74 protein-coding genes and 1 tRNA gene are annotated in these 51,379 nt (G+C 65.0%); 56 read left to right on the top strand and 19 right to left on the bottom strand.

Translation table 11 applies throughout. The features are described from left to right. Window positions 1-759: hypothetical protein (locus GGC30_RS13055; protein ID WP_153924976.1), on the bottom strand; the 759-nt coding region annotated here is incomplete at its 3' end. Between the two features lie 44 nt (window positions 760-803). Here GGC30_RS13055 and GGC30_RS16320 point away from each other — a divergent pair. Beyond that, window positions 804-974 carry a hypothetical protein gene (locus tag GGC30_RS16320; protein ID WP_194943602.1) on the top strand — a complete coding sequence of 57 codons (171 nt, stop codon included), beginning with the start codon at window positions 804-806 and terminating at the stop codon, window positions 972-974. A gap of 5 nt (window positions 975-979) precedes the next feature. Here GGC30_RS16320 and GGC30_RS13060 read toward each other — a convergent pair whose 3' ends face one another. From GGC30_RS13060 to GGC30_RS13120, 13 genes are all read right to left on the bottom strand, one after another. After that, the gene (locus tag GGC30_RS13060; protein WP_153924979.1) at window positions 980-1,150 is read right to left on the bottom strand and encodes a hypothetical protein; all 171 of its coding nucleotides are present in this window, start codon (window positions 1,148-1,150) and stop codon (window positions 980-982) included. Next, a complete protein-coding gene (locus GGC30_RS13065) occupies window positions 1,150-1,572 on the bottom strand; it encodes a hypothetical protein (protein WP_153924982.1) in 423 nt (140 codons plus the stop codon). The genes GGC30_RS13060 and GGC30_RS13065 overlap by 1 nt, the downstream gene beginning before the upstream one ends. Further along, window positions 1,572-2,249: a hypothetical protein gene (locus GGC30_RS13070; RefSeq protein ID WP_153924985.1), complete on the bottom strand. Its 678-nt coding sequence runs from the start codon at window positions 2,247-2,249 to the stop codon at window positions 1,572-1,574. The genes GGC30_RS13065 and GGC30_RS13070 overlap by 1 nt, the downstream gene beginning before the upstream one ends. Window positions 2,250-2,252: 3 nt before the next feature. After that, entirely contained in the window at window positions 2,253-2,702 is a 450-nt protein-coding gene (locus GGC30_RS13075; RefSeq protein ID WP_153924988.1) for an HNH endonuclease, read from the bottom strand. Further along, the gene (locus tag GGC30_RS13080) at window positions 2,699-3,409 is read right to left on the bottom strand and encodes an exonuclease domain-containing protein (protein ID WP_153924991.1); all 711 of its coding nucleotides are present in this window, start codon (window positions 3,407-3,409) and stop codon (window positions 2,699-2,701) included. The genes GGC30_RS13075 and GGC30_RS13080 overlap by 4 nt, the downstream gene beginning before the upstream one ends. A gap of 2 nt (window positions 3,410-3,411) precedes the next feature. Beyond that, complete coding sequence (locus GGC30_RS13085; RefSeq protein ID WP_153924994.1) at window positions 3,412-4,446, bottom strand: hypothetical protein; 1,035 nt, start codon at window positions 4,444-4,446, stop codon at window positions 3,412-3,414. 3 nt (window positions 4,447-4,449) lie between these two features. Next, window positions 4,450-5,403: a PD-(D/E)XK nuclease-like domain-containing protein gene (locus tag GGC30_RS13090; protein WP_153924997.1), complete on the bottom strand. Its 954-nt coding sequence runs from the start codon at window positions 5,401-5,403 to the stop codon at window positions 4,450-4,452. Further along, window positions 5,400-5,651 (bottom strand): hypothetical protein, encoded by a 252-nt coding sequence (locus GGC30_RS13095; RefSeq protein WP_153925000.1) that lies wholly within the window; start codon window positions 5,649-5,651, stop codon window positions 5,400-5,402. The genes GGC30_RS13090 and GGC30_RS13095 overlap by 4 nt, the downstream gene beginning before the upstream one ends. Window positions 5,652-5,721: 70 nt before the next feature. Next, window positions 5,722-5,886 (bottom strand): hypothetical protein, encoded by a 165-nt coding sequence (locus GGC30_RS13100; protein ID WP_153925002.1) that lies wholly within the window; start codon window positions 5,884-5,886, stop codon window positions 5,722-5,724. Further along, window positions 5,883-6,062 (bottom strand): hypothetical protein, encoded by a 180-nt coding sequence (locus GGC30_RS13105; RefSeq protein ID WP_153925005.1) that lies wholly within the window; start codon window positions 6,060-6,062, stop codon window positions 5,883-5,885. Before GGC30_RS13105 ends, GGC30_RS13100 begins: the two co-directional genes overlap by 4 nt. Continuing rightward, window positions 6,062-6,241, bottom strand: coding sequence for a hypothetical protein (locus tag GGC30_RS13110; RefSeq protein WP_153925008.1), 180 nt, complete (start codon window positions 6,239-6,241; stop codon window positions 6,062-6,064). The genes GGC30_RS13105 and GGC30_RS13110 overlap by 1 nt, the downstream gene beginning before the upstream one ends. After that, window positions 6,241-6,561, bottom strand: a complete 321-nt coding sequence (locus GGC30_RS13115) for a hypothetical protein (RefSeq protein WP_153925011.1) — start codon at window positions 6,559-6,561, stop codon at window positions 6,241-6,243. Before GGC30_RS13115 ends, GGC30_RS13110 begins: the two co-directional genes overlap by 1 nt. A 1-nt stretch (window position 6,562) precedes the next feature. Then, window positions 6,563-7,036 (bottom strand): hypothetical protein, encoded by a 474-nt coding sequence (locus GGC30_RS13120; RefSeq protein ID WP_153925014.1) that lies wholly within the window; start codon window positions 7,034-7,036, stop codon window positions 6,563-6,565. Window positions 7,037-7,156: 120 nt separating this feature from the next. On the opposite strand from GGC30_RS13120, the gene GGC30_RS13125 reads away from it, so the two are divergent. Both GGC30_RS13125 and GGC30_RS13130 read left to right on the top strand, forming a co-directional pair. Further along, on the top strand, window positions 7,157-7,543 hold the full coding sequence (locus tag GGC30_RS13125) for a hypothetical protein (protein ID WP_153925018.1): 387 nt from the start codon (window positions 7,157-7,159) through the stop codon (window positions 7,541-7,543). Between the two features lie 7 nt (window positions 7,544-7,550). Further along, window positions 7,551-8,003 carry a hypothetical protein gene (locus GGC30_RS13130; protein WP_153925020.1) on the top strand — a complete coding sequence of 151 codons (453 nt, stop codon included), beginning with the start codon at window positions 7,551-7,553 and terminating at the stop codon, window positions 8,001-8,003. A gap of 3 nt (window positions 8,004-8,006) precedes the next feature. Here GGC30_RS13130 and GGC30_RS13135 read toward each other — a convergent pair whose 3' ends face one another. After that, the gene (locus tag GGC30_RS13135; RefSeq protein ID WP_153925023.1) at window positions 8,007-8,690 is read right to left on the bottom strand and encodes a LexA family transcriptional regulator; all 684 of its coding nucleotides are present in this window, start codon (window positions 8,688-8,690) and stop codon (window positions 8,007-8,009) included. Between the two features lie 15 nt (window positions 8,691-8,705). On the opposite strand from GGC30_RS13135, the gene GGC30_RS13140 reads away from it, so the two are divergent. Then, window positions 8,706-9,008, top strand: a complete 303-nt coding sequence (locus tag GGC30_RS13140; protein ID WP_153925026.1) for a hypothetical protein — start codon at window positions 8,706-8,708, stop codon at window positions 9,006-9,008. A gap of 10 nt (window positions 9,009-9,018) precedes the next feature. Here the strand turns inward: GGC30_RS13140 and GGC30_RS13145 are convergent, their stop codons facing one another. After that, the gene (locus GGC30_RS13145; RefSeq protein ID WP_153925029.1) at window positions 9,019-9,291 is read right to left on the bottom strand and encodes a hypothetical protein; all 273 of its coding nucleotides are present in this window, start codon (window positions 9,289-9,291) and stop codon (window positions 9,019-9,021) included. Window positions 9,292-9,419: 128 nt separating this feature from the next. Here GGC30_RS13145 and GGC30_RS13150 point away from each other — a divergent pair, with 128 nt between their 5' ends. The 15 genes from GGC30_RS13150 to GGC30_RS13220 all read left to right on the top strand — a co-directional run bounded on the left by GGC30_RS13150 (window position 9,420) and on the right by GGC30_RS13220 (window position 19,393). Then, window positions 9,420-9,884 (top strand): hypothetical protein, encoded by a 465-nt coding sequence (locus GGC30_RS13150; protein ID WP_153925032.1) that lies wholly within the window; start codon window positions 9,420-9,422, stop codon window positions 9,882-9,884. Then, window positions 9,881-10,135, top strand: a complete 255-nt coding sequence (locus GGC30_RS13155; protein WP_153925035.1) for a hypothetical protein — start codon at window positions 9,881-9,883, stop codon at window positions 10,133-10,135. Before GGC30_RS13150 ends, GGC30_RS13155 begins: the two co-directional genes overlap by 4 nt. A gap of 46 nt (window positions 10,136-10,181) precedes the next feature. Beyond that, on the top strand, window positions 10,182-10,733 hold the full coding sequence (locus GGC30_RS13160) for a hypothetical protein (RefSeq protein WP_153925038.1): 552 nt from the start codon (window positions 10,182-10,184) through the stop codon (window positions 10,731-10,733). Next, window positions 10,733-11,248: a hypothetical protein gene (locus tag GGC30_RS13165; protein ID WP_153925041.1), complete on the top strand. Its 516-nt coding sequence runs from the start codon at window positions 10,733-10,735 to the stop codon at window positions 11,246-11,248. Before GGC30_RS13160 ends, GGC30_RS13165 begins: the two co-directional genes overlap by 1 nt. After that, window positions 11,245-11,838, top strand: coding sequence for a GcrA family cell cycle regulator (locus tag GGC30_RS13170; RefSeq protein WP_153925043.1), 594 nt, complete (start codon window positions 11,245-11,247; stop codon window positions 11,836-11,838). The genes GGC30_RS13165 and GGC30_RS13170 overlap by 4 nt, the downstream gene beginning before the upstream one ends. Then, a complete protein-coding gene (locus GGC30_RS13175) occupies window positions 11,838-12,191 on the top strand; it encodes a hypothetical protein (RefSeq protein ID WP_153925046.1) in 354 nt (117 codons plus the stop codon). Before GGC30_RS13170 ends, GGC30_RS13175 begins: the two co-directional genes overlap by 1 nt. After that, window positions 12,184-12,369, top strand: a complete 186-nt coding sequence (locus GGC30_RS13180; protein ID WP_153925048.1) for a hypothetical protein — start codon at window positions 12,184-12,186, stop codon at window positions 12,367-12,369. Before GGC30_RS13175 ends, GGC30_RS13180 begins: the two co-directional genes overlap by 8 nt. After that, window positions 12,366-13,106 (top strand): DUF1376 domain-containing protein, encoded by a 741-nt coding sequence (locus tag GGC30_RS13185; RefSeq protein ID WP_153925051.1) that lies wholly within the window; start codon window positions 12,366-12,368, stop codon window positions 13,104-13,106. The genes GGC30_RS13180 and GGC30_RS13185 overlap by 4 nt, the downstream gene beginning before the upstream one ends. 189 nt (window positions 13,107-13,295) lie before the next feature. After that, window positions 13,296-14,774, top strand: coding sequence for a bifunctional DNA primase/helicase (locus GGC30_RS13190; RefSeq protein ID WP_153925055.1), 1,479 nt, complete (start codon window positions 13,296-13,298; stop codon window positions 14,772-14,774). Further along, complete coding sequence (locus GGC30_RS13195) at window positions 14,771-14,959, top strand: hypothetical protein (RefSeq protein WP_153925058.1); 189 nt, start codon at window positions 14,771-14,773, stop codon at window positions 14,957-14,959. The genes GGC30_RS13190 and GGC30_RS13195 overlap by 4 nt, the downstream gene beginning before the upstream one ends. After that, a complete protein-coding gene (locus tag GGC30_RS13200; protein ID WP_153925061.1) occupies window positions 14,956-15,777 on the top strand; it encodes a hypothetical protein in 822 nt (273 codons plus the stop codon). The genes GGC30_RS13195 and GGC30_RS13200 overlap by 4 nt, the downstream gene beginning before the upstream one ends. Window positions 15,778-15,779: 2 nt before the next feature. Beyond that, window positions 15,780-16,283, top strand: a complete 504-nt coding sequence (locus GGC30_RS13205) for a hypothetical protein (protein ID WP_153925064.1) — start codon at window positions 15,780-15,782, stop codon at window positions 16,281-16,283. A gap of 169 nt (window positions 16,284-16,452) precedes the next feature. Beyond that, window positions 16,453-16,776: a hypothetical protein gene (locus tag GGC30_RS13210; RefSeq protein WP_153925067.1), complete on the top strand. Its 324-nt coding sequence runs from the start codon at window positions 16,453-16,455 to the stop codon at window positions 16,774-16,776. Further along, window positions 16,773-18,014 carry a phage terminase large subunit gene (locus tag GGC30_RS13215; protein ID WP_370451993.1) on the top strand — a complete coding sequence of 414 codons (1,242 nt, stop codon included), beginning with the start codon at window positions 16,773-16,775 and terminating at the stop codon, window positions 18,012-18,014. Before GGC30_RS13210 ends, GGC30_RS13215 begins: the two co-directional genes overlap by 4 nt. Further along, window positions 18,011-19,393 carry an anti-CBASS protein Acb1 family protein gene (locus tag GGC30_RS13220; RefSeq protein WP_153925070.1) on the top strand — a complete coding sequence of 461 codons (1,383 nt, stop codon included), beginning with the start codon at window positions 18,011-18,013 and terminating at the stop codon, window positions 19,391-19,393. Before GGC30_RS13215 ends, GGC30_RS13220 begins: the two co-directional genes overlap by 4 nt. Before the next feature lie 592 nt (window positions 19,394-19,985). Here the strand turns inward: GGC30_RS13220 and GGC30_RS13225 are convergent. Continuing rightward, window positions 19,986-20,123, bottom strand: a complete 138-nt coding sequence (locus GGC30_RS13225; RefSeq protein WP_153925073.1) for a hypothetical protein — start codon at window positions 20,121-20,123, stop codon at window positions 19,986-19,988. A 235-nt stretch (window positions 20,124-20,358) separates the two neighbouring features. Between GGC30_RS13225 and GGC30_RS13230 the strand changes: the two genes are divergently transcribed. From GGC30_RS13230 to GGC30_RS13270, 9 genes are all read left to right on the top strand, one after another. Continuing rightward, window positions 20,359-21,567 (top strand): hypothetical protein, encoded by a 1,209-nt coding sequence (locus GGC30_RS13230; protein ID WP_228763743.1) that lies wholly within the window; start codon window positions 20,359-20,361, stop codon window positions 21,565-21,567. 4 nt (window positions 21,568-21,571) lie between these two features. Beyond that, window positions 21,572-22,021, top strand: a complete 450-nt coding sequence (locus GGC30_RS13235; protein ID WP_153925077.1) for a hypothetical protein — start codon at window positions 21,572-21,574, stop codon at window positions 22,019-22,021. An 11-nt stretch (window positions 22,022-22,032) separates the two neighbouring features. After that, window positions 22,033-23,091 carry a major capsid protein gene (locus tag GGC30_RS13240; protein ID WP_153925080.1) on the top strand — a complete coding sequence of 353 codons (1,059 nt, stop codon included), beginning with the start codon at window positions 22,033-22,035 and terminating at the stop codon, window positions 23,089-23,091. 711 nt (window positions 23,092-23,802) lie between these two features. Beyond that, window positions 23,803-24,150, top strand: coding sequence for a hypothetical protein (locus tag GGC30_RS13245; protein ID WP_153925083.1), 348 nt, complete (start codon window positions 23,803-23,805; stop codon window positions 24,148-24,150). Window positions 24,151-24,260: 110 nt separating this feature from the next. Next, window positions 24,261-24,971, top strand: a complete 711-nt coding sequence (locus GGC30_RS13250) for a hypothetical protein (RefSeq protein ID WP_153925086.1) — start codon at window positions 24,261-24,263, stop codon at window positions 24,969-24,971. Beyond that, window positions 24,968-25,459, top strand: a complete 492-nt coding sequence (locus GGC30_RS13255) for a DnaT-like ssDNA-binding protein (protein ID WP_153925089.1) — start codon at window positions 24,968-24,970, stop codon at window positions 25,457-25,459. Before GGC30_RS13250 ends, GGC30_RS13255 begins: the two co-directional genes overlap by 4 nt. 1 nt (window position 25,460) lies before the next feature. Continuing rightward, window positions 25,461-25,727, top strand: a complete 267-nt coding sequence (locus GGC30_RS13260) for a hypothetical protein (protein WP_194943603.1) — start codon at window positions 25,461-25,463, stop codon at window positions 25,725-25,727. A 5-nt stretch (window positions 25,728-25,732) separates the two neighbouring features. Continuing rightward, the gene (locus GGC30_RS13265) at window positions 25,733-26,758 is read left to right on the top strand and encodes a phage minor head protein (RefSeq protein ID WP_153925095.1); all 1,026 of its coding nucleotides are present in this window, start codon (window positions 25,733-25,735) and stop codon (window positions 26,756-26,758) included. After that, complete coding sequence (locus GGC30_RS13270) at window positions 26,755-27,129, top strand: hypothetical protein (RefSeq protein WP_153925097.1); 375 nt, start codon at window positions 26,755-26,757, stop codon at window positions 27,127-27,129. Before GGC30_RS13265 ends, GGC30_RS13270 begins: the two co-directional genes overlap by 4 nt. Here GGC30_RS13270 and GGC30_RS13275 read toward each other — a convergent pair. Beyond that, window positions 27,126-27,311 carry a hypothetical protein gene (locus tag GGC30_RS13275; protein WP_153925100.1) on the bottom strand — a complete coding sequence of 62 codons (186 nt, stop codon included), beginning with the start codon at window positions 27,309-27,311 and terminating at the stop codon, window positions 27,126-27,128. The two genes, GGC30_RS13270 and GGC30_RS13275, sit on opposite strands and share 4 nt — an antisense overlap. Before the next feature lie 21 nt (window positions 27,312-27,332). Here GGC30_RS13275 and GGC30_RS13280 point away from each other — a divergent pair, with 21 nt between their 5' ends. The 21 genes from GGC30_RS13280 (at window position 27,333) to GGC30_RS13375 (ending at window position 43,660) form a co-directional block, all read left to right on the top strand. Then, the gene (locus GGC30_RS13280; RefSeq protein ID WP_153925103.1) at window positions 27,333-27,731 is read left to right on the top strand and encodes a hypothetical protein; all 399 of its coding nucleotides are present in this window, start codon (window positions 27,333-27,335) and stop codon (window positions 27,729-27,731) included. Continuing rightward, complete coding sequence (locus tag GGC30_RS13285; RefSeq protein WP_153925106.1) at window positions 27,728-28,156, top strand: hypothetical protein; 429 nt, start codon at window positions 27,728-27,730, stop codon at window positions 28,154-28,156. Before GGC30_RS13280 ends, GGC30_RS13285 begins: the two co-directional genes overlap by 4 nt. A 3-nt stretch (window positions 28,157-28,159) precedes the next feature. Further along, entirely contained in the window at window positions 28,160-28,582 is a 423-nt protein-coding gene (locus GGC30_RS13290; protein WP_153925109.1) for a hypothetical protein, read from the top strand. A 1-nt stretch (window position 28,583) separates the two neighbouring features. Beyond that, entirely contained in the window at window positions 28,584-28,964 is a 381-nt protein-coding gene (locus tag GGC30_RS13295; protein WP_153925112.1) for a hypothetical protein, read from the top strand. Continuing rightward, entirely contained in the window at window positions 28,937-29,263 is a 327-nt protein-coding gene (locus GGC30_RS13300) for a hypothetical protein (protein ID WP_153925115.1), read from the top strand. The genes GGC30_RS13295 and GGC30_RS13300 overlap by 28 nt, the downstream gene beginning before the upstream one ends. Before the next feature lie 25 nt (window positions 29,264-29,288). Then, window positions 29,289-29,495 (top strand): hypothetical protein, encoded by a 207-nt coding sequence (locus GGC30_RS13305; protein ID WP_153925118.1) that lies wholly within the window; start codon window positions 29,289-29,291, stop codon window positions 29,493-29,495. 60 nt (window positions 29,496-29,555) lie between these two features. Then, the gene (locus tag GGC30_RS13310; protein WP_153925121.1) at window positions 29,556-31,874 is read left to right on the top strand and encodes a hypothetical protein; all 2,319 of its coding nucleotides are present in this window, start codon (window positions 29,556-29,558) and stop codon (window positions 31,872-31,874) included. Then, on the top strand, window positions 31,874-32,455 hold the full coding sequence (locus tag GGC30_RS13315) for a hypothetical protein (RefSeq protein ID WP_153925124.1): 582 nt from the start codon (window positions 31,874-31,876) through the stop codon (window positions 32,453-32,455). Before GGC30_RS13310 ends, GGC30_RS13315 begins: the two co-directional genes overlap by 1 nt. Next, window positions 32,455-33,087, top strand: coding sequence for a hypothetical protein (locus GGC30_RS13320; protein WP_153925128.1), 633 nt, complete (start codon window positions 32,455-32,457; stop codon window positions 33,085-33,087). The genes GGC30_RS13315 and GGC30_RS13320 overlap by 1 nt, the downstream gene beginning before the upstream one ends. An 8-nt stretch (window positions 33,088-33,095) precedes the next feature. Then, window positions 33,096-33,521, top strand: coding sequence for a hypothetical protein (locus GGC30_RS13325; protein WP_153925130.1), 426 nt, complete (start codon window positions 33,096-33,098; stop codon window positions 33,519-33,521). After that, window positions 33,522-35,762 carry a hypothetical protein gene (locus GGC30_RS13330; protein ID WP_153925133.1) on the top strand — a complete coding sequence of 747 codons (2,241 nt, stop codon included), beginning with the start codon at window positions 33,522-33,524 and terminating at the stop codon, window positions 35,760-35,762. A 12-nt stretch (window positions 35,763-35,774) separates the two neighbouring features. Further along, window positions 35,775-36,173, top strand: a complete 399-nt coding sequence (locus tag GGC30_RS16325; RefSeq protein ID WP_194943604.1) for a hypothetical protein — start codon at window positions 35,775-35,777, stop codon at window positions 36,171-36,173. Continuing rightward, window positions 36,076-37,269 carry a hypothetical protein gene (locus GGC30_RS13335; protein ID WP_194943605.1) on the top strand — a complete coding sequence of 398 codons (1,194 nt, stop codon included), beginning with the start codon at window positions 36,076-36,078 and terminating at the stop codon, window positions 37,267-37,269. The genes GGC30_RS16325 and GGC30_RS13335 overlap by 98 nt, the downstream gene beginning before the upstream one ends. 56 nt (window positions 37,270-37,325) lie before the next feature. Further along, a complete protein-coding gene (locus GGC30_RS13340; protein ID WP_153925140.1) occupies window positions 37,326-37,805 on the top strand; it encodes a hypothetical protein in 480 nt (159 codons plus the stop codon). Next, window positions 37,802-38,275 carry a hypothetical protein gene (locus GGC30_RS13345; RefSeq protein ID WP_153925144.1) on the top strand — a complete coding sequence of 158 codons (474 nt, stop codon included), beginning with the start codon at window positions 37,802-37,804 and terminating at the stop codon, window positions 38,273-38,275. Before GGC30_RS13340 ends, GGC30_RS13345 begins: the two co-directional genes overlap by 4 nt. A 51-nt stretch (window positions 38,276-38,326) precedes the next feature. Next, window positions 38,327-40,348 carry a hypothetical protein gene (locus tag GGC30_RS13350; protein ID WP_153925147.1) on the top strand — a complete coding sequence of 674 codons (2,022 nt, stop codon included), beginning with the start codon at window positions 38,327-38,329 and terminating at the stop codon, window positions 40,346-40,348. A 104-nt stretch (window positions 40,349-40,452) separates the two neighbouring features. Continuing rightward, a complete protein-coding gene (locus GGC30_RS13355) occupies window positions 40,453-40,848 on the top strand; it encodes a hypothetical protein (protein WP_153925149.1) in 396 nt (131 codons plus the stop codon). Between the two features lie 9 nt (window positions 40,849-40,857). After that, window positions 40,858-41,640: a family 16 glycosylhydrolase gene (locus tag GGC30_RS13360; protein WP_153925152.1), complete on the top strand. Its 783-nt coding sequence runs from the start codon at window positions 40,858-40,860 to the stop codon at window positions 41,638-41,640. 462 nt (window positions 41,641-42,102) lie between these two features. Continuing rightward, complete coding sequence (locus GGC30_RS13365; RefSeq protein ID WP_153925155.1) at window positions 42,103-42,579, top strand: M15 family metallopeptidase; 477 nt, start codon at window positions 42,103-42,105, stop codon at window positions 42,577-42,579. Continuing rightward, entirely contained in the window at window positions 42,576-42,956 is a 381-nt protein-coding gene (locus GGC30_RS13370; protein WP_153925158.1) for a hypothetical protein, read from the top strand. Before GGC30_RS13365 ends, GGC30_RS13370 begins: the two co-directional genes overlap by 4 nt. A gap of 494 nt (window positions 42,957-43,450) precedes the next feature. Then, window positions 43,451-43,660 carry a hypothetical protein gene (locus GGC30_RS13375; protein ID WP_153925161.1) on the top strand — a complete coding sequence of 70 codons (210 nt, stop codon included), beginning with the start codon at window positions 43,451-43,453 and terminating at the stop codon, window positions 43,658-43,660. 393 nt (window positions 43,661-44,053) lie between these two features. Here GGC30_RS13375 and GGC30_RS13380 read toward each other — a convergent pair whose 3' ends face one another. Then, entirely contained in the window at window positions 44,054-44,887 is an 834-nt protein-coding gene (locus tag GGC30_RS13380) for an RNA methyltransferase (protein ID WP_153925164.1), read from the bottom strand. Between the two features lie 44 nt (window positions 44,888-44,931). On the opposite strand from GGC30_RS13380, the gene GGC30_RS13385 reads away from it, so the two are divergent. From GGC30_RS13385 to mnhG, 7 genes are all read left to right on the top strand, one after another. Then, window positions 44,932-45,006: transfer RNA gene (locus GGC30_RS13385), tRNA-Asn, on the top strand. 219 nt (window positions 45,007-45,225) lie between these two features. Beyond that, window positions 45,226-48,144: a monovalent cation/H+ antiporter subunit A gene (locus tag GGC30_RS13390; protein ID WP_153925167.1), complete on the top strand. Its 2,919-nt coding sequence runs from the start codon at window positions 45,226-45,228 to the stop codon at window positions 48,142-48,144. Continuing rightward, complete coding sequence (locus GGC30_RS13395) at window positions 48,144-48,485, top strand: Na+/H+ antiporter subunit C (protein WP_055804418.1); 342 nt, start codon at window positions 48,144-48,146, stop codon at window positions 48,483-48,485. Before GGC30_RS13390 ends, GGC30_RS13395 begins: the two co-directional genes overlap by 1 nt. Continuing rightward, window positions 48,482-50,077 (top strand): monovalent cation/H+ antiporter subunit D, encoded by a 1,596-nt coding sequence (locus GGC30_RS13400; protein ID WP_153925170.1) that lies wholly within the window; start codon window positions 48,482-48,484, stop codon window positions 50,075-50,077. The genes GGC30_RS13395 and GGC30_RS13400 overlap by 4 nt, the downstream gene beginning before the upstream one ends. Then, window positions 50,074-50,562, top strand: coding sequence for a Na+/H+ antiporter subunit E (locus GGC30_RS13405; protein ID WP_153925174.1), 489 nt, complete (start codon window positions 50,074-50,076; stop codon window positions 50,560-50,562). Before GGC30_RS13400 ends, GGC30_RS13405 begins: the two co-directional genes overlap by 4 nt. Further along, entirely contained in the window at window positions 50,559-50,840 is a 282-nt protein-coding gene (locus GGC30_RS13410) for a K+/H+ antiporter subunit F (RefSeq protein WP_045810222.1), read from the top strand. The genes GGC30_RS13405 and GGC30_RS13410 overlap by 4 nt, the downstream gene beginning before the upstream one ends. Then, the gene (mnhG, locus tag GGC30_RS13415) at window positions 50,837-51,178 is read left to right on the top strand and encodes a monovalent cation/H(+) antiporter subunit G (RefSeq protein ID WP_153925177.1); all 342 of its coding nucleotides are present in this window, start codon (window positions 50,837-50,839) and stop codon (window positions 51,176-51,178) included. Before GGC30_RS13410 ends, mnhG begins: the two co-directional genes overlap by 4 nt. Window positions 51,179-51,379 lie beyond the last annotated feature (201 nt).

Genomic DNA, 51,379 nt, shown 5'->3' on the forward strand with positions numbered 1-51,379 from the left:
GTGGGCGTAGAGGGGGCGCAGGGTGCAGCCATATTCTTTGCGGTATTCGTCAGCGGCGCTCGGTGCGATCCAGCAAGCGCCCGGATAGATGTCGTAGCTGACGATTTCGAACGCCACCGGCACCCCCGCCGCCCCTTCGTCCTGGGCCTCGGCTCGGGCGGGGAATGGTTCGACTTCGGCCCAATGGCTTAGCCGCATATCGCGCACAGACGCCTCCCCCTGCTGGCCTCCCAAGGCGAGGGGGCTGGTGGATAGGAGGACTTGAGCCGCGCGAACCAGAATATCGACAGCGGTGTGCTGGTCCTCGGTGAACTCGTAGTCGCCAAAGTATTTGTATTCCGTGGCCTTGATGGCTGAGCGGATTTCTTCGTCAGTCGGCCGCGTCTCTCCGCTCGGTTGGGGGCGGTGCGAATAGCGCGTCGGATGCCCGGTGCGCTCGTCAATCTCCGACCCGCTCGCTTCGACCGGAGCGGTGGCGGCGAGGCGGCGAACAAGGGATGAAAACCACGACATCGCCTGTCGCCCCTGAATAGCGACGACGTTATCCACTCGGGCCATCTGCCCGGCGATGCGCGGGGTGTGAAACTGCTTGACCTCGACGAAGACCGGCGCTCCGTCGATGGCGAAATCCAGTCCGGAGGCGGTGTTCGTTTTGAAGCCAATCCCAGCAGCTTCGAACGCCTCCGCGACCATGCGCTCCATCGGATCGGTCAGTGTCCCGCTCAGCGGGCCGGGTGTGGGGGCTTGGGTCGCGGTCATGCGCGTGAATCCTGTGATTGAGCGAGCCGTGCTATGATCAGGTCATGACAGCGCGCTTCAGCATCCGACCGGACACCGATGGATGGACTGTGTTTGATCTCTGGACAGGGCAGCCGGCCGAGATCGACGGCGCCCTGCAAGTTGGGCTCGACCTCGCGACCGCTGACGATCTCGCCGACTTGCTGAGCAACCGACAAGATCTGGCTGACAACTGAGCGGGTCATGCGCCCTCCCCCTCATTTGCGGGGCTGTCTTCTCCGGTGGCGCTCGGACGGTTCGCATTCATCACCTCGGGCAGTCGATCCAGGCCGACCAGGTGGATGCCGAGTGTCACGGCTTGCAGTTCAGCGATCAGCCGCGCGTTGTTGGGTTGTCCCTGCTTCTCCCCCATCAGATGCGGGCCTCCGATTGGGCGCGGAGCAATGCTGAGACGACAGCGAACGCGGCGGTATGGCACGACCGACCGTGATGCTGGTCGCACCACTCGTCGCCCGTTGGGTTCCAGCGCTTCCAGTCTGGACGGATCAGGTAGGCGCGGCTCGTCACGCGATCAGGATCGGTGTGAAACCACGGTTGAACACCGACATGCCACCCCGGCATCACCCGCTCAGCCAGCGCCAGAGCTCGGGCTTCACGGTCCTTCTCCGCAAACCAAGCGATGACGCTCCCGCCAGCCAGGCACCCCGTGGCCTGGGCGAAGAGATGGAGCGCGTCCAAGGCCTCGTCGAAGCGTTTGGCTCCAACGTCACCGAACAGATCGACTTTCACGACCTCGGTGATTTCAGCGGGCGATGTGATGGAATGGTCAGACATCAGGCGGCGTCTCCGAAGAGTTGGCCTTGGCGCGCGTCTTTGCGGTCCAGCATGCGCAGGACGGTTTCGCCCTGGTGCTGACGGTCCCAGACGAACCAAGCGTTGAGCATGGGCGGGGCACCCTGCCCGGTGAAGTCGATCTTCCAGCGCATCAGGTAGACGCGGGCTGGCGGGTTCTTGGCCCAGAAGGGCGCGAGGCCGCCGGCACCTGGCCATGACCAGTTCAGCAGCAGGGCCATGTATTCGAGGCCGAGCGTGTCCAGCGCGTGGGTCAGCCAGCGGGCCTTGCCGTTGCCCCAGCCGCACTCCTGGAAGGGCGGATTCTGGACCGACGCGCGGGCTGGCGCGGACGTGAAATCGTAGAAGTCGCGGATCTCGGCGCCCATCCCCCGGTCGATCAGATCGGAGGCCACGACCGACAGGCCCATAGCCTCCATCTCGCGGACGAGAGCGCCGTCACCGGCCGAAGCATCCCAGATCAGCGGGAAGTCGCGCAGCCGATCGATCTCGGCATGCAGCAGGGCGCGGATCGGCTCGGGCGGCGTCGGGTAGAAGTCGTCCTTCTCGCGCTCCAGCGAATCCGCCTTCTCATACGAGCCGTCGAGCAGGCGCACCGGGACCGGCTTCGACGCCTTGCCCGTCGCCCGAAACAAGCCGCGTGCAGATGCAGCGCCCATCCTCTAGCCCTCCCTGTTGGAGGAAGAGGCGGCGCCGTCGTTCGCAGCCTGGGTCCGAGCGGCCTTCTTCGTCAGCTTGATCTTGCCGTCGAAGCCGCGGGAGACGGAGCCGAAGCCCCTGCCCTTCAGTTTTCGTGCGGGTTCTCCCTGGCAGGTCTCGCCGGCCCGGCGCTTGGCCCGAGCGATGAAGGCCATGTCCTTGGCGGTCTTCACCGCAGAGCACGGCTTGCGCCAGATCGCCCGGTTAGACAGGTCGTTGGAGCCGCCCAAGGCCAAAGCGACGATATGTTCGTCGATGGTGCCTTCGCGGGCGTGGTCGAGGCGTTCGCCGCAGCCGCAGCCGCACCGGCCATTCTGGTCTAAGGCCAGCTGAGCGCGTTGCTTCGGTGTCAGCGGGACGCGCTTCTCGGTCGAGCGATCCGGGGCCGCGATCAGAGAGACGTCAGGCCTCATCGTCCCGCCCTCCGATCAAGCTCGCGCTGGGCGTTCCACTTCAGGTCCGCTTCCATGCTCGGCTGGACCAGCATCCACGACAGGAACCCGGCATCGACCTCGGGCCATGGCTTGCCCCGGAACTTGCCGATCGGGCACGTCGGCAGAACGCGCGGTTCTTTCGTCCAGGCGACCAGATCCTGACCGGTGGCGCCGGCGGCGAAGAGCGCCTTGAGGATGTGGGCGGTGACATAGGCGTCAGGCCCGGCGCGGTGCGGCGGCATGGCCGTGTCGTGGTCCAGGGCCAGCAAGCCGCGATCTTCCAGCCAATAGCGCAGGACGCCATTCGAATGAGCCGGAGCGTCGGGCCAGATCCGAAGCGCAGCCTTCAGCGTGCAGATCGAGTGCGCCCCGTGGTCGCCGAGGAAGCGGTTCTCGAAGTCGAGGTTATGGGCGACGACGCCGGTCAGCACCGGGACGCTGGCGAACAGCTGGGCCCGCGTCTCGGCGAACGTCGGCAGACCCGCGACATCGGCCATGCTGATGTGGTGGACAGCGCGGGTCTCGGGCGGGATGGCGCCGACGCCGCACAGCCAAGACACCGGAGCGCCCACGGTCCAGTTGCCGCCCTCGGTGGCGATGAGATCGCAGTAGCCGACCTCGACCACTTCAGCGGCCGGCGGCTCCATACCCGTCGTTTCGAAGTCGATGACGCGAAGAACGACCATGCTCAGCCCTCCTTCGCAGCATTGATGGCGGCTTCGAGCGCCTTTGCCTTGCTGAGGTCGGTGGCCTTCAGGATGGCGAACTTGGCCAGTTCCTTCCGGTCCTGCTCCAGATGCGCGATCTGCTCGGGCCGCATGAACGGCAGGTCGTCGATCAGCTTGTCAGCCCAAGCGATGACGTCGACAGCCGAGCCCGTCCCTTCAACGGCGTTGGCTTCGGGGGGCTTGGCTGTCTCGCCTTCTCCAGTGATGGGGAGGTCACCGGGGAAGGGTTCGCCCGCGTCGGTCTGGTCGGAGGCACCATTGGACGCGGGCTGTTCCGAGGCGTCGGAGGGGTCCGCCTCGAAATCGGGGATATGGTCGTCGTCCACGGGCGAGCCGTGCAGGGAGTTGAAGCCTTCGGTCGCCGCGTCGGTCTTTGGGGCGGTCAGCCGAGCTGCGAGGCCTGGGCCTTCCGACGGGACTCGCCGGGCCGTGATCGGCTGATAGTCCTGCACCTCTTCGGCGACGAGCATGCCGCGCAGCACGTCGGAGGCTCCATCGCGGGCGGCAAAGGCGCGGGCCCGCATCTGAAGCATCCGGCTCTGATACTGCTGCCAAGGCCCTTGCTTGCCCAGCAGTCCCGCCTGCTTCGCCTGGGCAACGGAGAACGACCGTTCGATCTCTTTCCCGCCCGGACGCGTGATCTTGCAGAACGCCTTCGTGGGTTGGTTGTCGTCGTCGAACCATTCGTCGATCTCGAAACCGCGCGACCACAGCAGGGCCGGCAGGGCGTCGCCCCAGATGTTGGGCTTGCCGTTGATGACGGCGAACGACTGCATGGCCTGGAAGGGAGCGAAGCCGAGTTCGGCGCCGGCCATGATGGCGACCAGCACCTTCTCCGTGGTGTCGACGCCCTTGGGGGCCAGACCTGACGCCGCGATGGCGGTGGCGACGCGGAAGGCCTCGTCCAGCGATTGCGGGACCAGGGCGGCGACCTGCCCGCCCGCCATCATCGGCGGCTTCGGTTGCGCGGGGCGTGTGGCGACTTGCTGGTTCATGGTCTAGGCGGCCTCGTGCTGGGCGTGGTTGTCGTTGGCGCTGGCGGCCTGGATCTCGAGTTCTTCGTCGATCCGCTTGGCGGCGTAGGCCGGGAGGGAGAGGTATTCGGCGTCATGCTGGGCGCCGGGGCCGGGCCACTCGCCGCTGTCCAGGCATCGGGCCATCGTGCGCAGCGCTGACCGGACCTGCATGCGGCCCCGTTCCAGGTCGTCGGGCGTCAGGGTGGTGACGCGGACGCAGAACGGCGCCGTCTTCTCGACCCAGACCAGAGTGAAAGACTGCATGGGGATGCCGAGCACGGCCTCGGAAGCCATGCCGACCAACGCGCCCTGCATGGGGTAGTCGTAGGACGACAGCGACTGCTCCAGCGCCTTGGTCGCGACGCTGACGGTTGTCTTCAGGTCGGCATAGTCGCCGGAACTGTTCGGGATCACGTCGGGACGGCTCTTGAGCCAGATGCCCGTCTCTTCGTCCTTCCAGATCAGCGAGCGCTCAACATGGCCGTCGAGAATGCCCGCCTTGACCACGGGGTGGCGACCCAGGCTTTCGGCCATGCCGGTGACGGTCACCAGATCATCGGGTGTGATGACGGTGCGGCCCATGCCGATCTGCAGGTCGCGCCAAACCTTTGCGTCCTTGGTGCGCCAGTCCGTCCATTCGTCGGGCCGGATTGCGAAGTCCTGTTCCAGCCCTTCCCGGCCCTCCAGCAGCAGCTTGTGCGCCAGGCGGCCGACGGCGAACGCGGGGCGGTCCTCTTGCGGCAGCCGCTTCGGGTTCAGCGGCGAATGGGCCCAGAAATGCGCCGGGCTTTCGGCCCAGATGGTGCGCAGACCAGACGACGACACCGACGGGCCGACGCAGATGTCCGAGTGATAGGCCTCGATGGGAATGGCATAGCAGCCAGGCTGGCTGACCTTGCCGTTGGCGGGGAGCGCGAGGGGATTGTGCAGGGTCATGCGCCCTCTCCTTGATCGAAGTAGACGCCAACGATGTTGTGCTGGCAGAACTCGGCCTCGCAGACCTCGCCCTTCCAGACGCGGACGTACGGGATGTTCGAGTAGACGCCCGGCTTGATGCAGGCCTCGATGCGGGTGACGCCGTTCCGTCCGACGACGTAGGACGCCTCAACGCCAGGAATTGAGTCGATGTCGATGGCGCGGATGGGCTGCTCGACGGGATGTTCAGTCAAAGGGTGGTCGTTCACGGCTTCCTCCGAAGCGGGATTGAGAAGATCGCCAGCAGGCCCACGGCCGCGACGAGGATTTGGAGGGCGTTCAGGCGACGAACTCGGTCAGCCAGGACTTGAGTTGGGCCAGAAGCGGCCGACGGGCGGGAAACAGCAGGCGACGGCGGGCGGCGCGAAGCTGGAGCAGCTTGCGCTCAGCGGCGTCCCAGGCCGGGTGCGAGGTCAGGCCCAGAGGGTGCGGACGGTCGGTCATGCCAGCACCAGACGCAGGGCCTTCACCGCGTCCTCTGCCGCGCGGTTGGCGGCGTTGCGGGCGGCGATGGCCGAAGCCGGGCAGTCATGCTCGGAGATCCGGGTGAACTCGCCGTTGGGGCCTACTAGGGCGACAGCGAACGGGCGGCCGATGCCGGGGCAAAGGATGGCGTCCATCACGCAGCCCTCCAGACTTTGACGCCGATGGAGATCGCGCCGAGGACGGCAAACGCCATCCAGAAGAGCTTGAACCAGTCGGCTGCGATGTAAGCCTCGAGCGCGCTGTTCAACGGCGTAAGGACCGACATCCAGATGATCGCGGCGCCCATGCGGACTGAGAACTTGTCGATGTCCATCAGGCAGCCCTCGCCATTGCAGCCGGCGGCAGCGGATCGTTCTCGGCCTCCCGCGCGTCGCGGATCGCCCATGCCAGCGCATTGGAAACTGGGATGATCAGGCCAGGGTCTTCGGCGACCGCCATTTCGGAGGCCAGGCGCATCAGCTCTTGCGTGGCCTGATCGACCGTCATCCAGCGGCGGGTGCGGCGGTCCAGAACCTTCGGCCCCTCGACGATGAAGAGCGGACGCTGGGTGAACGGGACCGCGCTCGGGTCCAGATCAGCGGCGGCGGCGATGTTCGCCAGCACGCAGGGAAGGATTGCGGAGATCGGGCGCATCTCAGGCCGCCTCCCCGACTTCGACGTTGTCATTCACAGCCGGAACCGCAGCGTCCGCATAGGTGAAGACGCCAACCAGACGATCGGTCCAGAACCGGCCCAGCCAGCATTGCGACGCCGCCTTGCCGAACTGGCAGGAGATCATCTTGGGTTCGGCGCCGCCCGTCTCGGACACAACGCCGGCATGGAAGCCGTCGCGGCCCATGTCGAAGACCAGCACGTCGCCGGGCTGAGCCGCAGCGAGGGTCGTCAGCTTCATGCCGCGGTTGAAGAACTGGCCCATGGCCATCCAGCGATCGCGCGGGCCCCAGCCCGGCACGAACGACGGAGCCCGGCCGCCGAAGCATTGGGCGATGAAGGTCCAGCCGTTGAAGCAGTCAACTTGGACCGGCGACGAGACGTAGGCGTGACCGATCAACGAGCGCGCGGTTTCAAGCGCGGCGGATCGGTCGAGGGTGGCGGGTTGGGCTGACATGGGTCACTCCGTGTTTGTGGAGAGACTGTGCATTCCTGCACGTTATCTGTCAATGCACAAATGCACAGTTTTTTGCGCGCGGCCTTCCACTACGGTGATCAAGAGCAAGGGAGGGTTGTGATGAAAAAGGTGATTTTGGCGGCGCTTATGGCGTCAACGCTGACGGCGTGCGCAGGAACAGGCCGCATGCTCTCCTATGGGACGGAGCTTTCAGACGCTGTTGTTCGCATGGGACCGGCAGCCTTCTCCGTCTACATCCATCCCTCGGAGAACACGCTCATGCTTCAGCGTCGGATCTCGCAGACCTCGAACAGCGACGGACCACAGCTCATCAAGATCGCCGCTCAGACGTTTCTTGATCCCGTCGGCTGCATGGCCGGCCCGGCTTCGATGCTATCGGCAGGCACATGGGAGACTAGCTTCACCTGCCCGTCCGACATCGACATTCGCGCCCTAGCGCAACAACAGCGAGCCAGCCTTCAGGGCGGCGCGCCCATCCATCGCTGAGATCGAAATGAAAAAGCTCGTTATAGCTGCCGCTCTGGTGTCCAGCCTGTCGGCCTGCGTTACGGCGCCAGCCGTGATCCCGATTGAGAACAGTCGAGCGATCCCGCTCACCAAAAACGAGGTGTGGGCAAACCTGGTCGAGTATTTCGCGACCAGCAACATCGCCATAAAGACCATCGAGAAGGACAGCGGCATCATTTACGCCGAGCGGATGTTTGCTCGGGGGAATGATCTGGGAGGCTATGCCGACTGTGGCGCCGCAGCTCTCGCGGCTCCAGTAGGAGGCGCAGCGGACCTGAATGTCTTCGTGCGTGAGACGGCGACGGGCGTGAACGCGACAGTCAACGCCAGATACCGTCAATCCCGGATGAGCGCTTGGGATGGCAGCGTCGGCTCGACGGAGTGTGCCAGCCTGGGGACGCTTGAGCGGTCAATCCTCGACGCAGCCGGCAAGCGCTGAGATTTAGAGAAACCTCTTGATTGCTTGCAGGAGCAGGCCGGTGATTTGGACCTCCACTTCACCGCTGTTGCCGTCGTCCAGCACAAGAGGGTCTACCCAGCGCGGGTTCGTGGATCGTGGCCACAACCTCATGCCTTCGGGGCCAATCTCGACCTCTTTCAGCGTGATCTCGCGCAATGATCCGCCGTCACGCGTACGCGTCACCTCGACGATCATGCCGCTGTTCAAGTTCACGCCAGCGTCCGTCACGTCAACGATGTGAGCCAAGTCGCCAGGGGTGATGCCGCGAGCATTCATTGAATCTCCCCGCACCTCGCGCAGCCACTGGCGGGCGTGGGGGTAGCGGCGATCGACCATGGCCGAAACGAGGATCGGTTCGTCTTGCGGCGTCTCGTCGAGCATCAGCCAAGCCCCGGCCTGCACGGGGCCAATGACCGGCAACTCGTTGAATGTTGGAGCCGACGCGGGCGCGACCGCGAGCGCCTGTGGAAGCTCCAGCCCGGCCGCCTCGGCAATCTTTCGCAACGTGGCTGGCTTGGGCGTGAACTTGAAATCGGGATCATTCAGCGGACGCGTGATCGTAGTCGGCGCGACGCCTGCCCGCTTGGCTAACGCAAAGGGTTTCAGGCCCGAGACTTCCAAAGCTCGGGTGAGAAAAGCACGGGCATCGTCGGTTGTATCGGCCATTGCGCGATTGTGCACATGCGCGTCCTCTATGGACTGTGCATTTCGGCATTGACTTACCGTGCATTCCTGCACATTCTCCGCGGCATGCAAAGCCCCGCTCCCGAAGTGATCGAAGTCGAGCAACGCGCCAAGGGCGCCGGCCTGACTATGGCGTCCATCCTCGCAGAGGTTGGGGTGGCACAGTCCACTTGGTGGCGCTGGCGCGAGGGCGGTGTTGAACCGCGCCTCGGCACTCTGCGGAAGGTCGCTCACGCTCTCGACCGTCGGATCGCACTGACTGCCGCCAACGACGACACCGCCACCGAGAAGGCGGCCTGACGTGCCCCCCTCACCGGCCTCTTCTCCGCTTCTGGTCGAAACGCTCTGCACGGTCCACGACCTGCTGGACCTGCTCGTACTCTTCCGTGACCACGCCGCAGAAGGTCGCCAGCTTGAGGCGTCTCGGTGCCTGACGACTGCCGTCGCCGCCGCTCCTTCGTTCCTGCCGGTCCTCAAAGGGCTGATCGCCGCCGAGCGTCAGGCCGCACAGGCTTACGATCTCACGCAGCGGCCAACAGTCCGCGTCCTCGCGAGCATCGGTGTCGCCCAGCCACATCCTCACGCCGCGAACTCTGAAGCCCAATCGCCTTCTCCCGAACAGCCAAGTCCTTCCGTCGCCTGAGGGCGGCTTTTGATCACCCCTGAATGAAACCCCGGCCTTTAGGGCAACAGATGCAGAACTTCTCTCCGATGAAGCCCCGCACTCCCGGCACGATCTGGTCGGCGATCAGCCGTGCCATGGATCAGGTCGGCGGACCTCCCGCGATGGCAGCGCATGTCGAGCGCAAGACGTGGTGGGCCTACACCGTCAGTGACGAAGACGCCGCAGCGAACGCCCGCACCAACCTATCGTTCGCTGATGCCTGCACCCTGGCGGAAAAGGGCGGCGTCGCCTTGGCAGAGCACATCGCGCTCAAGGCTGGCGGCGTCTTCGTCCCGGCCGGGGTGATTGATGAGGCTGCTCTCCAGGCGCACGTCGCCGCCTTCTCGGTCGAGAGCGGTGAGGCCGTTGGCGAGATCATCCGCCGCGCCGCCGATGTCGATGGCTTCTGCGAGCGAGACGCCACGGCCTCCCTGCCGCACATCAAGGACGCCCTGCGCCCCTTGCTGGCGCTCTATCACCACTGCGTTGCTGTTGCAGGGAAGCGGTCGTGATCACGCTCGGCGACATCTTCTACGGCGCCCACGTCGCCTTCCAGGCCGTGACGCGCCCATTCCGCGAGCGCCGCGCCATCGCCGCGTTGCAGGCCGTCTCCGACGCCAAGGATGCATATCGCGCCGCCAAGGTCCGTGGCGACACCCGGGCCCAGGCAGCGGCCGAGGTCGCAGTCCTCCGCGCCCGCACCGCTCAACTTCGGGCCGAGCTTGCCCTCAACTCCTTCGCCTCGCACCCGCGAGAGCGCTGACCAACGGGACCGACCGCCCCGTTGAGCGGTCTTGATGGAGGGCCAGATGGCCAAGAAGCTGAGCGCCAGCCCTGACGGCGGCGAACCCAAGTCGATCCCCAACCGCGACGAGGAAGCTGTCTTCCTGTCGCACATCAACAAGCTGCGTGTGCAGGAAGCGAAGAAGGCGGTCGCAAAGGCGGCGCTGGACGTCGAGGCCCAAGCCCTGACCGATCTGTTCCGCACCGCGAAGGCGGACGGCTTCTCGCGCAAGGAACTGCAGGCCATTCTGGACGACGGCAAAGCCAGCCGCCGCGACCTGACGGCCGAGGAAGAACGTCGAGCCAAGCTGCGGACCTGGGCGGGCCTTCCGGCCGGCACCCAGCCCGATCTGTTCAATCTGGGCGACGCCGCCCGTGATTCCGTCGACGCCGAAGCTCAAGGCTATGCCATGGGCCTGCGCGGCGAAGACGAGATCCCGCCTGAATGGGTGCTGCCCGCCCACGTCCCTGACTTCTCGCAAGGCTGGCGCCGGGCCCAGACCCGACTGGCTGAGAAGTTCGAAAAGTCGGCCGCCAACGACGATCTGGCTGCGGCCGCGGTTCAGGGCGCCGCCTGATGTACCTCGCGCTCGACCTCGCAACCTGCACCGGCTTCTGTTTCGGATTGCCCGACACTGGCGAACTGCCGGCGATCGGTCATATCCGCCTGCCGAAGACCGGCGAGGATGTCGGCTCCTTCCTCATTGCCTTTGAGGACTGGCTGACGTCGAAGGTCCGCGCGGTCGGGCCGAGCCTTCTCTTGTTCGAAGCGCCCATCCTGGCGTCCAGCGCGACGCCGCATGTGACGCGCAAGCTCCACGCCCTCGCCGGCATCACTGAAATGGTCGCCGTCCGCGCCGCCATCGAGTGCTGCGAGGTCTACCCGGTCACCGTCAAGAAGGCCCTGACCGGCTCCGGCCGCGCCGACAAGGACGACATGGTCCGCGCCGCCCGCACCTACGGTTTCAACCCTGCCGTCCCCGACGAAGCCGACGCCTTCGGTCTCTGGCTCCACGCCGTGAAGACCCGCTTTCCGCGCGACGCCGGCCGCTGGGATCCCCTCAACTTCACGGCCGGGAGGGCCGCACAATGAGTTCCTACACCGCACCGGATTGGCCCGAAGCGGACGAAGTGACGCTCCGAACCCTATGGGGACTTGGCCTCAGCGCAGGCGAGATTGCAAAGTGTCTTCCGCACCGGACCCGTTCGGCAATCATCGGCAAGGCACATCGTTTGAAGCTGCCCGGTCGCCCCTCGCCACTCGGCAGGGGACGTCCGGCATCAGCAGTGAAGCCCGTTCGGGCCCCTCGCCCGCCGAAGCCTCCCAAGCCGCCGAAGGCGGCCGTCTCGCAGCCCTTCGACCTGTCCAAGTCCAAGACCGACAGCACCGCCGAGCAGCGCGCCGAGAAAGCCGCCGCCGGCCGCCTGATCATCAAGCGGACGATCGACGCGGCGAACGACAACTCGGTCCCGATGATCGGTCGCAGCTTCGGTCAATGCGCCTGGCCCGTTGGAACGCCTGACCGCGCGGCCGACCAGATGGCCTGTGGCGCCCCGATCTATCAGGGCATCGAGAAGTGCTCCTACTGCCTCGACCACGCCCAGCGCGCCTTCGCCCGCGACATCACCCAGCCGAAGCCCAAGGAGAACCTTGAGCGCGCGAACCGTCGGTGGGCTGCCTGATGTCTCGTCCCCAACGCCGTGACTTTTCCGACCGCGTCCTGACCCAAATCGACAAGGACCGCCGCACCGCCGCTCAGAAGGCGCGTGACGCCAAGGTGAGGACTGATGCGCGCATGGCCGCCGCCGTCGCCATCGCCGGCATCAGCGACGCCGATCTGGTCCTGCATTGCGAGGGCGTGCTCTCAGCCGTGAAGGACGCCCTGTGCGCCCGTCTCGACGCCGAGGGCGCCGCCTCCACGTTCGGTCGCTTCGCCCATGTCTCAATCTACACCGGCCCGATCCAGCGCGCCGCCGCCGAGCAGGCATTCGCCAATCTGACCAAGGCTGCCAACGATGGGGGCCGCGATGAATAGGCGCGACATCGTCGATCTTGAGCTGCACTACGCCCGCATGGTCCGACGCGAGGCCAAGGCCCGGGCCAAACAGAACCCGGCCGCAGCGGAACAGCTTAACCGCTTCGCCGATGCCGCGATCCAGCGCGTCGAGGCCATCAAGTGCGGTCCGCTCTTCGACACGGAGAAGGCGGCATGAGCAGGCTGGAGTGGCATCCCCGCTATCATCGTGACGCCTTGGACGGCATGGAGCGCATGCCTCTGGAAGAGCGCGGCGCTTACACGACCCTCTTGGACATGATGTACGACCGCGCCGGCCCTGTGCCGGATGAAGATCGCATGCTGGCGGGCCAGATGCTGGTGTCCGTCAGGGGGTGGAAAATCATCCGTGAGCGCCTGATCGCAGCGGGCAAGATCGAGGTCATTGACACCCAACACGGCCCCGCCCTGATCAACGGCCGCGTCCGTGAAGAGCTCGAAAAACAAACGAAACGTTCGCGAAAAAACGCTGAGAGTGGCGCGAAAGGCGGGCGAAACAAGCCGATGATGCCGCCAAAAGTCATTGGAAACAACGACAACGACGAAGCGAACGCTTTAGCGAAATCCAAGCTAGAGACAGAGACAGATACAAAGGGTTCCGAAGATAAATCTTCGGACGCTCGGCGCGTCGTGTCGATCGATCACGATGCCGAGGCGTGGAGACAGGCGGTCACCCTCCTAACCAGCCAGGGCGGTATGACCCAAGCCAAGGCGCGACCGTTCTTCGGTCGGCTGATCTCGCTCCACAAGCTCGAACCTCGCGACCTCCTGCCCTCTCTCGCCAAGGCGACCGTGAGCGGCACCCAGGATCCCCAGAGCTACCTCAGCAGGGCTGCCGAAGCCGTTGCCCGCCGGCGGAACGAGGACGCTAAGCCCAAGCGGGTCGGGTGGGTGTGATGGCGCATAAGACCGACAAGGCCCGAGCGGCGGGCATTAATCCCGGAAACGGTGCGGATTACCGGACGACCTGTCCGAAGTGCTCAGCCAACCGGAAAAAGAAGAAAGACCCGTGCCTTCACGTCACCGTCCAGTCGGACGTCATTCTCGTGAAATGCTGGCACTGCCCCTACGAAGAAGGATTTTTCGATGACCGTGATGGACATGCTGGACGCCCGTGGACTGGACGTGGAACTGGCGTCGCGCCTCGGCCTGAACGGCGCGCCAGGTGGTGGTGAAGTCCTGCAGATCGACTTCCGGCGTGGCGATGATGTCGTCCGGCGAAAGTTCAAGCGCATGGGTGAGGTGCCTGAGGGCGCACCCCGCTACTGGCAGGAACCCAAGGGCGGCACCAAGATCGCGTGGAACGAGGACGCGCTGAAGGATCAAAGCCTGTCCGGCCCCTTGGTCATCACCGAAGGCGAGATCGACGCCGCCACGGCGATCCAGTGCGGATTCCTGCGCACGATCAGCGTCCCTGATGGTGCCCCGCCTCCTGGCGAGCGATCCGCTGAGGATCTGGAAGCAAGCGCCAAATACGACTGGCTACGCGACCTAAAGCCCTTCCTGTCGCGCGAGGCCGTGCCAGAGGTGATTTTGGCCACGGATGGTGACGACAACGGCGCCGCCCTTCTGCAAGATCTGTCGATCCAGCTAGGCCGGTTCCGGTGCAAGTTCGTGACCTATCCCAAGGCCCGCGACCCAGAGGCACGCGGCCGGCCACGTCTGAAAGACCTGAACGAGGTGCTCCAGGACTATGGTCAGAAGGGCGTCATCGAGACCCTGAACCGCGCGCAATGGATCAAGGTTGAGGGCGTCCACCGGATGAGCGAACTGCCGCCGCTCCCCAAGCAGGTGATCTACGAGCCGCGACCAAGCCGCTTCGCCAACTTCCGGCACAACTTCAAAGTCCGGCTGGGCGACTTCTCGGTCATCACCGGCACGCCAGGTTTCGGCAAGACCAGCTTCGCCAACGACGTGATGTGCGGGATCGCCCAGGACAACGACTTAACCATCGCCTGGGCTTCATTCGAACAGGAGCCTCAGCGCGACCACAAGCGGAACCTCCGCTCATGGTTCATCGGCTTCCCCGACTATCGGGCCGACCCGCAGCAGATCGATGCGGCCGATCGCTGGATCGACGAGCGCCACGTCTTCATCGTCCCCAGCGAGGACGAGGATGCCGACCTGGAATGGCTCCTCGACAAGATGGAGGCCTCGGTCGTTCGCTACGGAGCCAGCATTATCATGATCGACCCGTGGAACGAGCTGGAGCACAGCCGAAAGCATGGAGAGACGGAGACCGAATACACGGGCCGGGCGATCCGGGCGCTGAAGCGGTTCGCTAAGGCTTTTCGCGTCCACATCTGCGTCATCGCTCACCCGACCAAGTCGGTGAAAGACAGCGACGGCAAGTACAAGATGCCAACCCTCTACGACATCGCGGGCTCGGCGAACTGGTACAACAAATGCGACTTGGGTGTGATCGTCCATCGTGAGACGGAGGAGACCACGCTGATCAAGGTTCAGAAGAGCCGATATCACGAAACCATTGGAAAGCCTGGTGAAGTGCTGATGTCGTTCTCAACGGATGCGAGGCAGTTCATCGAGACGGAGAAGGTCGCATGACTATCGCCAACGACGGCACATACCGCGTTCTCGCTGATGGGCTGATCAACCAAGCCGAACAACTGCCCCGAAAACACCCCGCCGTTCAGTGTTTGAGAGACGCCGCCGCGTCGTTGTTGGATGCCGACATGCACCTCTCAGCGGCCAATGATGCCGGCCCGGATCGAAAAGGCGCAGCCGCGTGAGCAAGCAATCCAAAGCCAAGGCGAAGCTCCGCAAGGGCCGATACGCCAAGCCGTCCTCGCCCCGGATGATCGGGGCCAACGACAACCACCCCGCAGCGGTCAACGACAACGCGGCGCCGGTGACGATCCGGGGTGTCCGGTTGACCCAGGGCCAAGCCTATCGGTTTGCCAAGGCCCAGGACGATCTGGCGAGCGAGAGCTTGGAGACCCGCCGCGCCGGTCACCGTGCGCTGGAACTGCTGGACGCTGAGCTGGGCGCGAAGGTACTGGCGGACAATGTCGGTGACGCCCTGGAAGAGCGCCGTGGCCTTGAAGCCCTGCGCGGCATCGTCATCGACAAGTCCAACGTCGAGGGCGCCGTCGGTGCGCCGCGCATCGCCCGCGATGGTCTGGAAACCCTGCTGACCGCCAACTCCATCAGCCGGACCCAGCACGCCGCCGGTCTGCTCTACCGCGCCGACTATGAGCGGATCGACCCGGAGAAGATGCTTACCCCGCCCCAGCTGGACCCGGAGAAGCTGAACGTCGTCCGCGGCGGCGACGGCTGGGACCACAAGCGACGGGAGATCGAGGAACGGGTCTTCGGCATCCACCTCATGATCTGCGGCGTCGATGCGCCGACGGAGACCGAGCGGCGGGCACTGCCCAGGCTGCCGGCAAATCATCCCGCCATGCGCGCGATCCATGCGCTGGTGGAGATCGCGGGAAAGGGGGCGAACCTGGGCGACATGACTAGCAGCGGGTCCGTGAAGGCGCGCATCCGCGAGGACTTGATTTTCGCGCTGGACGCGTGCGCTATCACCTTCGGATTGGAGTGATCATGACCACACGCACCTACGGCTTCGCCCTGCCGCTCAAGTATGACGACGTGAAACCGGGCATGCTGATTTCCGCTATGTACGGTACGCGGCACATCATCGGGCTAGCGTTCTCGGACGAGCGCGAAATGCTCGTTGCTGTATTCGATGACGGAGGCGAGTCCGACCCTCGACCGCCCTATGTGATCGATCTCTCAGACGTCCACACGACGCTGACGCAAATCGTAGGTGAGCGAGAGTTCGACCCAGCCGATAATTATTCGTTCGATCTTCTCCCTCAACGAAAATCATTCGTCGAAGGCTTCTTCATTACCGGCGACGGGCGTGTCGGCTTGGCCGTCACGTACAATCGCTTTGGCACCAAGAAGTACGTTCAGCTCGATTTCGATACCGGGGAAGGCATTGTTGACGGCGGTGTTCTAGCCGTCTTGCCTCCAGCGAGACTTTACGTCGTGCAGCCTGGGAGAGAGCAGCGCCGTGAGGTGGTAGCCAAACAAGGCGATTGACACCGGAACGGTAATCGCGGACACACGCCAAGAGCGCAAGACGCGCCCGATCAGCCCCGACCCGCAACGGCCGGGGCTTTTTCGTGCCCTAAACCTCTCCATGTGCGGCGCTTCGGCAATGGCTGGCTGGTGGTGAAACGGCCTGAAAAACAATCAACGGAATCAAACCATGGCCCAACGCGGCGGCGCTCGCCCCGGCGCGGGCCGAAAACCAGGTCAGGTGTCCCAGGCCAAGCGCGACATCGCCGAGATGGCGAAGGGTCACGCTGAGAAGGCGCTGGAAGTCCTGATCGCGGTGGCGAACAACTCCAAGGCCGCGCCAGCTGCGCGCGTCTCTGCGGCATCGGCCATCCTCGATAGAGGCTACGGCAAGCCCCGACAGGCCGTGGACATGGACGCTGCTTTCGCCGGCTCGCTGACGGTCACCTACGTCACCAGCCCATCCGGTCCCGCGCCTACGCAGAGCGACGAGGACTACGAGACCGGCGAGTGATCTATGACCCTATCCCGGCCTTTCGGTATCTGACCGACCGGCCGCTTGGGTCATACACGTTCCGTGCCGCGCACGGCGGCCGTGGCTCGGCGAAGTCCTGGTCCGTCGTGGATGCCGCGATCTTTCACACCGTCACGACGGTTCGGCTCCGCGTTGTCTTCCTGCGGGAGGTCATGGCGAACCTGAAGGAGTCGTCGCTGGAGCTGGTCCGCACCCGTCTCCAGCACTTCGGCCTGCTCGGCACCTACTTTCGCGAGGTGGACGGAACGTTCGTCGGCCTCGGCGGTCAGAAGATCATGTTCATCGGTCTCTGGAAGGGCGGCAAGCCCGAGGGCATCAAGTCGCTGGAAGGCGCCGGCCTGACCATCCTGGAAGAGGCCCAGGAGGTTAAGCAGGCGTCGCTGGACGTGCTGATCCCGACCGTCCTTCGCACTGTGATCTCTGAGCTGTGGGCGATCTGGAACCCGCGCCTGGCGACCGACCCAATCGACCTGTTCTTCCGCGGCCCGGTGAAGCCCAAGCGCGCCATCGTCCGCAAGATCAACTTCGACCAGAACCCGTTCTTCCCTGACGCTCTACGCGAGCTGATGGAGTTGGACTTCCTGAAGGACAAGCTGCGTGCCGCCTGGATATGGCTCGGCGCGTATATGCCGTCAGTGCAGGGCGCAATCTGGAACCGAGAGGCGCTGGACGAGGCGTGGCGTGAGGGCAGGAACGCATCTGAGGGCGATTGGGGCCGCGTCGTCGTTGGCGTTGACCCCTCAGGCGGCGGCGATGACGTCGGCATCGTGGTCGCAGCCGAATACGGCGACGGCGCCATCATTCTGGAAGACGCCACCTGCCCCGCCACCTCGCCGATGGCCTGGGCTACGGCTGTCGCAAAGTGCGTTGATCGCTGGAAAGCGGACTGCGTGGTCGCCGAGAAGAACTTCGGCGGCGACATGGTGGAGAGCACGCTTCGCGCCGGCGGCGTCAAAGCGCGCGTCGTCATGGTGTCAGCTAGCCGGGGCAAGCAGGTCCGAGCCGAACCCGTCGCCGCCCTCTACGATCAGAAGCGGATCAGGCACCGCGAGCAGTTTCCGCTGATGGAGGCCGAGATGCTGATGACCACCCCGGCCGGCTATCAGGGCGACCTCTCGCCGAACCGCATGGATGCGCTGGTCTGGGCCGTGACCAACCTGAAGGTCGAACCGCAATCGACCGTCGCCATGTTCCTGAAGAGCCGGCACCGCGGATGAGCGCGCGTCACATGCTCGTAAACCGGGCGACCCGCACCCTGCAGGGCATGTTCCCCGGCTTCTTCGGAACGGCGAAGCACGATCATTACAAGGACTTCGGCTATCCGGCTGAGGTCACGTTCGAACTGGCCTATCACGCCTACACCCGCACCGGCCTCGGCAGCGCCGGGGTAGACAAGACGGTAGCCAAGACCTGGCAGGACGCGCCCTGGCTTCAGGAGTTCGCCCGCGACAACGGCGACGACACCCCAGAGACCAAGCTCGAAGGTGAAATCCGCAAGCGCTTCGCCGAACTGCGCGTTTGGCAGCAACTCGCCGAGGCGGATCGGCGCGGCCTCGTCGGAGCCTATGCAGGCGTCATCCTCCAGCTCGCAGACGACAGGGCGTTCGAGCAGCCTGTCACGCGGGTCAACGGCGGCCTTGAGGGTTTGGTCGAGATCATCCCAGCCTGGGAAGGCCAGTTGACCATCAGCGAGTGGCACACCGACCAGAAAGACGCCAAGACCTACGGCAAGCCCAAGATGTTCGCCTTCCACGAGGCGGCCGTCGATCGCTCCACCTCCCAGCCCCGGCAATTCAACGTCCACCCCGACCGGGTCGTGATCTGGTCCAAGGATGGATCGGTCAACGGCCGGTCGTTCCTGGCGCCGGGCTACAACGACCTGCTGACACTGGAGAAGATCAGCGGCGCCGGCGGCGAGGGCTTCTGGAAGAACGCCAAGTCCGGCCTCAGCCTGCAAATCGACAAGGACGCCAACATCACGAGCATGGCCCAAGTCATGAACGTCGAGGTGTCCGAAGTCGTCGACAAGATGGAAGAGCAGGTGAAGGACTTCAACGCGGGCTTCGACGCCTCGCTGTTGATGCAGGGCATCACCGCCACGCCCATGCAGGTCTCCCTGCCCTCGCCCGAGCACTTCTGGGCCGCGCCGCTTCAGTCCTACGCCGCCTCGATCTCGATGCCGCTGAAGATCCTGGTCGGGTCGCAGTCTGGCGAGCGGGCCAGCACCGAAGACGCCGCAGAGTGGAACAAGACCGTGATGTCGCGTCGCACCGGCATCGTCATCCCGAACATCATGGACCTCGTCCGCCGCCTGGTCCGCTTCGGCATCCTCGCCGACAAGGATTGGAACCTCGATTGGGCTGGGCTTGGAGAGGCAAGCATGGCCGACAAAGTCGCGCTCGCCGACAAGATGGCGGACATCAACGTCAAGATGCGCGACACCGGCGAGTTCATTTACACGCCCGAGGAACTGCGCAGTGTCACCGGTTTCGAGCCGCTGGAAGAGTCCGACAAGTATCGGGAGCCTGCTGACGACACTGAAGAACAGGACGCTCTTGGCGGTAAACCTGTTGAGGAAGAGCCGGAGGAAGCCTAAACTAGGCGAGCCGCCGAGGTGCTGGAAACACCGCGACGGCTCTAACCACAACGACCATTGGAGGGTCGAACATGGCTTCCCGAGCGATATGCTCTGTTGCGGGCTGCGACAAGCCTCACCTGGCCCAAACTTACTGCGAACGGCACTACAGGCGGTTCAAAAAGCATGGCGATCCTGAAGCGGGGGGGACGGCTCAGGGGGAGCTTCGCCGCTGGATCGACGCGGTCGCCCTGCGCCACACCGGCAACGACTGCCTGATCTGGCCCTTCGGGCGCCACAAGGATGGGTATGCGCAGGGTCGTTATCCTGGCCTCACCACTAGTCGAGCATATCGCGCAATCTGTGAGCTAGCGCATGGCGCGCCCCCGACGCCAGAACATGAGGCCGCGCACACCTGCGGACAGGGACGTGGTGGTTGCGTTGCTCCTAATCATCTCCGTTGGAAGACGAAGCAAGAGAACGAAGCCGACAAGACGGCGCATGGCACGCTTATAGTCGGGTCCGCACATGCGAACTCGCGACTGACAGAAGCCGATGTGCAGGCGATACGAAGTCTCCTCGGGACCATGACGCATCAAACCATCGCTGATCGTTATGGCGTTGAGCGTTCAACGATCAGCATGATCTCATCGGGCGCGACGTGGAGCTGGTTGAAATGATCAAGGTGGACTTCGAAAATCATGGCAGCAGGCTGACGTTGCACATCTCCGGCGACAGCGCTCAGGTGCATGTTCGCAGCGCCTTCGCGAGCGCACCCGAGAGCGGACACCAGCACCTGACGCCAAAACAAGCGCGAGAACTTGGCGACGCCCTACTCGCATGGGCCGAACATCAAGACTCCCTCGCTAAAGCAAAACGCGACCGCCGAGCTGCGAGGCAACGGGCCATTAAGCCCTAGGCCTGCCTGAGATCGAAGACGAGCCGGCTCCGGCCGCCTGACCCACCCACAATCGAAGGAGGCCCGCGTGCATCAGCCCGCAGCGCCGACGCGCGCCTTCCTGGTCAACAAGGGCCTGACGGCCGGTGATCAGGTCCGCGTCAACATCCGCACCCTGGCCAACTCGGCGGCTATCAAGCGCGAGAAACGCAACGGTCGCGACGTGATCATCGTCCCCTCCGCGACCCTGCCCGACGACGTCGTGATGAACGACATACTCTATCCGGCCGCCGAGATCGCTAAGTCGTTCAAGACCCTGGAGCGCACACCTGCTCCGCTGGGTCACCCTTCGGTCAACGGCAAGTTCCTCTCGGCCCGCGACCCCGAAGGCCTGAACCAGGGATGGATCGGCGCCTGGAACGAAAACGTGCGCCAAGAGGGCGGCCGCGTCTTGCTGGACAAGGTGATCGACGTCGAGCGCGCCAACCAGTCCGAGGGCGGCAAGCGCGTGCTGGCGGCCATCGACGCCGGCGACCCGGTCCACACCTCGACGGGCCTGCTGGCCATCATGGACGCCGCAAACGGCGACGTTCCCTACAAGTTCACCGCTCGCGACATCGAGTTCGACCACGACGCCATCCTTCTGGACGAAGACGGCGCCGCCACTCCCGACCAGGGCGTCGGCATGATGGTCAACTCGGCGGGCAAAGAGATCGACGTCATCAACAGCACCCTCACCGAGGATGCTGAGCGTGGGGTCGATTGGGCGCTGGATCACCTCGCCCAAGCTCTGGACCGGCGCGAACGTGCGTCGTGGCTGGAGCGCATCAAAACCGCCCTCATCGAAGCCCTGAAAGGCTCCGAGCGGGTCCCCTCTGAGCAGCAAAACAAGGACGCTGACATGACTGTCTCGAAAGAACAGTTCGATGCGCTGTCCGGCGAGGTGAAGACCCTCTCGGAAAGCGTTGCGAACATTGGCGCAAGCATCGGCACTTCGGTCGCCGAGGCCGTCGCCAACGCGCTGAAGCCCGTCACCGATCAACTGACGGCGAACGCAGCCGATCAGAAGGCCAAGGACGACGCCGAGCACGCCGATCTGGTGGGCAAGGTGGTCAAGGCCAACCTGCTGGACGAAGACACGGCGAAGGAGCTGACGCTCAACGCCCTTCGCAAGCTGGCCCCTAAGGCCGAGCCCGGCAAGGCTGCGCCGATCGCGAACAGCGGCTTCAAGCTGCCGAGCGCCAATGGCGGCAAGCCCGCGTTTAAGGCCCCGGCCGCTCAGAAGACGGAGGCCTAAGCACATGCCCCGCTTCAACAAGATCTACGCTGGCCCCGTCACCGAGGTCACGCCCCAGGTCCAGGAGCGCATCTGCGCTGCTGCGGTCCTGCCGGGCATCGCTCTGGTGGAGTCCGGTTCGGCCTTCGCCATCGCGGGCGCCAACAGCGGCGACAAGCTCTACATCGCTCAGGATAACTACCTGGCGCTGAAGGGCACTGACGACGCTTGGCCCGCAGGTGACACCGTCATCGGCATGGAAGCGCTGGATGAGCAGTTCTTCAACATCCGCGTCCCGACCGGCACCAACGTCGCTCGTGGCACCGAACTGACCACCAGCGCGGCCGGCAAGTTCGTGCTCGCCACCACGGGCCAGAACGTCGCCTTCGTCGCCGAAGAGGCCTTCAACAACAACACCGGTTCTGACCAGCTTGTGCGTGCGCGCAAAGCCGGCCGGAACGTGGTCGCCGCCTAAGGAGGGCGAACATGCGCTATTTCGACGAACAGCTCGTCGCCAACTCCCGCCCGCACCAGCAATGGTGGGGCGAGTTGAGCGTGGCGCGCGAACACTTCCACCGGGTCGAAGACCAGCATGCCGCCCTCTACGGCGAGATGTCGGGCGTCACCAACGCCTCGGCCGTCCTGCCGCGCGACGCCTGGCTAGAGCTGGACACCATCACCACCCGCGTCATGCGGGACGATGGCGGCAGCGTCTTCATGGCTGACCTGATGCCGCTGGCCAAGCCGGTGAACATCGGCAAGCTGGTCCACATGACCCGCACCGCCTCGGACACCGCCAACCCGGTGTTCCGCTCGCTGTCGGGCCAGGTGCCGGTCGCCATGGACAAGACGGTCTACAACTACGCCGGCACCGTCGTTCCGATCTTCGCCGACGGCTACGGCCGCGAATGGCGGGAATGGAACACCCTGCAGTCCGAGAACTTCGACGCTCTGGCTGACGATCAGGAAGGCTCGATCGACAAGCTGAACCGCGACATGGCCAGCTATGCCCTCGACGGCGATACCACCATCAAGTTCCAGGGCTACACCGGCTACGGCATCCGCACGTCGCCGCTGACCAAGCTGATCAACATCGGCGCGGGCGGGGCGAACATCGACCTGACCACGGCGACCCCGGATCAACTGGAAGCGTTCTTCGTCGGGCCCTTCGGCGCTATGCTAGACGCCAACCTGATCACCGAGGCCGTCAACCTCTACATCAGCCCCGACATCGCCCGTGCCTGGGACCGTTCCTATTCGAACGCCCAGGGCTTCAAGCAAGGCACCATCCGCGAGTTCGTCGCTCGCAACCGTCGCATCAACAAGATCGAGGTGACGTGGCGCCTGACGGGTAACCAGTTCTTCGGCTTCGTGCCGAACGCTCGTTACATCCGCCCGATCGTCGGCATGGCCGTGAACACCACGGCGATGACGCGCCTGAACCCGACGGACAACTACCAGTTCCTGAACATGGGCGCGATGGGGCTGGAGATCCGCGGCGACTACAACGGCAAGTCGGGCGTCTTCGCCTCGACCACAGTCTAACCCGGCGGGGCCTGGCTCCGGCCGGGCCCTTCCCTCTTTCTACCGGACGTGACCCCAAGACTTCCCCGACTGGATGTTTCCGATCTGCTGCCGTGAGACGCCATAGACCTGGGCAAGTTCGCCCTGCGTCGCCGTCGAGGCAGCAGATCGTATCGCCCGGACATCATCTTCGTTGACCTTCGCTCTCGGCGACTGTTCCCCAACCGGCCATGTGCCGTGGTCGATGCGATCGAGTTGGTTTTCCACTCGGCTCTTCCAAGACAGGTGAGCGCCGCTGACACATCCCTCATGGCCTCGCCCGCAGGAGTGAGCAGCTTCCATCCCGGGGCCAGAGTCGCCATGGACCCGATTACAGACAATGCGGTGGACGCCTGTAGACCGCCCCTTGCTCTTAATCTCGGCATAGCCGCGCCCGTTCCGCCCATATGGCCAGATCAGGCACTCAGGCCCGGCGTGGGCTACAGCCCGATCAACAAAGGCGAGACGCATAGCCGGCGAAGCACCCCCAGCCGTCGCATCGCCGTGCGCTTTCCAGCGCCGGTAATGAGGTCGGCAAAGACCCCGAAACTTCACTGGTCTCGCGCACTCAGCGATCGAGCATGTGTCGGTGTCGGTCATCTCAAACCCCGGGCTGGTGGATGTCGCTAGCCTACCGCAAGCGGTGCCCTGAAAATAGGTCATAACGACCGGCGGCACCAGAAAGGAACTGCAATGCGTATCCGTATTACTGACGCCGGCATCTACGATGGCGAAGGCAAGGAAATCCCGGTCGGCACCGAACTCGATGTCGCCGACTTCGACGTCAACGACGAGGGCCAACCGGTCGAGCCCCACCCCTGGGGCGGCCGGTTCGTCGCCATCGGCGGCGGCAAGAAGGGCAAGAAGGGCGTCAACAACGATGGCGCGCTGAAGGCCGAGCATCACGGCGGCGGCAAGTTCAACATCACCCAAGGCGAACAGGTGCTGCTGGAAGGCATCTCGAAGGCCGACGCCGATGCGTTCAATGCCCTGTCCGACGAGGACAAGCAGGCGTTCGTCGCCTCGCAGGCCAAGGCCTAAGACGTGGCGGGCTACGGACACTTCTGACTGGTCGTGGTAAGAAGACGAGCCCGCCCGGTGTTGACGCACCAGGGCGGGCTCTAACCACCATCACCTGTTAGGAGGTTCCGATGGCTGACCGACGCATATGCGCGGTAGAGACGTGCGACAAGGCCCCCGTAACGAGAGGCTGGTGCAGCGGGCACTATCACCGCTGGCAACGATACGGCGATCCAACTGGCGGCCCGCAGCTGATGGATAACAGCGGCTCATGCAGCGTCGAAAACTGCACTTCCACGGCGAAATCGCGCGGCCTTTGTTCAAACCACTACTATCATCTGCGGACCCACGGAGATCCGCTAAAGGATGCTCCGCCTCGGAAAAGCCAACCTTACAACTGGCTGGTTGAGCACGCTCATCACCAAGGCGACGAAGCCTGTCTTTTCTGGCCCTTTGCTCGCTCCGCAGGCGGACGGCCCTCGATCAACATCAGCGGCAAGACGCGGATCGCTCATCGCGAAATGTGTCGCCTCGCTCACGGCGAACCGCCAGCGCCCGATTATCAGGCTGCTCACTCCTGCGGTCGCGGTGACGATGGCTGCCTGAACCCGAACCACCTGCGCTGGGCTACAGCCACAGAGAACGAAGCTGACAAGCTGCTCCACGGCACATCTAACCGGGGCGAGCGGCACGGCATGGTCAAACTGACCGAAGATGAAGTCAGAGCGGTTCGCGCTCTTAAGGGAAAGCTGAGCCAACGAGCGGCAGCGAAAGCCTTGGGCTACACGCGCGGCGTCGTCTGCGACATCTGGACCGGCAGAACTTGGGGATGGCTGGAATGAGCGGTTATGGTTCAGACCAAGGGTTCAACGAGTGGGCGGCCGAGAACGGCTATTCCACCTCGACCGGTGACCTGACCGTAGCCCAGCTACGCCAGCGGGCCAGCGACTACCTCGACGGCCTCTATGGCGCCCGGTTCCGGGGCGAGCCGGCCGGAGGCATCGACCAAGAGCGCGCCTGGCCCCGGATCAACGCGACGGCGTGGAAGACGCCGGTCGCCACCGACGTGATCCCGCGCAACGTCATCATCGCCAGCTATCATGCGGCCATCCAGGAAGCGCTGAAGCCCGGCTCGCTCTCGATTTCCGCTGCCAACTCAGGTGCCCTGAAGCGCAAGAAGGTGGACGTGATCGAGAAAGAATACTTCGAGGGCAGCGGCAACGCCGTCACCGACAACACGCTGCGGCTGAGCGCCGTCGAAGGCCTGCTCGCCCCCTTCCTCATTCCAGAAGACGCTCCGGCGACACTCGGCCTATGGGCGGTTGGCTGACATGCTGACCTGTGCGACTGTCCCGGCCGTGACCCGCCGCATCGACAACGATGACCCCAGCCTGACCGCGCCCGACATGGCTGCGCGGATGGCGACTGAGACTCTGATGGACATCGTCGGCTCGGCCGATCTGCTCCAGAAGTCGATCATTCACGACAACCCGATCGAGCAGCAGCAGAAGATCATCGAAGTCGCCCGCGCTCAGTTCGAGGCCTATCTCGACCTGATGATGGAAGCGGCGCGCCACGCCAGGGCGCTGAAGCCCTAAACCCCATGGCCAGACGCCCGTCTCAGAAACGGCTCTTCCGGGAGCTGGCGGCGAAGTATGGCCAGGAGGTCGCCCAGGCCTTCATGACTGCCATCCGCGACCTGACCCGGCAGGTTGAGATCCAGAAGCTTCTGCTGGCCCTGGAACGCCGCGATCTAGACGCCGCCATGCAGGCCCTGCACATTGATCGGGCCGCTTTCCAACCTCTGGAAGCCGCGCTGGTCGAAGCCTTCACCGCCGGGGGCCAAGGCGCTGTCGCCACCATGCCGGCCGCCGTGTCCATTGGCTTCCGCTTCGACCCCGGCAACCAGCGCGCCGCCGCGATCATCCGCGAGACGGCCGCCACGCTAATCACCCGCCTGACGCAGGGGGAAATCGATCAGGCCCGCGCCTTCCTTGCCGACGGCATGGCGCGCGGCGCCGGTCCTCGCTCTGTGGCGCTGGATCTGGTCGGAAGGATCAGCCGAGCCACCGGCGAAAGAACTGGCGGCATCCTGGGGCTTAGCGGGCCTCAGCGTGACTACGTCGCCACCGCCCGCGCCGAACTGGCGTCGACGGACCCTGCCCTGCTCCGCAACTATCTGACCCGAAACCAGCGCGACCGCCGTTATGACCGCGCCGTGGCCCGCGCCATCGAGGCCGGCAAACCTGTCCCGCCCGAGACCGCCCGCACGGCCGTCACCCGCTATTCCGCCCGCCTGGTCCGTCTCCGCGGCGAAGTCATCGCCCGCACCGAAGGCCTGCCCGCCATCCGCGCCGCCAAGCATGAGGCGTTTCAGCAGCTCGTTGATGATGGCCGGGTCGAGGTCATGGACATCGTGCGCGGTTGGAGCACCACAGAAGACGGACGCCAACGCGACACCCACGACGCCATGAACGGGCAAGAGGTGCGCGGCTTAGACATGCCGTTCACCAGCCCGAGCGGCGCCCAGATGATGTTCCCCGGCGACACCTCACGCGGCGCGCCGGCGTCCGAGATCGTGGCCTGCCGCTGCGACGAGTTCATTGCCGTGAGGAAGTGGCCCCTATGAGCATCATCGACGGCCTCGCGGCGGAGGCTTTGGCAGACTTCGGCGAGGACTTCGAAAGCGGCTCGCTGACCGTTCCCGGCACCCGCACCCCCGATGGTCAAGGCGGCTTCATCAACGGCCCGGCGACGGTCTATTCCTGCCGCGTCCTTCTGACCGACTACAGCGACTTTCGCCGGCAAACCCTCGGCATCCCTGCAACTGACCGCCAGGTGCTTGTCCTGGGCGCGTCTCTGCCCTCGGGCATCATCCCAGCCGCCGGGCACAAGATCACGGCCCCAGACCCCGGCAAGGGCCTGTTGCCGACCACCTTCGACGTGATCGCCAAGACTGGCGACCCGGCGGCGGCCCTCTACAAGCTCCAGGCGCGCTAGGCGTCCTCGGCTCTCACGGGCGCGGCGGGCGTGCCCTTCGGCAGCGCGCCGATCACCGCCGCAACATCGGGCCAGTCGAACTGCTCAGCATCAGCGGCATTCGGCGACCAGGCTCTCGCCTCGGTCAAATATTGGCGCGGCTCCGTCGTGGTCACGACGATCAGTTTCGATGGCTGGGTCATCGGCCTTCATAGGAGGCCGCCATGGCGAAAGTCACGCTCGACCTCGGCGCCATCGATGCGGTTTCGGATCGCGCGGCTGAGGCCGGCCTTCGACAAGCGCTTGGGGAATACGAGCGCATCCTAAAGACCGACGTCCTGAACCGCGCCGGGTCGGGGAAGCAGTACGGCAAGCATCAGGCATCCGCACCCGGCGAACCCCCTGCCCGCGACCTCGGCAATCTGGTCGCCAACACGAACGCAGACCCGACCATCCGCGACGACGGTGACGACAAGGTTGGTACGGTCACCGCCAACGCCAACTACGCCCTGCCCCTTCACAACGGCACCGAGCGCATCGCGGCGCGCCCCTTCATGGATGTGCCGGCGAAAGAAAACCAGCGCGAGCTGACCGAGGCGTTTGTCAGGGGGGCGAGAGAATGAACAGCACCGCCGCCATCTTCGCCCGCCTGAACGGATCGCTGTCGATCATCGACCGCCTCGACGTCTTCGAAGACCGCGCCGCCATCTTCAACGACCGCGCCCCTGACGACTTCCAGTTCACGGGTAAGGCCGCCTTGGTGATCGCCGCGCCATCGGGCGACATCGACGCCAGCACCTTCTCCGAGACCATCCGCGACATCACCCAGGACGTCCGCCTCTACGCTCGCGACACCGGCTCGACAGCCGCCATCGACGCGCTGGGCCGCGACATCCGCGACCTCTTCCACCTCCAGGCCTCACAGATCGAGGTCGAGGACGGAACCTGCTCTCTCGCGACCGCTACCGGGCCGGTTGCAGCGCCGACCACTGACCCCTCGCTGGTCGGTCGGCGGGTTCAGCTCCGGCTCCAACTGAAAAAGGACTGACCTATGGCCTATCTGGCTCAAGGGGCGATCAAGGTCGAGGTCAACCTCGGCACCGACGGCTCGCCCGACTGGACGAACGTTCCCGGCGTCACCGTGGCCAATGGCCTCGGCTTCTCCGAAAACCGCATCGACGTCACCGACTTCGACACCGCGCCTGGCACGCAGGAAAGCATCTCGGGCGCCCGGCCGAACGTGCCCCTGACCTTCACCATGCATGATGAGCCCACGGATGAAGCCCAGATCGCCATCCATGAGGCCTGCGACGACAACGAGCCGATTGGCTTCCGCCTGCTGCGCGGCGCCAAGGCCCAGGAGTTCAAGAGCGTCCCGACCGTGTCGCTGACCGCCCCCGTCAACGGCGTGGTGACCTACAGCGTCTCGGCGACCCCCGACGCTAAGCCGACCCGCACCACGGTCACGCCGTAACATGAACGACGCCCGCCTCGGCATAGTGCGCCTGTCGCTCCCAGACGAGCGACAGGTCGCCCTGCAACTGACCTTCGCCGCCTTGGACGCCAAAGGCCACGACTGGCTGCTGGATCGCTTCAAGGTGCTCCAGAAGGGTCGTGCCGGGGCGTCGTCTGCTCTCGGTGATCTCTTGGAGGTTCTGACCGCCGGCGCCATCACCAAGGCCGACGTCATCGGCGCGCCTGTCGCCGCGTTTCCCCTGTCGCCTTGCATGAAAGCCTGCTGGGATGCCTGGGAGCTTGCCCAATATGGCCCGGCCGGGAGGTCCGCCGAAGCTGGCCCCGCAAACCCTCAGACGCGACGGCCGACGCTGTGGAGGCGGCTCTTCGGGCGGCGCTGAAAGGCGGGCTGTCCGAAGCCGAGTTCTGGAAGCTGACGCCCTATCGCCTGGGCATGATCCTGACCGAGCGCGGGCGCGGTGAAGCAGCCTCGGCGCTCTGGACCGGATGGATGGTCGCCCGTCTCGCTGTTGAGCGGGAGCCGACGCTGTCAGGGCCGCAGCACTATTTCCGCGAGTTCTTCGACCCGTCCGGGAAAGCCTCCGATGCCGAGGCGATGGCCGACGCAGAGTTCAACCGGATCGCCCGCGTCTATGGCGTCGAGATCGTGGACTTGTCGGATGAGGGTGCGGCGCCCTAGCCTGTCGCTCTTTCGGGAGTGACGAATGCTGAAGCTGATCGCCGGTTGGATACTCGTGCTGCTGGGCCTCGCTCTCGGTGGCTTCGGGCTTCTGGCCCTTTCTGGCCCGCCCCAAACGTTGGGCCTTGGCAGCGCCGCGCAGCTTCTGGCCTTGCAGACACAGATGCTGGTCTTAGGGTCGACCTCTCTCATCGTCGGGACAATCCTCCTGACAACCAGACGGCGCGACTAGCGCTCTCGACATTGATCCTACCAGGGCTCGCTTCGGCGGGCCTTTTTCTTTGGAGGCGGCATGACCGACAGCCCTGTAGTCGGCAGCGCCTCTTGGGAGCTGCGCGCCACACGCGACAAGCTGAAGCAGGATCTGCGCGACTCCGAGACCGACGTAAAACAGGCCGTCGGCGCCATGGAGAGAGATGCCAGCGCCGGTGCAGACCGGGTTGGCGCGTCCTTCGGGAAAATGGGCAAGGCTATCGGGGTCGGCATTGCTGCCGTCGCCGCCGTAGCTGCCGCTGGCCTCGCCATTGCGGTGCAGTTCGGCCAGGCCAGCCTCAAGATGGCCGACGACTTGGCCAACTCGGCCCAGCGCATTGGGATCGGCACGGCCGCACTTCAGGAATGGCAGTACGTCGCGCGCAAGACCGGCGAGGACGCCTCAGCAGTCAGCGGCTCGCTAGAGACCTTCTCCAACAAGTTCGCTTCTGCCGCCGCCGAGCTATCGAAGGCGGACGTGAAGGCCTTCGCAGCCCTACGCCTAGATCCGGAAGACCTCCGCGGCTTCAAGGACGTCGAGGCGGCTCTTGATGAGGTCGTGGACCGTATCGGTTCACTGAAGAGCGAAAGCGACCGCGCCGCGATTGCTGAACGGCTGGGCCTAGGTCCGCTCGCTTCGGCACTTCGCGACGGTTCGGCTGAAGTCGCTCGGCTGAGGGACGAGGCGCAAGCCCTCGGCTTCGTGATGGACGAAGATCTGATCCGGAAAGGGTCGGAAGCTCAGGGCCAGATGGAAGACCTGGCGCAAGTGATCGGCATCCAACTCGCCGGGGCTTTCATCGAGCTGTCAGACGAGGTGCTGACCTTCACCAGCTATATCGCCGACGCGCTGCGGGGCCTGAACGCTTTCATCGAGCGCGCTCAAACCTGGAAGACGCGTGTCGACGCCATGTACGGCGACGGCGTCACCACAGGCATCAAGGAAGGCGGCATCATGGGCCCCCTCCGCGCCATCGGGAGCACGGTCGGGTCTGTCGTCTCTGGAAGGACGTTCCGAGCCGCCGCTGACATTCGCGCCGGCAACAGCCTCCCGGATTACGCCAATCCGATCGACGCCAACGCGGTAGCTGCCTTCGGTGTGTCGCCGCCGTCGCCCCGCACACCTCGCAATGACTTCGCCGGCACGCTTTCCGTTCCAGCCGGCCGCACCCGCACCGACAATAGCGCTCAGCGCGCCGCCGAGCGCGAAGCCCGCCGGGCCGAAAGGGTCGAGCAGGAAATCTTCCGTGCCCGCCAACGCCTGCTCCAAGTCGCCGAAGACGACATCCTGACCGCCCAGCAGCGCTATGACTTGGCGCGCGAGCAGCTGAAGATGGATCGCGAGGCGCGCGACGCGGAAATCCAGAGCAAGTCCGACCGGGGCGAGATCAAGGCCGCTGAGCGCCGCCAACTGGACGCCGCCAACGCCTCGGCCGACGCCCTTGAAGACCGGCTGCTGACCGACAACGCCTTCCGCGAAATCCAAGACGAGCGCCTGGCGACGGAGAAGCTGCTCTCAGGACTGACCGCCGACCTGCTGTCGCTTCAGTCCGGCGCCGCCCGCACCGCCAAGGAGCGCCAGCGGATTGAACTGGACCTGCTGGAGATCACCCAGCGCCAGCGTCGCGAAGCCCTACGTTTGGAGCTGGACCGCAACCCGTCTCTGACCCAAGCCCAGCGCGACGGCGCGATGGCCACCAACGGCCGGATCGAGCGCGGCGAACGCGACGCCGTCATCCGCAACAACCTGTCGCCTCTCCAGGCTTGGCGTGACGAGAGTCTGAAGACTGCCGACGAAATCCGCGAGGCCTATGAGAACGTCGGCGCCCGCGGCCTCGATGCGCTCAACAGCGGCATCGTCGATGCCATCATGAACACCAAGAGCCTGGGCGAGACCTTCTCTTCAGTGGCTAAGCAAATCCTGGCAGACCTGCTGTCGATCTCGGTGCGGCGCGGGATCACCGAGCCTCTGGCGGACATGCTGTTCGGAGGTTCGGGCTCTGGATCAGGCGGCGGCATCGGCTCGTCGATCTTCTCAGCCATCAAGTCGGCGCTGAAGATCCCCGGCTTCTCCAGCGGCGTCTCCAACTTCGGCGGGGGGCTCGCCTATGTACATGCCGGCGAAATCCTGGCCAATCTGCCTCAGGGCACCGACGTGATCCCTGCGCATGCCGTCCAGGCCATGGGAAGCAAGGCCAGCGTTTCGCGCGTCGTGGTGACCACGAATGACGACCGGTTCAACGCCTACGTTGATGACCGCGCCGCTCGGCCGGCCGCTGCTGCCTTCAGCACCGCTCGGAAAGCAGTGCCGGCCGACATGGCCCGGACTGACCGCTACACGCTGGGGCGTCGTCGCTGATGTCTGTTCTGGTCCTGCCGACCGATCCGGCCCCCGCCAACATGGGCATCGCCATGATCACGGCGAAGAACGTCTTGGCCCCGGCCTTCGGTGACGGTGAGCAGGAGCTTCTGCGCAAGGGCAGCCGCTACGCCCTCACCTTCCAGATGCCGCCGATGCGCTACGTTACGTCGATGGACTGGGACGACCTGATGGCCGAGGGCGATACGGTCGTCATGAAGGTGCATCAGCCCGGCTTCGACACTGGCGCGCCTGGCACGCCGCGCGTGAACGGCGCCGGTCAGTCCGGATCCGCTCTGGTGATCGACGGCCTGACGAGCGGCTATGTCATCCGCAAGGGTCAGTTCCTGTCGGTCATCACCCAAGGCCGCCGCTTCCTCTATCGCGCCAAGGCCAATGTGACGGTCTCAAGCGGGACAGCGACCGTTCCGCTCCGCACGATGCTGCGCTTCCCCCCGGCGGATAACGACGTGGTTGAGATCGCCCAGCCCATGATCGAGGGCTTCGTCCGTGACATGGATAGCTGGGAAGTCGGCGTCGACCGCCTGGTCGTCCTTAAGTTCACGGTGAGGGAGCGCTGATGGACGCGAACCTGATCGCCGCCTATCAGCAGCCCGCCTTCGTCAAGGCGACGCTCGTTCGCTTCGATATGGCTGGCGGGGCCATTTGCTTGACCGACGGCGGGTTCGTCGTCTTCGACGCCGGCGAAGGGAATGGCCCCGAGGCCTATGTCGGCCATCACCCGGTCTATGGCTCGCTCGACACCGTGGGATCGATCAAGGACGGTTCCGAAGCTCAGACGACCCGGATCGACCTGGGCATTCTGCCGGTCTCGGACGTCGCGGCCGCCGCCCTCGCCGCCCCGTCAACGCAGGGCACGCGGGTCCAATGGTGGGAGGGCGCTGTCGATCAGGCCTCCGGACTCCTCATCGGCGCGCCCGAGCTGAAGTTCGACGGCGAGATCGACAAGCCCCGGTTTCAGGTCGGCGATAGCTGGCTGCTGACGCTGGAGTGCGGCACCCAGGCCGAACGCCAGCTGGAACCGAACTCGGACTGGCGCCTGAACCACGCGACGCATCAGCGGATCTGGCCCGGCGAAATGGGCTTGGCCTACGTCGACGGTGTCGCCCGCAAGAACGAGTGGCGCAGTCGGCCGGAGAACCCCGGCCTGTTCAAGCGCCTGCTCAACACCTTCGTGCCTTTCTCCAAGTAGGGCGATCCATGCACCCCATGATGAAGCGCCAGGCTGCGACGCAGGCCTGCATGGACCGCTTTGCCTTCAAGGCCGTCGAGCCGGGCAAGCGCGACTGCGGCAAGCTGGCAGCCCACGCCATGGGCAAGATGGGCCGGTCGGCGAAGCTGCTGAACGGGACGCGCCACAAGACCTTCGCCGGCGCCCTGAAATACATCCGCCGCCTTGGCTTCAAGGATCTGATCGCCCTGATGGATGCGACCGGCCTTGAGCGCTTGCCGCCGGCCGCCGCCCTGCCCGGCGACATCATCGCCATGCCCTCGGAAGACGGCGACGGCTTCGGCTGCTCGCTCGCCGTGGCGCTGGATAACGGCCGGGTGCTGGGCCTGAACCCCGCCTCGGGCCTGATTGAACCGATGATCCCTCACCTGTTCATCTGCGCCTGGAGGGTCTGAATGCCGTTCCTCCTGCCTGCTGCTGCGTCTGCCGTCTCCGCCGCTGCGCCGGCCGCTGCTGCCGCAGGCGCCAGCGCTGCCGCCTCGGCCGGGATCGGCGCGACACTGACCAGCATCGCCGGCAATGTCCTGATGAATGTCGCCATCTCGGCGGCGATGTCGATCTTCCAGCCCCAGGTCGGGGTGGCGGGTCGGACGTTTGAATGGACGCTGGACCCCGACGGCCCTATTCCCTTCGCCGCCGGGCGCATCGGCGTTCCCGGCTCGGCCGTCTATCGGAAGACCTTCGGTCCCGACCTGATGTATTACGGCATCCCGTCGGTGCTCTCGGGCGCTGGGCCGATCGACGGCTTCGAAGGCTTCATGGCCGACGACGAGACCGTGACCTTCGACGGGTCCGGCAAGGCCGTAAGCAGCCAGTACGCAGGCGAGCTTTGGTACAAGACCAAGCTCGGCACGCAGCCCGACACCGCCATCACCTCGCCCACAGGGCTGAAGAACGGGGCGACCCTTCCTGGCTGGACCTCAGCTCACCGCCTGTCGGGACTGGCCTCGTACATGATCGTCATGGGCGAGAACTCGAAGGGAACCGCCTTCCCGACGGGTGAGATCAAGCCGATCATCACCTTCCGCGGGCTGAAGGTTTATGACCCGCGAAAGGACAGCACCTACCCTGGCGGGTCAGGCGCGCACCGGCTGGCCGACCCTGCGACGTGGACTTATTCCGCCAATCCGATCTTATGGGCGCTGAAATGGACGCTGGGGCTCTGGGCAGGCCCCAACGGCAAGGGCGCGCCACAGGTCGATTATCAGGTCGGCGGCATCGGGGCGAAGCTCTCCGGCATCGATATCCCGGCCTTCGTCGCCGCCGCCAATGTCGCGGACGCCAACGGCTGGACCTGCGCCGCTTATCCGACCACTGACGACGACAAGCACCAGGTGCTGACCGGGTTCTTGCAAGCGGGCGGGGCCATCTACGCCCAGCGCGCCGGCAAGATCAGCTGCATTCAGCGGGCCGCCCCCCGCACCAGCATCGTCACCATCTCGGCCTATGACACGGCAGGTCCGTTGGAGATCGACACGGCTGCCAGCCGCATCGACCGGATCAATACCCTGCGTCCCCGCTTCTGGAGCGAGCCACACCGCTGGCAGATGACGGCCCTCGACCAAGAGGTGACCGCCCAGGCCTATCGCGACGAGGACGGCGGGATTCGCCCGTCCGGCATCGACTATCCCTATGTCACCAATGCCCGCCAAGCGGGCCAGCTCGCCGCTCTCCAAATCGCCAACACGCGCGAGGGCATCGCGGGTGTGATCCCGCTGAAGCCGCACCTGCAACGCATCCGGCCGGGCGACGCCTTCACGATCACCGAGGCGGGATTTGTCCTGAACGGGCTGAAATGCCTGTGCCTGAACACCGACTACGACCCGGCGACGGGCGTGGTGCGGGTGTCGTTCGTCAGTGAGACCGACGCCAAATATCCTTTCGCCCTGGGCCAGAACCCGACGCCGCCGACGCCACAGGTGCTGACCCCGGTTGACCCCCGCTACGTCTCGCCTCCGGCTATCGGCGATTGGACGCTCGCCGCCGAAACCCTTGTTGAGAACGGCAGCTCGATCCCGATCATCGCATTCACTGGCGCGTGCGAGAACGCCACAGCGGAAAGCGTCATCTTCGAGTTTCGCCCGGTTGATGACCCGCCTCGCCTATGGGCGGGCGCCGGGGTTGAGGGGCCAGCCGTCGAGCGTAAGGAGGTGGGCGGCCCTATCACCCAAGGCACCGCTTACGAAGGTGCGGTCAGCTATCGGCGCGGCAACAACGTCTCCGACCGTCTAGTGCTGGGCCCAGTTACGGTTGGCTCATATGCCGTGTCGCCAGGACCGGCAGCGCGGCGGTTGGTCAGCCAAAGCATCGACTATCCGTTCACAAGCGACGGCGCCTCTATCACCATCGCCAGCGCTTTTACTGGCGTAGTCGAAGGTTCGGGTGAGACCGTCTCCTTCCCGACAGGACTGGTCACCGGCCTGGCCAACTCCACGCAATACGGCGTCTTTTGGAAGGCTGGCGTTGGCTACGAAGCCGAGGCCTATCCAGCAACCACGCGCATGACTACCGGATCGTGGGTCTTCGTCGGCTGGCAGGCCACGTCAGATGGCGCTGGTGGCTATCCGATCACTCCCCCGCCTCCACCGGGATGGGGCGGCGCAGGCAATACGCCTGCATCACAGAACGACATTTAGGGACACCCTGAAATGATCACACCAGGACGCCTGGACCTCACGGTTCAGCGATGGACGCCGTTCGTCTATCAGATCGACTTCAAGGGCCTGGATTTCACCGGCGCCACGATGGCCATGCAGGTTCGCCTCTACCGTGATGCGCCGAGCGCCGCGCTGATCAGCCTCGCCAACGCCGCGGCAAATGCCGAGGGGCTTTCGGTCTCCGTTGCGACCGCTGACGGCGTGACGACTTCCACGGTTCAGATCCGCATTAATGAGACGACCGCAGAAGGTCTGCTGCTGAATGCCGGCAAGCCTGGCGACGACATCACCCTTGTTTACGACCTCCACATCACGGGCGGGGGTTTCCCCAAAACCCGCTGGATCGAGGGCGTCCTCATCATCAGAGCCGGAGCGACGCAAAATGGCTGATGCAATTGTTCAGGTCTTTGAAGGCCGCGCCACCATCAGTTTCTCTGGCCCCGAGGTCATTTCCTCGTTGCTGACCCAGGCAAGCGCGGCGGCCCAATCGGCGGCCGAAGACGCCGGACGGGCAGTCGAGGCCAAGGATGAGATCGTCGCAATCAGCGACTTAATCCAAGAGTCGATCATCCCGCCGAACCTCGACGTTGGGACGGTCCAATCGGGATCGAGCAACCTCATTCGTATGGACCGGATCGTGACCAACGGGGCCAACGACGGCACCTCTCAGGTCTATCAGCTGGTCAATCGGGTCTATGCCCGAGGGGCGGTCAACTATGACAGCGTGCGCGCTCATTACAGCGGGACGCATATCGATACGACGGCTGGGACGACGACCAACGCCGATGGCCTCCACCAATACGTCTGGCTGGGCGGCGCCGGGAACGTCGCCTATTCCAAGGTCATCGCCGCGCATCTTCGGGCGGACGGTCCCGGCGACGTCGGAGAGGCGATCCTGTTCCGCGCGGTCTCCACGACCCTAGGTGCGGACGCCAGTGTCGGACAGATCAAAGGCTTCAGTTCAGGCCAGCTCGGCGATCCGACCAAGGTAGACAGCGTCATTGCGTTTGACGCTGAAGACACGTCGGCTGTCAGTTACGCTATCGGCTTCCGGTCGACCTTCATGGCCGGCGACAACAAATATGCGTTCTTTGGCGCAGGCACCGCGCCGAGCGCATTTGGCGGCAAGGTGGGGATCGGTCAGACGATCCCGCCGCTCTGGCAGCTGACCGTTAAAGGGTCCGACAACAACTGGACGGCGGACATCCAGAATGATCATAGCTCCAGTCCGTCCGGCGTCCGGGTCCGATATACGGGCTCCGCTCCGTCCAGCAGCGAAAACTACTTTTACTCCGGTTACGACACGAGCGGCCTGAAGTTCGGCATCGCCAGCAACGGTCGGTATCAGATCGGCGCCAACTTCGTCCTGAACTCTCGCCAAGCCGCCGTCACCGCTCCGACCGGCGGCTCTACGGTCGATGCTCAAGCGCGTACCGCGATCAACGACTTGATCCAACGGCTTCAGGCCCACGGCCTCATCAGCTGACACCCGACATGCCGCCCAACGGCTGTTCCACCACGGCCTGACATTCGGAGACCTTCATGGCTCGTTTCATCCGCTGGGTGGCGGAACCCTTCACCGTGTTCGGGATCGGCGCGACGATGAACCTGATCCTGAGCGCGGCGGCCTATGCCGGCGTCATCGGCGCGGACCGGATCGACCCCGACTGGATATTCCTGGCGGGAGCGGCCGGGGGGATCGTGTCCGCCATGGTTCACGTCGGCGTGGTGTCGCTGGGTTCCGAACCTGCGACCTCGCGCGAGATCGTTCGGGCCGTGATCGAGGGGGTGTTCGCCGTCGTCGTCGGCGCGCTGGTCGCCCGGTTCTGGGCCGCGCCCATCGCTCTGCGACTGGCGCCTGACATCAACCCGTCCGACCTGAGAGCCATCGGCTTCGGGATCGGCATGGGGGCGTGGCGCTTCGCACCTGGTCTGTTTGGGGCCGTCAAACTGCTGTCCAACCCCGCCACGCTTCGCGATCTGGCCCTTCGCTGGCTGGGCGGCACGAGGGCCAACCCATGACCCCTGTCGATATCGTAGCCGTCATTGCCGCCGGGCTGGTCGGACTGACCGTTCTCGCCCGAGCGGAGTTGGTTTCGCCGCGCGTTCGCAGTTCCTACGCCAGCAACGGGTTCGTGCGGTTCGGCATGGACGCCGTCGCCTTGGTGACGGTGTTCGTCATCTTCGAGGTCGTTGGCGGCGCGCATGTGCCCGACGCCGTCGCCTGGTTCTTCGTCATCGCCGCCCTGACCTCGACCGCCATGCTGGTCAGCATGTTCGTCCACGATGGGCGCGAGGTGCTGGAGGTCCGCCGGGCGGAGACGCGGGCCGCCGACGTTCAGGACATGAAGGAAGCGGTGGCGGAGACGATCCCGCCGGCCGTGGAGCGCTCTCTGGAGAAGGTGGTCACGAGTTTCGCCGAACCTGCGCCCGATTACGATCGGCTGATCCGCATCGAGCCGGTCCCGTCTGCCCCGCCGCCCGGCGACTGACGAACCCGGTTCGTCTCCATCCCACAATCTGACCTGCCCAACGGAGACGCCATGTCGCCCGCCGCCCTGAAGCGCGCCCTCGATCCCGCCTACATCGGGTCGCCGTTCGCCCAACCCTTCCAGTTTTTCGATGGCGACGCGTCCACGCCCATGGACCTGACGGGCCGCACCGTGGTGCTGTTCCTCGACCGGCAGGGCCTGCCCGACGCCCATCATGAGATCACCGGCGTGATCCAGACAGATGGCCGTGTGCTGTTCTCGGTCGCGGACACCTCGTCATGGATCAAGGGCGACTACTCGCTGGAGGTCCGTCTTGATGGCGTGTCGGTCGTGGTCGGCCGGATCGTGGTGGCCAAGGGCGCGGGCGCGAGCGGCTCGGACATGGTCGGCGCGGCTCAGCCTCCAACCGCCCCCGGCGTCGTTATCGCGGGATCAGGCGTCGTTCAGGTCGTCAGCGTGGCTCCCAGCGCCGCGACGGACCCTTCTGGCATCATCCTGCCCCAAGACCTCTCAGCTGCCCTTGGCGGCGCGGAAACGCTGGCGGACGCCCTACTCTGGCTGGCGCAGAACGGCGGCACGCCCTCGCCCATCCTCCGCGACCTGATCGGCGGCGTCGTCATCAGCAGCGTGGCGACCGGCGCGCTGTCAGTGGCGGCCGCTGGCCAGGTGCTTCTGTCCGGCGCGATCAGCAGCGTGTCGTCGGCGACTGGGTCGCTGACCGTCGGCGCGGCAAGCAGCATCGCCCTTGTCGGCTCGGCCGTCTCGGTCTCTACGTTGACGGGCGCCATGACCATCGTGAGGCAAGTCGCTCTGGCCGGCACAGCGGCCGGCGTTTCGGTGGTGGCGGGATCGCTATCAGTGACGGCCTCTGGTCCAGCAGCAATGGCGTTCCCCGCGCAGGGCGCTGCCTACGACTTCGACTGGACGTTCCTTGTCGACCCGGTTGCGCCGTATCGAACGATAGCGCCGAACACCGGTTCGCAGCCGATCGGCAGCAACACCAACCCTCTGCTCTACAAGCAGATGACGACGCAGGTGTCTCACTACATCGAGGACATCGACGGCACGCTGCTGCTGCGGGACGGAAACATGGGGCCGCGCCGGTCGCGCAAGGGCCTGATGTCGTTCAACGGGCAGTGGAACCGCGCTGTTGCGCCTCGTGACCTGACGAACGCCGCCTGGGTCAAGGCGAACGCGACCGCCACCCTGAACCAGATCGGCCGCGAGGGGTCGGCTAACGCCGCTTCGCTGCTGACCTTCACGGCGGATAACGGCACCGTCACGCAGGCCATCACCAACGCCTCAATCCTCCGTCGTCTATACTTCGACGTGAAGCGGGTGTCTGGCACTGATCCGCTGGAGTTCAGCTTTGACAACGGGGTGACATGGTATTCGATCACGCCGACCGGAACAGGATGGAACCGGGCCAAGTCGTCCCTGCAAACCGTAACCGATCCGACGATCATCCTACGCGGTAAGAACAGCAACAGCTTCGTGCTGGACTTCATCAACCTGATGGAGCCGCGCGAAGGTCTGGCCTCGACCATTCCCGACATCATTCGCTTGACCTCCGCGACGGGCGTTGGTCGCGACCGCATCCACCACACCGACACTTCGGCGGGTGGCGGACCATCGGGCGAGCAGGGCATCAACATCGTGCGTTCGCGATACACGCACGGCCTGTTTGTCGAGCTTTGCTACATGAACCCGGCGACCCTCGTGGCGACGCTGGGGGGGCTTTCGGTGGACGTGCAGACGACGCCCTCGCCTGCGGTTCTGGTCATCAATCGTGAAGATGCAAACGAGCAGGTCAGCGCGCCAGCGATCCTAGACGACGGAACCTTCACGAAGTTCAACAAGATTTTCTATTTCCGCACCCCGACCGAGCTTCGCTTGGCGGTGAACGGCGTTTTGTATCGGACGGCCAACGTTCGCAACTACACGACGGCCACGACACACGACTTCGCCACCAACGGTGCGCTTAGCGCGCTGGAGGGCTTCGTGAAGCGCCAACCATGGTTCGACGACAGTCGCGTTCCTAGCGACGCCGAGATGATCGCGTGGACATCGTGACCCGCCGTCAGATCGTCGCCTCGCGCGTCACCGCCCTCATCCTGTTCCCCGTCGCCTTCTGGGCTGCGGTGATCGTCCTCACTCTCACCTGAAGGAGACCCGCCATGAGCGGACTGAGCACCTATACCCAGAATGCAATCCTGAACTGGCTCAAAGGCACAACGATGCCGAGCGCACCGGCGGCCGTCTATGTCGGCTTGTTCAACGGCGATCCGACCGACGCCGGATCGGGCGGGGCCGAAGTGACGACCACGGTTCGCGCCGCTGGTCGCGTCGCCGCCACCTTCGGCAACATCACTGGCAACACCTCGATCGCCAACAGCGCCGATGTCGATTTCGGTCAGGCGGCCGGCGCAGCAACGGCCTCCCACTTCGGCCTGTTTTCGGCCGCGTCGGGTGGTCAGCTGCTGGCCTCGGGCGCGCTGGCGGCGTCGCAGAGCATCGTCGCCACCAACCTGGTCAAGTTCGCGACCGGCGCCCTGACCGTGACCGTGGACTGAGGGTGAACCATGGTACTCTCTGAATCCCAAGCTCGCGCCCTGCGCCTGAAGCGCGCTGATCGCGTCGGCGACATCGCCAACGCCCAGGCCGACATCGACGCCATTGACCGGGAACTGACGGGCCAGGCCGCTCCGACCGATCCCGTCGTGACACCGCCCAAGGCCTCGGTCCTGCCGCCCATCGCCGGGCCGCTGACGCCGAACGCCTGGGGCAACTCGTGGACACCGTCCGATTGGGACGAGCCGAAGATGAACGGCTATCGCTGGTCCCCCAATAACGTCTTCCTCGACGGGACGGACCTGAAGGTGCGCCTGACCGAGAAGAACAGCGCCCAGATCCAGCAGACCGGCGCGGCCCGCAGCGCCAAGGGCCGCTGGGAGGTCGATGTCACCCTCGCCGCTCCGACGCCCGGCATGATCCAGGCGCCGCTCTGGACCTACAACAACGAGACCCGCGACGAGCTGGACTTCGAATGGGTCGGCGACAAGGGCCTGCAGCTGAACGTCTACGCCAAGGGCGTGTCTGTCTGGTCCAAGACCATCGCCAACGTGAAGGATGGCCGCCACCACATCGCCGTCGAGTATGAGGCCAGCAAGTCGGTGATTTTCATCATGGACGGCGTCGAACTGGACCGCGTCACCCCGGCCCAGACGAAGGGCGCCGCGTTCCCGACCTCGCCGATGAAGGCCTATATCGAGGTCTGGCCGTCACTGTCCGAGGGCTGGGCGGGCAAGTGGCAGGGCGCCGGGTCCGGCCTGACCATGACCGTCCACGGCTTCAAGCAGTCCTGACGGCTTAGCGGCTCGGCTGATGTGTTCATCTGGCCGAGCCGCTGGCGCGACCTGAGCCATCCGCGCCGCCGATGCCAACACATCGACACTCTCACCGTATGCGGAAAGCAATCCGCTGCAACCCTATGACGGCCCGGCCGATGATGTCCTCGCCCAGCCGGGCCGCCTGACGCAGTTCGGGCACGAGCTGCGACGGCGCGGCGAATAGCGCAACCGAAGGGTGGTGTCATCGGATTCGAGGCACGCCCGCAAAGATCAGGCCTGTGATCCAGGTCAGCACGGGCAACAGCATAGATGCGGCCCTCTTCTTCTCGACCGCCATGCTTCCCCCCGAAACTGAAATGGCCGGGGCATCTGCGGAACCTCCGGCCCATAGCTCCCCGCTAGAGCGAGCGCTTGGCTCAACCTTGACGGTATATCGCGCACCCAAGACGCGCAACCCCCACAATCTGGAGACTGACCATGCCGTATGTGCTGGGCGCGAAGTCGCGCGCCGAACTGAAGGGCGTCCACCCCAATCTGGTCCGAGTCGTCGAACGGGCGATCCAGATCACGTCGCAGGATTTCAGCGTCCACGACGGCCTGCGTACGGCCGAAGAGCAAAAGGCGCTGGTCGCCTCTGGCGCGTCGCAGACCATGAACTCGATGCACAGGCCCCAGGCCGACGGTTTCGGCCATGCCGTGGATCTTGTGCCTTTCGTCAACGGCAAGATGCGTTGGGAGTGGCCCGCCATCTACCCGATCGCTGCCGCCGTGTGGCAGGCCTCGCGCGAGCTTGGCGTGTCGATCCGCTGGGGCGGGGCCTGGATCAACATGGCCGATATCAAGACTGGCACACCCGGCGCCATGAAAGCGGCCGTCGATGCCTACGGCGCGGCGCGGCGCAAGCTGGGCAAGGCGGCGTTCACCGATGGCCCTCACTTTGAGCTGGCCCGATGATCGCCGCCCTCGCCTTCCTCCGCTCAATACCGCGTATGCTGAGCCCAACCGGCTGGCTGATCGTCGCGATCATCGCCGCCTTCGTCCTGACCGGCGCCTATTGCTCCCACAGGGGCGCACAGGGCGAACGCGACCGTCAGGCGGCCCAGACACAGAAGACCGAGGCAAAGGCCACCAGCGCACGGGAAACCGCTGCTGTCGAGGCCTCTGTCGAAACCCCCATCATCAACGCCCGCGAAAAGGATTTCTCCGATGCGGTCAACTCGCTCCCCGATGCTGTCCCTAGCGCTCGCCGCGTCCGTCTCGCTTGCGAGCGGTTGCGCCACCAGGGCGCCGCAGAGCGCTTTCTACCCGAGCCCTGCCGATCTGGCGGTTGAGCCGAAGCCGGTCCTGGCGCCCGAGGCGATCTATTCGGAGGCCGCGCTCGACGCATACGACATCGCCATCGAGGCGCGGGGTGATCGGCTGGCGGCCCAAGTTGGGCGTCTGTGCCGGTTCTTTGACACGATGGGTATGCGAGGGCTGGATTGTCCCCCGCCGCCACGACCGGGCTAGATGCCCTCGACATTATCGACCCCAGCGTCGAGCCTTGGCTCCGCTATCGAGGCCGCTCCGGGAAACCGGGGCGGCTTTCGTCGTTCCTGAAGTAAAAAACATGAGTCGGGACAATTACTTGCCCGAATCGCACAACTAGGGCATGTCTCCCAAGTTGGCAGCTTTGCTGCTGACAGACGAAAGGCCGGGGTGACAGCCCCGGCCCCTAGATGAACCGGCTGGCGGTTCGTTTTGTGCACAGGACGCGTTATGAGTTTGTTCGGAGCCTTAGTCAAGCCGCCAGCCATATTCTCGGGACCAAAGGAGCCCGATCAATATGATCGCTGCAAACAACAACGCGCCAAGCCGCATCCTCACCTTCAATGACGCTGTTCTGATCTGGCTTCGTCACTGGTCGGGAGAATTCCAGAACAGGATCGCTGCCAGCTTCGACGTGAACCCCGGTCGGGTGAACGAAGTGCTCAAACGGCGTCGACACGTCGGAAGTGAAGAGGCCGCCAGAGAGCTTGTTCGCACGGCAGCTTGAATGCCGGGCCGTCATCCTTCGGGGTGGCGGCTTTCGTCGTGTTCCGCTCACAGGAACCGATGGTCACTGCTGGAGTTAACCGCAGCAGAGCCGGCTTATGAGGGTGGTGGCCCGGCAATATGCGCCACCCCGTTCGGTGGGCGGTCTATTACGTTCCCAGGGTGAGGCCGCCCGCCACAGACGCCCTCGGTTCACGCCGGGGGCGTTTTGCTTTTGAGCAGAGCGGAAATTTCCGGTTAGGCTAACCCGGAAAAATCCCATAGTTTTCAGTACTGTAATCGCCGCAGGCAAGACAGGCCAAGTCGTTGAATTGACTGCATTGCGTGAGTTCCGGTCAGGCCTCCATCGCGACGATACGGACGAAGGCCGCCCCTCGGGGCGGCCTTCGCGTTTTCAGCTTCCAGTGAGCGCCGTCGTCGTCAGGTGATGAAGCGCAACCGCACTGGTCGCCGCGACATTCAGCGAATCGAACCCGCCCGCCATGGCGATGCCGATCGGCCGGCAACGGTCGATCAAATCCTTGGGCAGCCCCGGCCCTTCCGACCCCAGCATCAGAGCGACCGGTCCGGCGCGCCTGTAGTCCGAAAGCCGCTCGGTCGCCGAAGGCGTCAGCGCCAAGACCTCGACGCCGGCCCGCTGCAGAGCCTCGATAATGTCTGTCGCGCCGGCCACGACGAACGGCGTGCGCAGCACCGCGCCGACCGAAACGCGAATCGCCTTGCGGTAAAAGGGGTCGCAGCAGGTCGGATCAAGCAGCACCGCCTTAGCGCCGAACGCGGCGGCGTTCCTGAACAAGCCGCCGACATTGTCGTGGTTGCCGATCCCGCTAGCCACGAGGAACACGTCCTGCGGCCCGATATCCGCCAGCACTTTGTCCAGCGACAGCGGCTCGGGCTTTTGGCCCAAGGCCAGAATGCCCCGATGCAAGTCGAATCCCGCGATCCGGTCCAGCACGGCCTGGCCTGCGACATAGACGGGCGTCGCGGACGGCAGAGACGTGATGACATCGCCCAATGCCGCAACGCGCTTTTCCGCCAGCAGCAGCGACAAGGGCTGACAGCGCGACGCCATCGACGCCAGTCCACGCACCACCACCTCCCCTTCCGCGATGAACAGTCCCTGACGACCCGTCAGATCGCGCTCGCGGATATCGCGGTAGGCCGCAACACGCGGGTCGTCGGGATCGTCGATAAATATCGTTTCGATTGGCTCGTTTTCCCATTGCAAGATCAGAACGGCCGCTGCTATACGCCCGCCTCCCGAGCAGATGTTCCGCAGTAGCTCAGTGGTAGAGCAGCCGACTGTTAATCGGCTGGTCGTAGGTTCGAATCCTACCTGCGGAGCCACTCGGGGTAAAGACTGAGGCCAGACAAGGCGTTAGGTCGAATACTTTCCAGATGATCTGATCTTTTCGAACGACGGCCGAGCTATTGGGCGCAGGTTGTCCCGCGCTGTGGTGTCGCTTTGACGCACCCCGCCCCTGTCCGTAGATCAAAGCGAACCTTGGCCAACCTTGAGCGTTGGCAAAGCTATCCCTCACGATCCAGGAGAGACGCCCCGCCTCGATGTCCATCAGCTTCCTACTTGTCGTCATCCTGGTCCTGCCATTCCTTGGCGCCATCGTCGCGTCCGGCTTGCCGCGTCATGCACGCACCTCGGCCGCCATCCTGTCCTGGGTCGTGGCCTTGGTCAGCCTGGGGTGTCTGGCTGCGCTATGGCCGATGTTCCAGGACGGGGAGACGCTGCGCTACGAAATCCCGTGGCTGCCGTCGCTGGGCGTCAATCTGGTGCTGCGACTGGATGGACTGTCGTGGCTGTTCAGCGCCCTGATCCTGGGGATCGGCGCCTTGGTCGTGCTGTATGCCCGCTACTACATGTCGCCGAAGGATCCGGTCCCGCGCTTCTTCTCATTCCTGCTGGCCTTCATGGGGGCGATGCAGGGCGTGGTGCTGTCGGGCAATCTGATCCAACTGGTCGTCTTCTGGGAGCTGACCAGCCTCTTTTCCTTCCTTCTGATCGGCTATTGGCACCAAAACCCCGCCGCGCGCGAAGGGTCCCGCATGGCCCTGACGGTCACGGCCACGGGCGGGATCGCCCTGCTGGTCGGCATGATCCTGATCGGGCGGATCGTCGGCAGCTACGACCTCGATGTCGTCCTGGCGTCGCGAGAGGCGATCCAGACCAGCCCGCTGTACCTGCCCGCGCTGATCCTTCTGCTGCTCGGCGCGATGACCAAGAGCGCACAGTTCCCGTTCCACTTCTGGCTGCCCCGCGCCATGGCCGCGCCGACGCCGGTCAGCGCCTATCTGCACTCCGCGACCATGGTGAAGGCGGGTATCTTCCTGCTGATCCGCTTCTGGCCCGTCCTGGCGGGGTCGGAGAGCTGGTATCTGATCGTCGGCGGCATGGGTCTGGCGACGCTGCTGCTCGGCGCATGGTGCGCCATCTTCCAGCATGATCTCAAAGGCCTGCTGGCCTATTCGACGATCAGCCATCTGGGCCTGATCGTGCTGCTGCTGGGATTGGGCAGTCCGTTGGCCTGTATCGCGGCCATCTTCCACACGGTGAACCACGCCACCTTCAAGGCGTCGCTCTTCATGGCCGCCGGCATCATCGACCACGAGGCCGGCACGCGGGATATGCGCAAGCTCAGCGGTCTTTTCCGCTTCATGCCCTTCACGGCGACCCTGGCTATGGTGGCCGCAGCCGCGATGGCGGGCGTGCCCCTGTTGAACGGCTTCCTGTCCAAGGAAATGTTCCTGGCCGAGGCGGTGGCCAGCGCCCATACGCACGGCCTGAACATGCTGCTGCCCGCCCTAGCCACCTTGGCCAGCGCCTTCAGCGTTCTGTATTCACTGCGTTTCATCCACGCGACCTTCTTCGGTCCGCCGCCGACAGAGCTGGATCGCATCCCGCACGAGCCGCCCGCCTGGATGCGCCGCCCCGTAGAGGTGCTGGTCGCCCTGTGCCTGGTCGTCGGCATTTTCCCGGCTGTAACGGTGGGGCCGTTCCTGAAGAGCGCCGCCGTTTCGGTGCTAGGCTTTGACCTGCCCTATTACAGCCTGGCCCTGTGGCACGGATTCAACCTGCCGCTGGTGCTGAGCCTTATCGCCCTCGCCGGCGGCGTGGCTCTCTATGTCGTCTTCAGCAAACGCATCAACGCCAACCCGCGTGGCGGACCGTGGGGCTGGAAGCGTCTGAACGGCGGCTGGTTGTTCGAGCGAACCATGACCGGCCTGTTCAAGGGCTCGGAGGCGATGGTTCGCCTGTTGGGGGCCACACGACAACAGGCACAGCTGAGGGCCATCGTCTTGGTTGCCCTGCTGGCGGGCGGGCTGGCGGCGATCGGCGCAGGATTGGTCATCCGCCCGATCATGCCAACATTCACCCTGTCCAACTGTGCCTTCGCCGGTCTCTGGCTGGTCGGCTCTGGCTGCGCAGTCGCAGCGGCATGGCAGGCGAAGTATCACCGACTGGCCGCCGTGGTTCTGATGGGCGGCGCAGGTCTGGCCAGTTGCCTGTCCTTCGTCTGGCTGTCGGCGCCGGATCTGGCCGTGACCCAGTTGCTGGTCGAGGTCGTGACCACCGTCCTGCTGCTGCTGGGCCTACGCTGGCTGCCGAAACGGCTGGAGACCATTCGCCTGCCACAGGGCATGGAAAAGCGATCTCGCCGCCGCCGCCGTATCGACCTGATCATCGCCGCCGCCGTCGGCGCGTCCTTGGCGGCCATTTCCTACGCCGTCATGACGCGTCCATCGATCGAGGGGATTTCGCGCTTCTTCGTCGAGCACGCCTATAAAGACGCGGGCGGGCGCAACATCGTCAACGTCATCCTGGTCGACTTCCGCGCCTTCGACACCTTCGGCGAGATCACGGTTCTGGGCATTGTCGGCCTGACGATCTTCGCCCTGCTGCGCCGCTTCCGTCCCGCTGACGACACCCTGCCCAATCCCAGCCAGCAGAGCGTGCAGGATGCCTCAGACCGCGATCATGAGACGCGATCGGAGGGCGACACGCTGAAGGAGACCATGCTGATCCCCCGCGTGGTGATGCGCTGGATCTTCCCCTTCATCATCCTGCTCGCCGTTCACCTGTTCCTGCGCGGGCATGACCTGCCGGGCGGGGGTTTCGCGGCGGGCGTCGCCCTGTCGATCGCCTTCATCCTGCAATATATGGCCTCGGGCGCCCGCTGGGTCGAAGAGCGGCTGGCGATCCGGCCCATCTTCTGGATCGGCGCCGGCCTGGTGATCGCCGCCCTCAGCGGGATCGGATCGTGGCTGTTCGGCTATCCCTTCCTGACCTCCTGGTTCCAGTATGCCGACCTGCCGATCCTGGGCCGCGTGCCCTTGGCCAGCGCCGTGCTGTTCGACTTGGGCGTGGTCGTTCTGGTCGTGGGCGCCACGGTCCTGACCCTCGTCGCCCTGGCGCACCAGTCGCTGCGCAAGCCCAAGCAAAGAGACGCCGAAGAAGGAGAGCCGTCATGATGGAGCTGGTTCTCGCCCTCGCCATCGGCGTGCTGTCGGCCTCCGGTGTCTGGCTGCTGCTGCGCCCGCGCACCTTTCAGGTGATCATGGGGCTGTCGCTGCTGTCCTATGCGGTCAATATCTTCATCTTCGCCATGGGACGGCTGAGGTCGGGCGCGCCGCCGGTGCTGGCGGGCGAGGTCTCCGACCCCGCGCGCTACACTGACCCGACGCCGCAGGCGCTGGTCCTGACCGCGATCGTCATCAGCTTCGCCCTGACCGCGCTGTTCCTGGTTGTCATTCTGGCCGCGCGCGGCATCACCGGCAGCGACCATGTCGATGGCAAGGAGCCGGACGCATGATCGACTGGAACGCCCATCTGATCATCGGCCCCATCGTCCTGCCGATGATCATCGCCTCGGCCATGCTGCTGCTGGACGAGCGTCGCCGAACGCTGAAGGCGGCGCTCAGCTTGAGCGCTATGGCCGCCATTCTGATCATGGCCTTGGTTCTGCTGCACGAAAGCGCAAACGGCGCCGTGGGCGGCGGCGATACTGCGCGGGTCTATCGCCTGGGATCGTGGGCTGCGCCCTACGGCATCGTCCTGGTGGCCGACCGGCTGTCGACGATGATGGTCGCGCTGACCAGCGTTTTGGGCGGATGCGCCCTGATCTTCGCCCTGGCGCGATGGGACCGGGCGGGGCCGCGCTTCCACGCCCTGTTCCTGCTTCTCATCATGGGGGTGAACGGCGCCCTGCTGACCGGCGACCTGTTCAACCTGTTCGTCTTTTTCGAGATCATGCTCGCCGCCTCGTACGGACTGGCCCTGCATGGGTCGGGCGAGGCGCGTGTGCGGGCAGGCGTGATCTATATCGCCGTGAATCTGACCGCGTCCTTGCTGTTCCTGATCGGCGTCAGCCTGATCTACGGGGTGATCGGCACGCTGAACATGGCGGATGTTGCAACGCGGGTTGCGACCATCTCAGTGGATGACCTGGGACTGTTTCATATCGGCGCGGCGGTGCTGGGTACGGCCTTTCTGATCAAGTGCGCCATGTGGCCCTTGGGGTTCTGGCTGACCCCGACCTATTCGGCAGCTAGCGCGCCGGCGGCGGCGGTCTTCGCCATCCTGTCCAAGGTCGGGGTCTATGTCGTCATCCGCCTCAGTCTGTTGCTGTTCGGCGCCGACGCGGGCGCCTCCGCCGGATTTGGCCTGACCTTGCTGTTCGTCGGCGGACTGGCGACCATAGCGTTCGGCACATTCGGCCTGATCGCCTCTCGCGATCTGTCGCGCGCCGCCGGATTCGGCGTGATGATTTCTTCCGGCACCGTTCTGGCCAGCGTGGGCGTAGGCGATGCAGCGACCCTCAGCGGCGCGCTCTTTTATCTGATTGGCTCCACCCTGGCCTGCGCAGCCCTGTTTTTGCTGGCCGAGATCCTCCAGCGCGGACGTGAGGCGGACGTCGGCGAGGCGCGCGCTGTTTTCGATGACGAATATCGTGATCCGTTCGACGACGAAGAGCGCAACGAGCCGGGCCTGGTCATCCCGGCGGCCGTCGCGGCCCTGGGCGGGGCCTTTCTGATCTGCACCCTGATGGTCGCCGGCCTACCGCCTTTGGCCGGCTTCGTCGGAAAACTGTCTATGATCAGCGCCCTGGTCGGCGTTGGCGATGCGGCGGCCTGGACGCTGGCAGCCGTGCTTTCCATGTCCAGTCTTGGCGCCTTGATCGGCCTGACGCGCCTGGGCGTCGGCGCTATCTGGACGCGCGACGAGGATGCGCCGGCTTTCGTGGTGGGTGCGGCCGAGCTGACGGCGGTCGCAGCCCTGCTTGGCGCATGCGTGTTCTTGGCCATCTTCGCTGGCTCCGCCCTGATCTACACCGACCACACGGCGGCCTGGCTGGCTGACCCGCAAGGCTACATCCACGCGGTGCTGGGCGGGAGCGGGCGATGAGACGCATCCTCCCCTACCCCATCCTTTCACTAGGCCTATTCGTCGCCTCGATCCTGCTCAGCGCCTCGATCGCGCCGCCGTCTCTGGCGCTCGCGGTGCTGCTGGCCTTTCTGGCGCCGATCATCATGTTGGCGCTGGGCGTGGATCGCGTGCGGGTGAAGGCGCCGATAGCCATAATTCGCCTCGCTATCCACGTCGTCGGCGACATCGTGCGCTCCAACTGGGCGGTGTCGCACATCATTCTGGGGCGGCGACGGCATGAGCGCACATCCGGCTTCATCCATATCCCGCTGGACCTGCGCGACCGATACGGCCTGGCGGTCCTGGCCATCATCATCACCTCGACGCCCGGCACCTTGTGGGTCGAGTATGAGTCCGCAACCGGCCGTCTGCTGCTGCACGTGCTGGATCTCGTGGATGAAGAGACCTGGGTGCGGCTGATCAAGGATCGCTACGAGCGCCGGCTGATGGAGATTTTCGAATGACGGCGGCGGTGCTGACCTGGGGCCTGGGTCTGGCCCAGCTGATGCTGATCTGCGCCATGGGCCTGGCGGCATGGCGGATCATCCACGGTCCGCGCGCCCAGGATCGCGTCCTGGGCATGGACACGCTTTATCTGAACGGCATGCTGCTGGTGGTGGTGTTCGGCATCCGCACCAACAGCCAGCTCTATTTCGAGGCCGCCCTGGTGATCGGCATGTTGGGCTTCGCCGCCACCGTGGCGCTGGCCAAGTTTCTGATGCGCGGCGAGGTGATTGAATGACCCAAGCTGACGTTCCCGCATGGGCCGCGATCATCGTCGTCGCCCTGGCCGTCATCGGCTCGGCCCTTTCGCTACTGGGCGCGGTTGGGCTGGTTCGGCTGAAGACCTTTTATGAGCGCGTTCATGCCCCGACGCTTGGGGCTACGCTAGGCATGGCGCTGGTCCTGCTGGCGTCAATCGTTTGGTTCACGACCGTGGAGCGGCGTTTCATGCCGCGTGAAATCCTGATCGGCCTGTTCCTGACGGTCACGACGCCGGTCACCCTGATCCTGCTTGCCCGCGCCGCCCTGTTCCGCGATCGCACCGAGGGCGCCGAAGACACGCCGAGAAAGGGCTGATTGGCCGGCGAAAAAAGAAGCCCGGCGGGGGCGCCGGGCTGCAAGCAGGTTCGGTGATGGTGTCCCTGAGGACGACCCATTCCTTAACCGAAATGGTTTCCAGATCGTTAAGCGCCTTCAGTCCGGCAGCCAGGTCGTCTGACGCCCAGATGGCTCGACAGACCAAGTGATCCGCCAACCCGCCCCCGCCCGCTCGACGAC

Origin of the sequence: Brevundimonas sp. SPF441, from assembly GCF_009661015.1 — a bacterium.
GTDB lineage: Bacteria > Pseudomonadota > Alphaproteobacteria > Caulobacterales > Caulobacteraceae > Brevundimonas > Brevundimonas vesicularis.

Bases quoted from the DNA above. Each gene is read 5' to 3' on its own strand.
- GGC30_RS13100 (WP_153925002.1), bottom strand. From the start codon at position 5,886: ATGACCGACCGTCCGCACCCTCTGGGCCTGACCTCGCACCCGGCCTGG.
- GGC30_RS13195 (WP_153925058.1), top strand. From the start codon at position 14,771: ATGACTATCGCCAACGACGGCACATACCGCGTTCTCGCTGATGGGCTG.
- GGC30_RS13345 (WP_153925144.1), top strand. From the start codon at position 37,802: ATGACCCCTGTCGATATCGTAGCCGTCATTGCCGCCGGGCTGGTCGGA.
- GGC30_RS13365 (WP_153925155.1), top strand. From the start codon at position 42,103: ATGCCGTATGTGCTGGGCGCGAAGTCGCGCGCCGAACTGAAGGGCGTC.
- GGC30_RS13160 (WP_153925038.1), top strand. From the start codon at position 10,182: ATGGCCAAGAAGCTGAGCGCCAGCCCTGACGGCGGCGAACCCAAGTCG.
- GGC30_RS13330 (WP_153925133.1), top strand. From the start codon at position 33,522: ATGCCGTTCCTCCTGCCTGCTGCTGCGTCTGCCGTCTCCGCCGCTGCG.
- GGC30_RS13305 (WP_153925118.1), top strand. From the start codon at position 29,289: ATGCTGAAGCTGATCGCCGGTTGGATACTCGTGCTGCTGGGCCTCGCT.
- GGC30_RS13280 (WP_153925103.1), top strand. From the start codon at position 27,333: ATGGCGAAAGTCACGCTCGACCTCGGCGCCATCGATGCGGTTTCGGAT.
- GGC30_RS13220 (WP_153925070.1), top strand. From the start codon at position 18,011: ATGAGCGCGCGTCACATGCTCGTAAACCGGGCGACCCGCACCCTGCAG.
- GGC30_RS13115 (WP_153925011.1), bottom strand. From the start codon at position 6,561: ATGCGCCCGATCTCCGCAATCCTTCCCTGCGTGCTGGCGAACATCGCC.
- GGC30_RS13410 (WP_045810222.1), top strand. From the start codon at position 50,559: ATGACGGCGGCGGTGCTGACCTGGGGCCTGGGTCTGGCCCAGCTGATG.
- GGC30_RS13190 (WP_153925055.1), top strand. From the start codon at position 13,296: ATGACCGTGATGGACATGCTGGACGCCCGTGGACTGGACGTGGAACTG.
- GGC30_RS13080 (WP_153924991.1), bottom strand. From the start codon at position 3,409: ATGGTCGTTCTTCGCGTCATCGACTTCGAAACGACGGGTATGGAGCCG.
- GGC30_RS13265 (WP_153925095.1), top strand. From the start codon at position 25,733: ATGGCCAGACGCCCGTCTCAGAAACGGCTCTTCCGGGAGCTGGCGGCG.
- GGC30_RS13375 (WP_153925161.1), top strand. From the start codon at position 43,451: ATGATCGCTGCAAACAACAACGCGCCAAGCCGCATCCTCACCTTCAAT.
- GGC30_RS13315 (WP_153925124.1), top strand. From the start codon at position 31,874: ATGTCTGTTCTGGTCCTGCCGACCGATCCGGCCCCCGCCAACATGGGC.
- mnhG (WP_153925177.1), top strand. From the start codon at position 50,837: ATGACCCAAGCTGACGTTCCCGCATGGGCCGCGATCATCGTCGTCGCC.
- GGC30_RS13175 (WP_153925046.1), top strand. From the start codon at position 11,838: ATGTCTCGTCCCCAACGCCGTGACTTTTCCGACCGCGTCCTGACCCAA.
- GGC30_RS13235 (WP_153925077.1), top strand. From the start codon at position 21,572: ATGCCCCGCTTCAACAAGATCTACGCTGGCCCCGTCACCGAGGTCACG.
- GGC30_RS13285 (WP_153925106.1), top strand. From the start codon at position 27,728: ATGAACAGCACCGCCGCCATCTTCGCCCGCCTGAACGGATCGCTGTCG.
- GGC30_RS13370 (WP_153925158.1), top strand. From the start codon at position 42,576: ATGATCGCCGCCCTCGCCTTCCTCCGCTCAATACCGCGTATGCTGAGC.
- GGC30_RS13185 (WP_153925051.1), top strand. From the start codon at position 12,366: ATGAGCAGGCTGGAGTGGCATCCCCGCTATCATCGTGACGCCTTGGAC.
- GGC30_RS13355 (WP_153925149.1), top strand. From the start codon at position 40,453: ATGAGCGGACTGAGCACCTATACCCAGAATGCAATCCTGAACTGGCTC.
- GGC30_RS13340 (WP_153925140.1), top strand. From the start codon at position 37,326: ATGGCTCGTTTCATCCGCTGGGTGGCGGAACCCTTCACCGTGTTCGGG.
- GGC30_RS13210 (WP_153925067.1), top strand. From the start codon at position 16,453: ATGGCCCAACGCGGCGGCGCTCGCCCCGGCGCGGGCCGAAAACCAGGT.
- GGC30_RS13205 (WP_153925064.1), top strand. From the start codon at position 15,780: ATGACCACACGCACCTACGGCTTCGCCCTGCCGCTCAAGTATGACGAC.
- GGC30_RS13290 (WP_153925109.1), top strand. From the start codon at position 28,160: ATGGCCTATCTGGCTCAAGGGGCGATCAAGGTCGAGGTCAACCTCGGC.
- GGC30_RS16325 (WP_194943604.1), top strand. From the start codon at position 35,775: ATGATCACACCAGGACGCCTGGACCTCACGGTTCAGCGATGGACGCCG.
- GGC30_RS13295 (WP_153925112.1), top strand. From the start codon at position 28,584: ATGAACGACGCCCGCCTCGGCATAGTGCGCCTGTCGCTCCCAGACGAG.
- GGC30_RS13060 (WP_153924979.1), bottom strand. From the start codon at position 1,150: ATGGGGGAGAAGCAGGGACAACCCAACAACGCGCGGCTGATCGCTGAA.
- GGC30_RS13310 (WP_153925121.1), top strand. From the start codon at position 29,556: ATGACCGACAGCCCTGTAGTCGGCAGCGCCTCTTGGGAGCTGCGCGCC.
- GGC30_RS13125 (WP_153925018.1), top strand. From the start codon at position 7,157: ATGAAAAAGGTGATTTTGGCGGCGCTTATGGCGTCAACGCTGACGGCG.
- GGC30_RS13150 (WP_153925032.1), top strand. From the start codon at position 9,420: ATGAAGCCCCGCACTCCCGGCACGATCTGGTCGGCGATCAGCCGTGCC.
- GGC30_RS13255 (WP_153925089.1), top strand. From the start codon at position 24,968: ATGAGCGGTTATGGTTCAGACCAAGGGTTCAACGAGTGGGCGGCCGAG.
- GGC30_RS13120 (WP_153925014.1), bottom strand. From the start codon at position 7,036: ATGTCAGCCCAACCCGCCACCCTCGACCGATCCGCCGCGCTTGAAACC.
- GGC30_RS13320 (WP_153925128.1), top strand. From the start codon at position 32,455: ATGGACGCGAACCTGATCGCCGCCTATCAGCAGCCCGCCTTCGTCAAG.
- GGC30_RS13400 (WP_153925170.1), top strand. From the start codon at position 48,482: ATGATCGACTGGAACGCCCATCTGATCATCGGCCCCATCGTCCTGCCG.
- GGC30_RS13225 (WP_153925073.1), bottom strand. From the start codon at position 20,123: ATGCACCTGAGCGCTGTCGCCGGAGATGTGCAACGTCAGCCTGCTGCC.
- GGC30_RS13245 (WP_153925083.1), top strand. From the start codon at position 23,803: ATGCGTATCCGTATTACTGACGCCGGCATCTACGATGGCGAAGGCAAG.
- GGC30_RS13085 (WP_153924994.1), bottom strand. From the start codon at position 4,446: ATGAACCAGCAAGTCGCCACACGCCCCGCGCAACCGAAGCCGCCGATG.
- GGC30_RS13270 (WP_153925097.1), top strand. From the start codon at position 26,755: ATGAGCATCATCGACGGCCTCGCGGCGGAGGCTTTGGCAGACTTCGGC.
- GGC30_RS13170 (WP_153925043.1), top strand. From the start codon at position 11,245: ATGAGTTCCTACACCGCACCGGATTGGCCCGAAGCGGACGAAGTGACG.
- GGC30_RS13130 (WP_153925020.1), top strand. From the start codon at position 7,551: ATGAAAAAGCTCGTTATAGCTGCCGCTCTGGTGTCCAGCCTGTCGGCC.
- GGC30_RS13065 (WP_153924982.1), bottom strand. From the start codon at position 1,572: ATGTCTGACCATTCCATCACATCGCCCGCTGAAATCACCGAGGTCGTG.
- GGC30_RS13110 (WP_153925008.1), bottom strand. From the start codon at position 6,241: ATGGACATCGACAAGTTCTCAGTCCGCATGGGCGCCGCGATCATCTGG.
- GGC30_RS13105 (WP_153925005.1), bottom strand. From the start codon at position 6,062: ATGGACGCCATCCTTTGCCCCGGCATCGGCCGCCCGTTCGCTGTCGCC.
- GGC30_RS13390 (WP_153925167.1), top strand. From the start codon at position 45,226: ATGTCCATCAGCTTCCTACTTGTCGTCATCCTGGTCCTGCCATTCCTT.
- GGC30_RS13140 (WP_153925026.1), top strand. From the start codon at position 8,706: ATGCGCGTCCTCTATGGACTGTGCATTTCGGCATTGACTTACCGTGCA.
- GGC30_RS13405 (WP_153925174.1), top strand. From the start codon at position 50,074: ATGAGACGCATCCTCCCCTACCCCATCCTTTCACTAGGCCTATTCGTC.
- GGC30_RS13180 (WP_153925048.1), top strand. From the start codon at position 12,184: ATGAATAGGCGCGACATCGTCGATCTTGAGCTGCACTACGCCCGCATG.
- GGC30_RS13070 (WP_153924985.1), bottom strand. From the start codon at position 2,249: ATGGGCGCTGCATCTGCACGCGGCTTGTTTCGGGCGACGGGCAAGGCG.
- GGC30_RS16320 (WP_194943602.1), top strand. From the start codon at position 804: ATGACAGCGCGCTTCAGCATCCGACCGGACACCGATGGATGGACTGTG.
- GGC30_RS13165 (WP_153925041.1), top strand. From the start codon at position 10,733: ATGTACCTCGCGCTCGACCTCGCAACCTGCACCGGCTTCTGTTTCGGA.
- GGC30_RS13240 (WP_153925080.1), top strand. From the start codon at position 22,033: ATGCGCTATTTCGACGAACAGCTCGTCGCCAACTCCCGCCCGCACCAG.
- GGC30_RS13135 (WP_153925023.1), bottom strand. From the start codon at position 8,690: ATGGCCGATACAACCGACGATGCCCGTGCTTTTCTCACCCGAGCTTTG.
- GGC30_RS13360 (WP_153925152.1), top strand. From the start codon at position 40,858: ATGGTACTCTCTGAATCCCAAGCTCGCGCCCTGCGCCTGAAGCGCGCT.
- GGC30_RS13090 (WP_153924997.1), bottom strand. From the start codon at position 5,403: ATGACCCTGCACAATCCCCTCGCGCTCCCCGCCAACGGCAAGGTCAGC.
- GGC30_RS13075 (WP_153924988.1), bottom strand. From the start codon at position 2,702: ATGAGGCCTGACGTCTCTCTGATCGCGGCCCCGGATCGCTCGACCGAG.
- GGC30_RS13260 (WP_194943603.1), top strand. From the start codon at position 25,461: ATGCTGACCTGTGCGACTGTCCCGGCCGTGACCCGCCGCATCGACAAC.
- GGC30_RS13350 (WP_153925147.1), top strand. From the start codon at position 38,327: ATGTCGCCCGCCGCCCTGAAGCGCGCCCTCGATCCCGCCTACATCGGG.
- GGC30_RS13275 (WP_153925100.1), bottom strand. From the start codon at position 27,311: ATGACCCAGCCATCGAAACTGATCGTCGTGACCACGACGGAGCCGCGC.
- GGC30_RS13395 (WP_055804418.1), top strand. From the start codon at position 48,144: ATGGAGCTGGTTCTCGCCCTCGCCATCGGCGTGCTGTCGGCCTCCGGT.
- GGC30_RS13250 (WP_153925086.1), top strand. From the start codon at position 24,261: ATGGCTGACCGACGCATATGCGCGGTAGAGACGTGCGACAAGGCCCCC.
- GGC30_RS13325 (WP_153925130.1), top strand. From the start codon at position 33,096: ATGCACCCCATGATGAAGCGCCAGGCTGCGACGCAGGCCTGCATGGAC.